The organism is Knoellia flava TL1 (assembly GCF_000768675.1).
GTDB lineage: Bacteria > Actinomycetota > Actinomycetes > Actinomycetales > Dermatophilaceae > Knoellia > Knoellia flava.
In genome coordinates this window covers 1-57,295 of record NZ_AVPI01000034.1, presented here as the reverse complement: position 1 = coordinate 57,295, position 57,295 = coordinate 1, and the positions used below count along the sequence as shown (strand labels likewise).

The 57,295-nt window shown below is 72.0% G+C and carries 48 protein-coding genes and 2 tRNA genes (1 of these 50 cut by a window edge); 39 read left to right on the top strand and 11 right to left on the bottom strand.

Going from position 1 to position 57,295, the window contains the following annotated elements; translation table 11 throughout:
* The 5 genes from N798_RS11645 to N798_RS18150 form a co-directional block, all read left to right on the top strand.
* Positions 1-410: the end of an aldo/keto reductase gene (locus N798_RS11645; protein WP_035948697.1), read on the top strand. 457 nt of this gene lie to the left of the window's left edge; 410 of the gene's 867 nt are visible here — the last part of the coding sequence; the start codon falls outside the window, past its left edge; it ends in the stop codon at positions 408-410.
* A 161-nt stretch (positions 411-571) separates the two neighbouring features.
* Positions 572-1,279, top strand: a complete 708-nt coding sequence (locus tag N798_RS11640) for a succinate dehydrogenase cytochrome b subunit (protein ID WP_035948694.1) — start codon at positions 572-574, stop codon at positions 1,277-1,279.
* A gap of 13 nt (positions 1,280-1,292) precedes the next feature.
* Positions 1,293-3,320 (top strand): fumarate reductase/succinate dehydrogenase flavoprotein subunit, encoded by a 2,028-nt coding sequence (locus N798_RS11635; protein ID WP_035948692.1) that lies wholly within the window; start codon positions 1,293-1,295, stop codon positions 3,318-3,320.
* A gap of 11 nt (positions 3,321-3,331) precedes the next feature.
* Positions 3,332-4,075 (top strand): succinate dehydrogenase/fumarate reductase iron-sulfur subunit, encoded by a 744-nt coding sequence (locus tag N798_RS11630; protein ID WP_035948689.1) that lies wholly within the window; start codon positions 3,332-3,334, stop codon positions 4,073-4,075.
* A gap of 822 nt (positions 4,076-4,897) precedes the next feature.
* Positions 4,898-5,242, top strand: a complete 345-nt coding sequence (locus tag N798_RS18150) for a hypothetical protein (protein WP_156971714.1) — start codon at positions 4,898-4,900, stop codon at positions 5,240-5,242.
* A gap of 75 nt (positions 5,243-5,317) precedes the next feature.
* Here the strand turns inward: N798_RS18150 and N798_RS11620 are convergent, their stop codons facing one another.
* Both N798_RS11620 and N798_RS11615 read right to left on the bottom strand, forming a co-directional pair.
* On the bottom strand, positions 5,318-6,091 hold the full coding sequence (locus tag N798_RS11620) for a CPBP family intramembrane glutamic endopeptidase (RefSeq protein ID WP_035948688.1): 774 nt from the start codon (positions 6,089-6,091) through the stop codon (positions 5,318-5,320).
* Between the two features lie 48 nt (positions 6,092-6,139).
* Positions 6,140-6,757, bottom strand: coding sequence for a DUF4126 domain-containing protein (locus N798_RS11615; protein ID WP_035948686.1), 618 nt, complete (start codon positions 6,755-6,757; stop codon positions 6,140-6,142).
* A gap of 216 nt (positions 6,758-6,973) precedes the next feature.
* On the opposite strand from N798_RS11615, the gene N798_RS11610 reads away from it, so the two are divergent.
* From N798_RS11610 to rsmA, 5 genes are all read left to right on the top strand, one after another.
* The gene (locus tag N798_RS11610) at positions 6,974-7,765 is read left to right on the top strand and encodes a siderophore-interacting protein (RefSeq protein WP_035948744.1); all 792 of its coding nucleotides are present in this window, start codon (positions 6,974-6,976) and stop codon (positions 7,763-7,765) included.
* Positions 7,766-7,811: 46 nt separating this feature from the next.
* Positions 7,812-9,614: a methionine--tRNA ligase gene (metG, locus tag N798_RS11605; RefSeq protein WP_035948685.1), complete on the top strand. Its 1,803-nt coding sequence runs from the start codon at positions 7,812-7,814 to the stop codon at positions 9,612-9,614.
* Positions 9,611-10,456, top strand: coding sequence for a TatD family hydrolase (locus N798_RS11600; protein ID WP_035948683.1), 846 nt, complete (start codon positions 9,611-9,613; stop codon positions 10,454-10,456). The genes metG and N798_RS11600 overlap by 4 nt, the downstream gene beginning before the upstream one ends.
* Positions 10,457-10,732: 276 nt before the next feature.
* Positions 10,733-11,884, top strand: coding sequence for a resuscitation-promoting factor (locus tag N798_RS18925; RefSeq protein ID WP_035948681.1), 1,152 nt, complete (start codon positions 10,733-10,735; stop codon positions 11,882-11,884).
* 142 nt (positions 11,885-12,026) lie between these two features.
* Positions 12,027-12,890: a 16S rRNA (adenine(1518)-N(6)/adenine(1519)-N(6))-dimethyltransferase RsmA gene (gene rsmA / locus N798_RS11590; RefSeq protein ID WP_035948680.1), complete on the top strand. Its 864-nt coding sequence runs from the start codon at positions 12,027-12,029 to the stop codon at positions 12,888-12,890.
* Positions 12,891-12,991: 101 nt separating this feature from the next.
* Here the strand turns inward: rsmA and N798_RS11585 are convergent, their stop codons facing one another.
* A complete protein-coding gene (locus N798_RS11585) occupies positions 12,992-13,996 on the bottom strand; it encodes an NAD-dependent epimerase/dehydratase family protein (protein WP_035948678.1) in 1,005 nt (334 codons plus the stop codon).
* A gap of 95 nt (positions 13,997-14,091) precedes the next feature.
* Here N798_RS11585 and N798_RS11580 point away from each other — a divergent pair, with 95 nt between their 5' ends.
* Positions 14,092-15,030, top strand: coding sequence for a 4-(cytidine 5'-diphospho)-2-C-methyl-D-erythritol kinase (locus N798_RS11580; RefSeq protein ID WP_035948677.1), 939 nt, complete (start codon positions 14,092-14,094; stop codon positions 15,028-15,030).
* Positions 15,030-16,889 (top strand): ABC-F family ATP-binding cassette domain-containing protein, encoded by a 1,860-nt coding sequence (locus tag N798_RS11575; RefSeq protein WP_035948676.1) that lies wholly within the window; start codon positions 15,030-15,032, stop codon positions 16,887-16,889. The genes N798_RS11580 and N798_RS11575 overlap by 1 nt, the downstream gene beginning before the upstream one ends.
* 142 nt (positions 16,890-17,031) lie before the next feature.
* On the opposite strand, the gene N798_RS11570 is transcribed toward N798_RS11575, so the two are convergent.
* Positions 17,032-17,535 carry a MarR family winged helix-turn-helix transcriptional regulator gene (locus N798_RS11570; protein ID WP_035948674.1) on the bottom strand — a complete coding sequence of 168 codons (504 nt, stop codon included), beginning with the start codon at positions 17,533-17,535 and terminating at the stop codon, positions 17,032-17,034.
* Positions 17,536-17,640: 105 nt separating this feature from the next.
* Here N798_RS11570 and N798_RS11565 point away from each other — a divergent pair, with 105 nt between their 5' ends.
* Both N798_RS11565 and N798_RS11560 read left to right on the top strand, forming a co-directional pair.
* Positions 17,641-18,453, top strand: coding sequence for a methyltransferase domain-containing protein (locus N798_RS11565; protein WP_035948743.1), 813 nt, complete (start codon positions 17,641-17,643; stop codon positions 18,451-18,453).
* Complete coding sequence (locus N798_RS11560) at positions 18,453-18,839, top strand: VOC family protein (protein ID WP_035948673.1); 387 nt, start codon at positions 18,453-18,455, stop codon at positions 18,837-18,839. Before N798_RS11565 ends, N798_RS11560 begins: the two co-directional genes overlap by 1 nt.
* Before the next feature lie 6 nt (positions 18,840-18,845).
* Here the strand turns inward: N798_RS11560 and N798_RS11555 are convergent, their stop codons facing one another.
* The gene (locus N798_RS11555; RefSeq protein ID WP_035948671.1) at positions 18,846-19,442 is read right to left on the bottom strand and encodes a TetR/AcrR family transcriptional regulator; all 597 of its coding nucleotides are present in this window, start codon (positions 19,440-19,442) and stop codon (positions 18,846-18,848) included.
* Positions 19,443-19,602: 160 nt separating this feature from the next.
* On the opposite strand from N798_RS11555, the gene N798_RS11550 reads away from it, so the two are divergent.
* Both N798_RS11550 and N798_RS11545 read left to right on the top strand, forming a co-directional pair.
* Positions 19,603-19,681: transfer RNA gene (locus N798_RS11550), tRNA-Gln, on the top strand.
* Positions 19,682-19,833: 152 nt separating this feature from the next.
* Positions 19,834-21,501, top strand: a complete 1,668-nt coding sequence (locus N798_RS11545; protein WP_156971713.1) for a lysyl oxidase family protein — start codon at positions 19,834-19,836, stop codon at positions 21,499-21,501.
* Between the two features lie 12 nt (positions 21,502-21,513).
* On the opposite strand, the gene N798_RS11540 is transcribed toward N798_RS11545, so the two are convergent.
* Positions 21,514-21,918: an NUDIX hydrolase gene (locus N798_RS11540; RefSeq protein WP_035948669.1), complete on the bottom strand. Its 405-nt coding sequence runs from the start codon at positions 21,916-21,918 to the stop codon at positions 21,514-21,516.
* A gap of 341 nt (positions 21,919-22,259) precedes the next feature.
* Here N798_RS11540 and N798_RS11535 point away from each other — a divergent pair, with 341 nt between their 5' ends.
* The 3 genes from N798_RS11535 (at position 22,260) to N798_RS11525 (ending at position 25,433) form a co-directional block, all read left to right on the top strand.
* On the top strand, positions 22,260-22,778 hold the full coding sequence (locus N798_RS11535; RefSeq protein ID WP_035948667.1) for a hypothetical protein: 519 nt from the start codon (positions 22,260-22,262) through the stop codon (positions 22,776-22,778).
* 163 nt (positions 22,779-22,941) lie between these two features.
* On the top strand, positions 22,942-24,426 hold the full coding sequence (glmU, locus tag N798_RS11530) for a bifunctional UDP-N-acetylglucosamine diphosphorylase/glucosamine-1-phosphate N-acetyltransferase GlmU (protein WP_035948666.1): 1,485 nt from the start codon (positions 22,942-22,944) through the stop codon (positions 24,424-24,426).
* 2 nt (positions 24,427-24,428) lie between these two features.
* Entirely contained in the window at positions 24,429-25,433 is a 1,005-nt protein-coding gene (locus tag N798_RS11525; protein WP_035948664.1) for a ribose-phosphate diphosphokinase, read from the top strand.
* A 68-nt stretch (positions 25,434-25,501) separates the two neighbouring features.
* On the opposite strand, the gene N798_RS11520 is transcribed toward N798_RS11525, so the two are convergent.
* Positions 25,502-26,053, bottom strand: coding sequence for a CGNR zinc finger domain-containing protein (locus N798_RS11520; RefSeq protein WP_035948662.1), 552 nt, complete (start codon positions 26,051-26,053; stop codon positions 25,502-25,504).
* Positions 26,054-26,133: 80 nt separating this feature from the next.
* On the opposite strand from N798_RS11520, the gene N798_RS11515 reads away from it, so the two are divergent.
* The 7 genes from N798_RS11515 to N798_RS11485 all read left to right on the top strand — a co-directional run bounded on the left by N798_RS11515 (position 26,134) and on the right by N798_RS11485 (position 34,349).
* Positions 26,134-27,153 carry an EamA family transporter gene (locus tag N798_RS11515; protein ID WP_229708560.1) on the top strand — a complete coding sequence of 340 codons (1,020 nt, stop codon included), beginning with the start codon at positions 26,134-26,136 and terminating at the stop codon, positions 27,151-27,153.
* 269 nt (positions 27,154-27,422) lie between these two features.
* Positions 27,423-28,130 (top strand): 50S ribosomal protein L25/general stress protein Ctc, encoded by a 708-nt coding sequence (locus N798_RS11510; RefSeq protein WP_035948661.1) that lies wholly within the window; start codon positions 27,423-27,425, stop codon positions 28,128-28,130.
* A gap of 117 nt (positions 28,131-28,247) precedes the next feature.
* Positions 28,248-28,838, top strand: a complete 591-nt coding sequence (gene pth / locus N798_RS11505; RefSeq protein ID WP_035948660.1) for an aminoacyl-tRNA hydrolase — start codon at positions 28,248-28,250, stop codon at positions 28,836-28,838.
* A 31-nt stretch (positions 28,839-28,869) separates the two neighbouring features.
* Positions 28,870-32,511: a transcription-repair coupling factor gene (gene mfd / locus N798_RS11500; protein ID WP_035948658.1), complete on the top strand. Its 3,642-nt coding sequence runs from the start codon at positions 28,870-28,872 to the stop codon at positions 32,509-32,511.
* Positions 32,512-32,525: 14 nt separating this feature from the next.
* A complete protein-coding gene (locus N798_RS11495) occupies positions 32,526-33,056 on the top strand; it encodes a hypothetical protein (protein WP_035948657.1) in 531 nt (176 codons plus the stop codon).
* A 4-nt stretch (positions 33,057-33,060) separates the two neighbouring features.
* A complete protein-coding gene (locus N798_RS11490; protein WP_035948656.1) occupies positions 33,061-33,807 on the top strand; it encodes a nucleoside triphosphate pyrophosphohydrolase in 747 nt (248 codons plus the stop codon).
* 44 nt (positions 33,808-33,851) lie between these two features.
* Positions 33,852-34,349 (top strand): hypothetical protein, encoded by a 498-nt coding sequence (locus N798_RS11485; RefSeq protein ID WP_035948655.1) that lies wholly within the window; start codon positions 33,852-33,854, stop codon positions 34,347-34,349.
* Positions 34,350-34,370: 21 nt separating this feature from the next.
* Here the strand turns inward: N798_RS11485 and N798_RS11480 are convergent, their stop codons facing one another.
* Positions 34,371-38,585 carry an nSTAND1 domain-containing NTPase gene (locus N798_RS11480; protein ID WP_035948653.1) on the bottom strand — a complete coding sequence of 1,405 codons (4,215 nt, stop codon included), beginning with the start codon at positions 38,583-38,585 and terminating at the stop codon, positions 34,371-34,373.
* A gap of 156 nt (positions 38,586-38,741) precedes the next feature.
* Positions 38,742-42,920 (bottom strand): nSTAND1 domain-containing NTPase, encoded by a 4,179-nt coding sequence (locus N798_RS11475; protein ID WP_035948652.1) that lies wholly within the window; start codon positions 42,918-42,920, stop codon positions 38,742-38,744.
* Positions 42,921-43,068: 148 nt separating this feature from the next.
* On the opposite strand from N798_RS11475, the gene N798_RS18145 reads away from it, so the two are divergent.
* From N798_RS18145 to N798_RS11435, 8 genes are all read left to right on the top strand, one after another.
* Complete coding sequence (locus tag N798_RS18145) at positions 43,069-43,380, top strand: hypothetical protein (protein ID WP_035948651.1); 312 nt, start codon at positions 43,069-43,071, stop codon at positions 43,378-43,380.
* A 173-nt stretch (positions 43,381-43,553) separates the two neighbouring features.
* A complete protein-coding gene (locus N798_RS11465; protein ID WP_035948650.1) occupies positions 43,554-44,699 on the top strand; it encodes a PfkB family carbohydrate kinase in 1,146 nt (381 codons plus the stop codon).
* Positions 44,696-45,631 carry a pseudouridine-5'-phosphate glycosidase gene (locus N798_RS11460; RefSeq protein WP_035948649.1) on the top strand — a complete coding sequence of 312 codons (936 nt, stop codon included), beginning with the start codon at positions 44,696-44,698 and terminating at the stop codon, positions 45,629-45,631. Before N798_RS11465 ends, N798_RS11460 begins: the two co-directional genes overlap by 4 nt.
* Before the next feature lie 180 nt (positions 45,632-45,811).
* Complete coding sequence (locus tag N798_RS11455; protein ID WP_052117239.1) at positions 45,812-46,729, top strand: type IV toxin-antitoxin system AbiEi family antitoxin domain-containing protein; 918 nt, start codon at positions 45,812-45,814, stop codon at positions 46,727-46,729.
* Positions 46,730-46,942: 213 nt separating this feature from the next.
* Entirely contained in the window at positions 46,943-48,247 is a 1,305-nt protein-coding gene (gene eno, locus N798_RS11450) for a phosphopyruvate hydratase (RefSeq protein ID WP_035948648.1), read from the top strand.
* A 14-nt stretch (positions 48,248-48,261) separates the two neighbouring features.
* Positions 48,262-48,801 (top strand): FtsB family cell division protein, encoded by a 540-nt coding sequence (locus N798_RS17420; RefSeq protein ID WP_052117237.1) that lies wholly within the window; start codon positions 48,262-48,264, stop codon positions 48,799-48,801.
* A complete protein-coding gene (locus tag N798_RS11440; protein WP_035948647.1) occupies positions 48,798-49,325 on the top strand; it encodes a DUF501 domain-containing protein in 528 nt (175 codons plus the stop codon). Before N798_RS17420 ends, N798_RS11440 begins: the two co-directional genes overlap by 4 nt.
* Entirely contained in the window at positions 49,322-50,272 is a 951-nt protein-coding gene (locus tag N798_RS11435) for a Ppx/GppA phosphatase family protein (protein WP_035948646.1), read from the top strand. The genes N798_RS11440 and N798_RS11435 overlap by 4 nt, the downstream gene beginning before the upstream one ends.
* On the opposite strand, the gene N798_RS11430 is transcribed toward N798_RS11435, so the two are convergent.
* Entirely contained in the window at positions 50,256-50,957 is a 702-nt protein-coding gene (locus tag N798_RS11430; protein WP_084100573.1) for a TetR/AcrR family transcriptional regulator, read from the bottom strand. The genes N798_RS11435 and N798_RS11430 overlap by 17 nt on opposite strands.
* Positions 50,958-51,071: 114 nt before the next feature.
* Here N798_RS11430 and N798_RS11425 point away from each other — a divergent pair.
* The 3 genes from N798_RS11425 to N798_RS11415 all read left to right on the top strand — a co-directional run bounded on the left by N798_RS11425 (position 51,072) and on the right by N798_RS11415 (position 52,509).
* Positions 51,072-51,146 (top strand) — tRNA-Leu (locus N798_RS11425).
* Positions 51,147-51,369: 223 nt separating this feature from the next.
* Positions 51,370-52,227, top strand: a complete 858-nt coding sequence (locus N798_RS11420) for a Bax inhibitor-1/YccA family protein (RefSeq protein ID WP_035948738.1) — start codon at positions 51,370-51,372, stop codon at positions 52,225-52,227.
* A gap of 12 nt (positions 52,228-52,239) precedes the next feature.
* Positions 52,240-52,509: a hypothetical protein gene (locus N798_RS11415; RefSeq protein WP_035948645.1), complete on the top strand. Its 270-nt coding sequence runs from the start codon at positions 52,240-52,242 to the stop codon at positions 52,507-52,509.
* Here the strand turns inward: N798_RS11415 and N798_RS11410 are convergent.
* Complete coding sequence (locus N798_RS11410; RefSeq protein ID WP_035948644.1) at positions 52,450-53,550, bottom strand: SGNH/GDSL hydrolase family protein; 1,101 nt, start codon at positions 53,548-53,550, stop codon at positions 52,450-52,452. The two genes, N798_RS11415 and N798_RS11410, sit on opposite strands and share 60 nt — an antisense overlap.
* 133 nt (positions 53,551-53,683) lie before the next feature.
* On the opposite strand from N798_RS11410, the gene N798_RS11405 reads away from it, so the two are divergent.
* Both N798_RS11405 and N798_RS11400 read left to right on the top strand, forming a co-directional pair.
* Positions 53,684-55,060, top strand: a complete 1,377-nt coding sequence (locus N798_RS11405) for a cystathionine beta-synthase (protein WP_035948642.1) — start codon at positions 53,684-53,686, stop codon at positions 55,058-55,060.
* A 138-nt stretch (positions 55,061-55,198) separates the two neighbouring features.
* Positions 55,199-57,241: an NADPH-dependent 2,4-dienoyl-CoA reductase gene (locus N798_RS11400; RefSeq protein WP_035948640.1), complete on the top strand. Its 2,043-nt coding sequence runs from the start codon at positions 55,199-55,201 to the stop codon at positions 57,239-57,241.
* Positions 57,242-57,295: the final 54 nt, after the last annotated feature.

The following is a 57,295-nucleotide window of genomic DNA, read 5'->3' as shown; positions in this document are numbered from 1 at the left end:
GCAAGGTCGCACGGGTCGGCCTGTCCAACGCGAACCCGGAGCAGATCCGCGCCGCGCACACCGTCCTGGGCGACGCCCTCGTGAGCGTCCAGAACCAGTTCAGCCCGGCGTTCCGCAGCAGCCGACCCGAGATCGACGTCTGCGAGGAGCTCGGCCTGGCGTTCCTGCCGTGGAGCCCGCTGGGTGGCCTCGGTGACGCCAAGGACCTCGCGGAGAAGTACCCCGCCTTCGCCGAGGTCGCCCGCGACCACGGGGTGAGCGCCCAGCAGGTCGCGCTCGCGTGGGAGCTCGCGCAGTCGCCGGTCGTCATCCCCATCCCCGGGGCCAAGCGACCGCAGTCGATCACCGACTCCGCGGCCGCCGCCGACCTCGAGCTCACCGACGAGGAGCTCGCGCGGCTTGACGGGTGACCGGAGGACCCGGGTTGGCCGGAGGAGCCGGGTACGGGAGGGCGGGGCGTGGGTCCACGATCTGCGTGCGCCGGCATACCCCTCGGTAACGTGCGAATCTCACACGGGAGTTAGGTCTCCCTGAGAAGGTGCGGTGTCAAGGGGCGGGGTACCTTTCGTCCATGCCCACGACGACGCTCTCCCCGCGCGGGACCACGGCGCGGAGCACGACGATCGCGCTCAAGCTGCTCATGGCAGTGACCGGCCTGGTCTTCGTCGGATATCTCCTGCTCCACATGTACGGAAACCTCAAGGCGCTCTGGGGAGAGGAGGCGTTCAACACCTACGCGGAGCACCTGCGGACCTTCGGCGAGCCGATGCTCCCCTACGGCGGTCTGCTGTGGATCGTGCGGGTCGTGCTCATCGTCTCGCTCGTCGGGCACGCGTATGCCGCCTACACCCTCTGGAGCCGGGCGGGCGCCGCGCGTCGCACGAAGTACGCGGCCGTCAAGAGCGCGGCGACGTCGCAGTGGATGCGCTGGGGCGGGACGTTCCTCCTCCTCTTCGTCGTGTGGCACCTGCTGCACTTCACGATCGTCAAGATCTCGCCGAACGCCGACAAGCAGGGGCCCGACGTCACGGCCAACCCCTTCCAGCTCGTCGTCGCGAGCTTCGAGGTGTGGTGGATGGTCCTCATCTACGTCGCCGCGATGGTCGCGCTCTTCATGCACCTGCTCCACGGCGTCTACAGCGCGCAGCAGACGCTCGGCTGGACCGGGACCCCGAAGGCGCGGGCCCGGGCCCGCACGGCCGGCCTCGTCATCGCGCTGGTCGTCGTCGTCGGCTTCCTCATCCCGCCGCTGTCCATCGCCTTCGACCTGATCAACTGAGGTGTCGCGAACCATGACCGAGAACAACACCGGACTCGTCCAGGGCATCTACACCGAGGGCGCGGCCATCCGCGACCACAAGGCGCCGGACGGCCCCATCGAGCAGAAGTGGACGCGGCGCAAGTTCGAGGCCTCGCTCGTCAACCCGGCCAACCGACGCAAGATGTCGGTGATCATCGTCGGCACCGGGCTCGCCGGTGGCGCCGCCGCCGCGACCCTCGGCGAGGCCGGCTACCACGTGAAGTCCTTCTGCTTCCAGGACTCCCCGCGTCGTGCGCACTCGATCGCCGCGCAGGGTGGCATCAACGCCGCGAAGAACTACAAGGAGGACGGCGACTCCGTCCAGCGCCTCTTCTACGACACGGTCAAGGGCGGCGACTACCGCTCGCGCGAGACCAACGTCTACCGCCTCGCCGAGGTGAGCGCCAACATCATCGACCAGTGCGTCGCGCAGGGCGTCCCGTTCGCCCGCGAGTACGGCGGCCTCCTCGACAACCGCTCGTTCGGTGGCGTCCAGGTGTCGCGCACGTTCTACGCCCGCGGCCAGACGGGGCAGCAGCTCCTCATCGGCGCCTACCAGGCCCTCGAGCGCCAGGTCGCCGCCGGCACGGTCGAGCAGTTCACCCGCCACGAGATGCTTGAGGTCATCGTCGACGGCGAGGGCGCCGACCGCCGCGCCCGCGGCATCATCGTCCGCGACCTCGTCTCCGGTGAGATCGAGACCCACCTCGCCGACGCGGTCGTGCTCGCCTCCGGTGGCTACGGCAACGTCTTCTTCCTCTCGACCAACGCGATGGGCTCCAACGTCACGGCGACGTGGCGCGCGCACCGCAAGGGCGCCTACTTCGGCAACCCCTGCTACACGCAGATCCACCCGACGTGCATCCCGGTCTCCGGTGAGCACCAGTCGAAGCTCACGCTCATGTCCGAGTCGCTGCGCAACGACGGCCGCATCTGGGTACCGAAGAACCGCGAGGACTGCGACAAGGACCCGCGCGAGATCAAGGAGGAGGACCGCGACTACTACCTGGAGCGGATCTACCCCGCCTTCGGCAACCTCGTGCCCCGCGACATCGCCTCGCGCCAGGCCAAGAACGTCTGCGACGAGGGACGCGGCGTCGGCCCGGTCGTCGGCGACTTCCGTCGTGGCGTCTACCTCGACTTCGCCGACGCCATCTCGCGCCTCGGCGAGGACGCGGTGCGCACGAAGTACGGCAACCTCTTCGACATGTACGCCCGGATCACGGGCGAGGACCCCTACAAGACGCCCATGCGGATCTACCCGGCCGTGCACTACACGATGGGTGGCCTCTGGGTGGACTACGACCTGCAGTCCTCGATCCAGGGTCTCTTCGTCACGGGTGAGGCGAACTTCTCCGACCACGGGGCCAACCGCCTCGGCGCGTCCGCCCTCATGCAGGGCCTCGCCGACGGCTACTTCGTCCTCCCCAACACGATCCGCGACTACCTCGCCAAGGCCCCGAAGCTCGACCTCACCGAGGAGAGCCCGTCGGTGCTCGAGGCCCGCCGGGCCGTCGAGGAGCGCACCCAGCGCCTCCTCGGCATCAACGGCGAGCGCAGCGTCGACAGCTTCCACCGCGAGCTCGGCAACATCATGTGGGAGTACTGCGGCATGGAGCGGACCGAGGAGGGCCTGCTCAAGGCCATCGACCTCATCCGCGGCCTGCGCGCCGAGTTCTGGCGCAACGTGCGGGTCCTCGGTGCGGCCGACACCCTCAACCAGTCGCTCGAGAAGGCCGGCCGCGTCGCCGACTTCCTCGAGCTCGGCGAGCTCATGTGCATCGACGCCCTGCACCGTCGCGAGTCCTGCGGCGGCCACTTCCGGGCCGAGAGCCAGACCGAGGACGGCGAGGCCCTGCGCCACGACGACGAGTTCGCCTACGTCGCCGCGTGGGAGTTCACGCCGGCCACCGACGAGGGCGAGGAGTCGTCCTTCGGCGCCGGCATGGGCGCCCCGGTCCTCCACAAGGAAGACCTCGTGTACGAGTTCATCGAACTGAAGCAGCGGAGCTACAAGTAATGAGTGGCCTCATGAACCTCACCCTCAAGATCTGGCGCCAGTCCGGCCCCGACGACAAGGGCCGGCTCGTCACCTACCGGGTGTCGGACATCAGCCCGGACATGTCCTTCCTCGAGATGCTCGACGTCCTCAACGAGGAGCTCAACGCCAAGGGCGAGGAGCCGATCGCGTTCGACAGCGACTGCCGCGAGGGCATCTGCGGCATGTGTGGCCTCATGATCTCCGGCCACGCGCACGGCCCCGAGCGGACGACGACGTGCCAGCTGCACATGCGCTCGTTCAAGGACGGCGAGACGATCACCGTCGAGCCGTGGCGCGCCGAGGCGTTCCCGATCGTGCGCGACCTCGTCGTCGACCGCGGCTCGTTCGACCGGATCATCCAGTCGGGCGGCTTCATCTCGGCCAACACCGGCTCGGCCCCGGACGCGCACGCGACCCCGGTCCCCAAGGACAACGCCGACCGCGCCTTCATGGCCGCCGAGTGCATCGGCTGCGGCGCGTGCGTCGCGGCCTGCCCCAACGCGAGCGCGATGCTCTTCATGGGCGCCAAGGTCACGCACCTCGGCGAGCTGCCCCAGGGTCAGCCCGAGCGCGACGCTCGCGTCGTCTCGATGGTCAACCAGCACGACCACGAGGGCTTCGGCGGCTGCACCAACGTGGGCGCCTGCTCGCAGGCCTGCCCCAAGGGCATCCCGCAGGACGTCATCAGCCAGCTCAACATGGACCTGCGCACCGCGCTCCAGCACGGTCGCTGAGCCGACTAAACCTCGAGCACCCGGCACACCGAGAAACCCCCGGTATGCCGGGTGCTCTCGTTCCCGGCCCGGTCGCCGTTCCGCTGGCGACCAGTCGGGACCTGTATGACGAGTCGGGGCCCCCGCGAGCCCCGACTCGTCATACATCCCCCGACTGGTGAGGGCTGGGGACAACTCCGCGGCAGGACCGGCGACGCCTGCCATCCTCGGGACATGCTCGGCCCGCCTCGTCACCCTCCGTTCGACCCAAGCCGCTTGTCCAGGACCGGGGACCTACGGCGGGTGGGGACCGAACCGAACCGCGGTGGATGGCGGCAGGTGCGCACCGGCGTGTGGTTGCCGGAAGGTGCCTTTGACTCCCTCGCGCCCGTCGACCGACATGCCGCCCTCGTGCACGCCACGATGCGAACCCACCCGTCGGGGGAGTCGGTGACGTTCGCGGGGGAGTCCGCCGCCGCGGCTTGGGGGCTTCCACGGATCAGCGCGTGGCCGGGCACGGTGCGACACCTTGTGACGCGCCGAGGGGTCAGCGGGTCGTCGGTTCTCCGTCCGCTGCTGGGTGCCGAGGCCGACGCGGTGAGGGTGAACGGGCTGCTGGTCACTCCGCCGGCGCGGACGGTGGTCGACCTCGCGCGGTACGGCACGCTGGAGGATGCGGTCACTGCGGCGGACTACTGCCTCCGGCACGGGATGTGCACCCGCGACGACCTCGCAGCAGAGCTCGACCTGGTGCCGCGACGGGCTCGCGGTCGTGCCTGTGCCGCAACGGTGGTGGCGCTCGCCGACGGACTGAGCATGTCTCCGGGGGAGAGCCTCTCACGCGTGCTGATGTTCCGCCTGCTCATCCCCAAGCCGCGGTTGCAGGTCTCGTTCTCTGATGCCGACGGTCACATCGGTGATGTGGACTTCGGATGGGAGGGGGCGGTCGGCGAGTTCGACGGACGGGTCAAGTACCGCATACCGGTCGGAGCCAGTCACGAGGAGGCGGGGCGGGTGCTCTGGGCCGAGAAGCAGCGCGAGGACCGTCTTCGGCGCCGGACCCAGGTGGCGCGGTGGGTGTGGACGGACCTGCGTCATCCGCCGCGTTTGCTCGCCATCCTCGCCGACAAGGGCGTCCTGCCGGAGCGTCGCTCGACGTGGTTCGACGACGAGTCGGGAGCTGTGTGACGAGTCGGGAGCGCAGCGAGCCCCGACTCGTCACTCGCCCCCCGACTGGTGGCGGGATGGCGCGAATGTGAAGGGTCAGAGCCAGCCGACGCGGTCCTTGAGGAGGGCGTAGCCGACGAAGGCGACGACGTCGAGCACCGTGTGCGCGACGACGAGCGGACCCACACGCTTCGTCCGGGTGTAGAGCAACCCGAAGACGAGCCCCATGACGACGTTGCCGACGAACCCGCCGAATCCCTGGTAGAGGTGGTAGGCGCCGCGGATCATCGCTGACAGCACGATGATCCGCCACGTCGACCACCCCGCCTGCGCCCAGCGGGTGAAGAGGTAGCCGACCATGACGACCTCCTCGAGCACGGCGTTCTGGGCGGCGGCGAGGACGAGCACGGGCACGGCCCACCACGTCTCGGCGAGGTTCGCGGCCGCGATGGTGGTGTTGAGGTCGAGGGCGCGCGCGACGGCATACAGGGCGAGTCCGGGGAGGCCGATGAGCGCCGCGAGACCGAGTCCTCGCACGAGGTCGCGCGCCGGCTGCGTCGCGTCCCAGCCGATCGCGAAGCGGGCTCGCACGTCGTCGCGCGAGAGCAGGTGCAGAGCGAGCACGACGGGCACGAGCGCGAGGCCGATGCCGGCGAGCTGGTGGAGGAGGTCCAGCCACGGGCGGTCCGGGGTCACCGAGGAGTTCATCGCCGTCGTCTGCGCGCCGAGCGGCTTGCCGGCGGTGAGCTTGCGCGCGAGCGACAGTGCGCTCCAGATCGCCGAGGCGCCGAGCGAGACGCCGAGGACGAGCCAGGTCTCGGCGAGGAGGTCGCGCCGGCTCAGCGCGCGCTGCTCGACAGGGGCCTCCATGCCGCGCAGCCTATGCAGCCGACGTGGACGTCCGCTGGGAGGACGGTCTCAGACCCGTGGGTATGCCGTGTCGGGCCCGAGCCGTGTCTCGCGCCGCTTGCGCCAGCGCCGGACCTTGAGCCAGAGCCAGACGAGCAGCCAGGCCAGGGCGATGAGCGCGACGATGACGAGGAGCGGGATGAAGATCGCGACGAGCGAGAGCCCGAGGGAGGCGCCGTCCTCGGCCGTCGACACGACGGGGGCCCCGGCGCCGAGGGTTCCGGCGTTGATGGCCGGTCGGGCCGCCATCTTGCCCGAGTGCACCAGACCCGAGACGACGATGCCTAGGACGACGCCGACCCACGGGTTGTCGGCCATCCACGTCGACCTGTCGAGGTCCTCGGCAGCCGTCGTCGCGGCGAAGATGAGCCCACCCATGCTCGGGCGGATGAAGGTCTGGATCGCGTCGTTGACGGTGTCGATCGCGGGGATCTTGTCGAGAACGAGCTCGGTGAGGAGGAGGACGGCGCCGACGCCGATGGCCCACGGCGACTCGATCCACTCGAAGCCCGACGGCAGGGTGATGACGTCGGTGAACCGCGCGACGAGGGCGACGATCATGAACGGGATGTAGGCGTTGAGGCCTGCCGCGGCGGACAGCCCCATGCCGGTGAGTGCGGCGATCACGTGTCGACCTCCTGGTTCGGCGGCGCACAGTGCACGCCGTCTCAGGACATGTCTACTGGAAACGGGGCGGCGACATTCCCCTGCGCTCCCACCCACGACGACGTATGCCGTGTGGTCCCGCGTGCGGAACGTCCGGATCCGGCGGGGTCGGCGGGAAGCCCGGCGGCTCGTTGGGCGTTGGAGCCCTCGGAGATCGCCCGCACCCAGGAGTCCACGTTGCCCACCCACCTCACCGTCACGAGCACCGAACAGCTGACCCCGCGCCTGCGGAGGGTGTGGTTCCACAGCGACGACCTCTCGGCGTTCGAGGGCAGCGACGCGACCGACCGCTACGTCAAGCTCGTGTTCCCCAGGCCCGGGGTGGTCTACCCAGAGCCGCTCGACCTGCGCGCCCTGCGCGGAACCATCCCGCCCGAGGACCTGCCGGTCGTGCGCACCTACACGGCTCTCTTCCCTGACGTGGCGGCCGGCACCGTGGCGATCGACTTCGTCGTCCACGGCGACGAGGGCGTCGCGGGCCCGTGGGCAGCCGCGGCGCAGCCCGGCGACACGCTCCTGGCCAACGGTCCCGGTGGGGGCTACCGACCGGACCCGGATGCCGACTGGCACCTGCTCGCCGGCGACGAGTCCGCCATCCCCGCGATCACGGCGGCCCTCCACGCCCTGCGCCCCGACGCGGTGGCGGAGGTCGTCCTGCTGGTCGACGACTCGGCGCACCACCCGGAGCTCGTGCTGCCCGCCGGCGCCTCGGTGACCTGGGTGCATCGTGCGGACGGTGGAGACCTCGTCGAGTCGGTGCGGGCACTCGAGTGGCGCGCCGGTCGCGTGCAGGTCTTCGTCCACGGCGAGGGGGGCGCGGTCATGCACGGGCTGCGCCCGTACCTCCTGCGCGAGCGAGGCCTCGACCGCCACCAGGTGTCGGTCTCGGGCTACTGGCGTCTGGGCCGCACCGAGGAGGGCTTCCGCGACTGGAAGTCCGAGCTCGCCGCCAGCGAGGCCGCGAGGTGAGCGGACGGCATACGGGCAGGGAAGCGGCGCCGCCTAGGATTCACCGGTGACCAAGATCCTCAGCGCTGTCGCCTGGCCGTATGCCAACGGTCCGCGCCACCTCGGCCACGTGGCCGGGTTCGGTGTGCCCTCCGACGTGTTCAGCCGCTACATGCGGATGGCCGGGCACGACGTCCTCATGGTGAGCGGCAGCGACGAGCACGGCACCCCGATCCTCGTCCTCGCCGACAAGGAGGGCGTGACGCCGCAGGAGTTCGTCGACCGCAACCACGCGGTCATCGCGAACGAGCTCGCCGACCTCGGCTGCTCCTACGACCTCTACACCCGCACGACGACCGCCAACCACGAGCACGTCGTCCAGGAGATGTTCAGCCGCTGCCTCGACAACGGCTACTTCGTCGTCCAGCAGCAGCTCGTCGCGCTCGAGCCGAGCACCGGCCGCACCCTGCCCGACCGCTACATCGAGGGCACCTGCCCGATCTGCGGCTACGAGGAGGCGCGCGGCGACCAGTGCGACAACTGCGGCAACCAGCTCGAGCCGAGCGACCTCGAGAACCCGCGGAGCAAGGTCACCGGCGCGACGCCGGAGTTCACCGAGACCGACCACTACTTCCTCGACCTGCCCGCGCTCGCCGACGCCCTGCGCTCGTGGCTCGAGGGACGCGAGGCGAGCGGCACGTGGCGGCCCAACGTCATCAAGTTCAGCCTCAACATCCTCGACGACATCCGCCCGCGCGCGATGACCCGCGACATCGACTGGGGCATCCCGCTGCCCGGCGAGCTCGCCGAGCGCTATCCCGGCAAGCGGCTCTACGTCTGGTTCGACGCGGTCATCGGCTACCTCTCCGCGTCGATCGAGTGGGCGCGACGCATCGGCGACGACGACCGCTGGCGAGACTGGTGGAACTCCGAGGACGCCCGGTCCTACTACTTCATGGGCAAGGACAACATCACCTTCCACTCGCAGATCTGGCCGGCCGAGCTGCTTGCGTATGCCGGCCGCGGCGCCAAGGGTGGCGAGCCGGGGACCTTCGGGGAGCTCCAGCTGCCGACCGAGGTCGTGAGCAGCGAGTACCTCACGATGGAGGGCAAGCAGTTCTCGACCTCGCGCAACTACGTCATCGGCATCCGTGAGGTGCTCGAGCGCTACGGCCCCGACCCCATCCGCTACTTCATCTGCGCTGCGGGTCCCGAGAACGCGGACAGCAACTTCACCTGGGCCGAGTTCGTGCAGCGCAACAACTCCGAGCTCGTCGCCGGCTGGGGCAACCTCGTCAACCGCACCGGGGCGATGATCGCCAAGAACTTCGGCGAGATCCCGCAGCCCGGCACCCTCGAGCCGGTCGACGAGGCGGTGCGGGCGGCGACGCTCGCGGCCTTCGACATGGTCGGCGACCTTCTCGCGCGCCAGCGGGTCAAGGCCGCCGTCGCCGAGGCGATGCGGGCGGTCGGTGACGTCAACAAGTACGTCTCCGACACCGAGCCGTTCAAGCTCAAGGGCGACGACCAGCGCGAGCGGCTCGCCACCGTGCTGCACACGCTCATCCAGTGCGTGAGCGACCTCAACACCATCCTCGCGCCGTTCCTGCCGCACGCGTCGAACCGGGTGCACGCCTTCCTCGGCGGGGAGGGCGAGTTCTCGCCGATGCCGGTCGTCGAGGAGGTCTCCGGGCTCGACGAGGACAGCGACCGGACCTACCCCGTCATCACGGGGGAGTACTCGTCGACGCCGCGGTGGGAGTCGCGCCCGGTCACCGTCGGCGCGCCCATCGCCAAGCCGACGGGCGTCTTCGCCAAGCTCGACGAGTCCGTCGTCGAGGAGGAGCTCGAGCGGCTCCAGCAGTCGTGAGCACCCCGACGCGGTCGGTGGTCCCCGACCTCCCGGACCCGCTGCCCATCGCGGTCGTCGACAACCACACCCACCTCGACATCGAGCGCGAGGGCGTGGCGGTCGACGTCGCCGACCTCGTGGCCCGGGCCAAGGCGGTCGGCGTCGACCGGCTCGTCCAGATCGGCTGCGACCTGCCGGCCGCGCGCCAGACGGTCGTCATGGTCGACACCTACCCCGAGATGCTCGGTGGCGTCGCCCTCCACCCCAACGAGGTGCCCGGTCTCGCCGAGAGCGGGAGTCTCGAGACGGCATACGCAGAGATCGAGGAGCTGGCCCGGCACCCGAGGATCCGGGTCGTGGGGGAGACCGGTCTCGACTACTTCCGCACCGGCCCCGAGGGGCAGGGTGTGCAGCAGGACAGCTTCCGCTGGCACATCGACCTCGCGAAGCGTCTCGGCAAGGCGCTGCAGATCCACGACCGCGACGCCCATGCCGACGTCCTGCGGGTGCTCGAGGAGGAGGGTGCGCCGGGTTCGACTGTGCTGCACTGTTTTTCGGGCGACCTCACGATGGCTCAGGAGTGCGCCGAGCGCGGCTACTACCTCTCCTTCGCCGGCACGGTGACGTTCAAGAACGCCCACGGGCTGCGTGACGCGCTGTCGGTGACACCGCTCGACCGGCTGCTCGTCGAAACCGACGCGCCCTACCTCACGCCGCACCCGCACCGCGGCGCGGTCAATGCGCCGCACCTCGTGCCGCTCACCGTGCGCGCGATGGCCGCGACGCTCGGTGTCGCGGTGCCGACGCTGTGCGAGGCACTGTCGGCGAACTCCGAGCGCGTCTACGGACCCTGGGCGTGAGGGCTGCGACCACACCAGTCACAGGAGTCACGCTCGTGACACCCGTGGTGCACGTCACCGTTACCAAAATTTGACCTTTGGCCCGATTCTCGGGAAGGTGTTCGGGTTGGCCGGAGCCGGGCTCCGGGCGAAGACAGGGGCGAGGACGCCGGAGTGAACCCCGTGCGCACCTCGCTTCCCTGTTGTCGGGACCCTTCCCCTGTGGGGCCCCGCGCGTCTCCCCTGAGGACGTGTCGCCCCTCCCGGTGTCCGGAGAGTTCGACCCCTGGAGCCCTCTTGATCTCTCGTCCCCTGCGTCTCGCCGCCCAAGGTGCTGCCGCCCTGACCGTCGCCGCCGGATCGTTCGGCGTCGCCCACCTCGACAAGGCAGTGGCCCTCTCGGTCGACGGCACGTCCTCGTCCCTCCACGTCTTCGGCTCGACCGTCGGGGACGCCCTCGACAAGAAGGGCATCGAGCTCGGGGAGCACGACGAGGTCACCCCCTCGCTCGGCACGCCTATCGAGGACGGGGACAAGATCTCGGTCCGCTACGGCCGCAAGCTCACCGTCACGGTCGACGGCGTCGCCAAGGAGTACTGGACGACCGCGACGACCGTCGACGCCGCCCTGCGTGACCTCGGCATCCGCGCGGGTGCCAACGCCACGCTCTCCGCGTCGCGCTCCCAGCCCATCGGCCGGCAGGGCCTGTCGCTCACGGTGACGACCCCCAAGGCCTTCACGGTGACGCTGGCCAAGAAGACGACGACCTACGCGACGTCCGCGACCACCGTGGGCGAGGCGCTCAACGAGGCCCGCGTCGCCGTGGACCGCGACGACATCGTGGCCCCTGGCCGCGACGCGCTCCTCACGCGTGGTCTCGCCATCGCCGTGACCAAGGTCGACGTCAAGGCCGCTGCGCGCAGCGAGGCGGTGGCCTTCGGCACCGTGACCAAGCGTGACGCCAGCCTCTACGAGGGCCAGAAGAAGGTCCTCACCGCGGGCAAGCCCGGCGCGCGGACGCTCAACCTGCGCCTCACCTACCTCGACGGCGTCCTCAAGGGCACCAAGGTGCTCTCGAGCAAGGTCACCCGTCAGCCGGTCAGCCAGGTCGTCGCCGTCGGCACCAAGGAGAAGCCGGCCCCGGCTCCCTCCAGCACCACGACCACCACGCGTGACGCCGGCAACACCTCCGGGGCCGGCATCAACCTCGCCAACGCCGCGATGTGGGACCGCATCGCCCAGTGCGAGTCGGGTGGCAACTGGTCGATCAACACCGGCAACGGCTACTACGGCGGCCTCCAGTTCGACATCCGGACCTGGCTCGGTGCCGGCGGTGGCGACTTCGCCTCACGCGCCGACCTGGCCTCGCGCGCGGAGCAGATCACGGTGGCGAACCGTGTCTACGCCGACCGCGGCCTGCAGCCGTGGGGCTGCGCCCACGCCGCCTGACCCACATCAGGCACGCCGCCCGAACGCTGTCGGGCGCACCGACTGAGGCCGGACCCCGTGTGAGGGGGTCCGGCCTCAGCCGTGTCCCGGGGCCCGCGAGCGCGTGCACGCCGCGCCGCCGGTCGGCCGTAGGGTGGCGACCATGTCGACGTCAGGGCTCCTCGGGGCCGCCCAGATCCGCGAGCTCGCCGCTCGCCTCGGCATCCGGCCCACGAAGACCTGGGGGCAGAACTTCGTCATCGACGCCAACACCGTCCAGCGGATCGTGCGGGTCGCCGGGATCGGCGCCGAGGACGTCGTCGTCGAGGTCGGTCCGGGGCTCGGCTCGCTGACCCTCGCACTGTTGCCTGTGGCCCGCCACGTCACCGTCGTCGAGGTCGACCCGGTGCTCGCCGAGGCACTGCCCGAGACCGTCGACACCGTCGCGCCGGACCTCGCCGACCGTCTCGACGTCGTGCACGCAGACGCCCTGCGCGTCGAGGAGCTGCCCGGCGAGGCGCCGACCGCGCTCGTCGCCAACCTGCCCTACAACGTCTCGGTGCCCGTCGTCCTCAGCTTCCTCGAGCGCTTCCCGACGATCGAGCGGATCCTCGTCATGGTCCAGCTCGAGGTGGCCGAGCGCCTCGCCGCCGCACCCGGGTCGAAGACCTACGGCGTGCCGAGCGTCAAGGCCGCCTGGTATGCCGACGTCGCGCTCGCGGGCAACGTGAGCCGCTCGGTCTTCTGGCCCGTCCCCAACGTCGACTCCGGGCTCGTCTCGCTCACGCGCCGTGAGCCGCCGCAGACCTCGGCCACCCGCGAGCAGGTCTTCGCGTGCGTCGACGCCGCGTTCGCCCAGCGTCGCAAGACCCTGCGCGCTGCCCTTGCGCCCTGGGCCGGCTCGGCGCAGGCCGCGGAGGACGCGCTCGTCGCCGCCGGGATCGACCCCCGCACACGGGGCGAGCAGCTCGACGTGCACCAGTTCGCCGCGATCGCCAGCGCCCACCACGCTGCCGCGCGAGCCTGACGAGCGGCGCAAGGCGGTTCGCGAACCGCCGCGTCCCTCGCCAACCGGATCGTTCCGGCCCACGAGCAGCGAGTCCGTTCGCGAACCGGAGTGGGTGGTGGTCAGTGGCCCAGGAGCGCGAGCAGCCGTCGCTCGGTCTCGTCGGAGAGGCCGCACCGTCGCGGGTCGTCCGGCTCGCGACCTTCCTCGTATGCCGCGGCGTCCCGGAGCGTCTCCGTCACCGGCCGGCAGGCCAGCCCTACAGCCCGGGCCGCAGCCCCGGTGTGGGCGCCGAAGCCACGCCACTCCGGGTCGCTCACCCACAAGGGCAGGCTGTCCTCGCCCATCCACTCCTGCACGCCGTGCTCGGCGAGCCACGACGCCGACGCCGTGACGAGGGGGCCCGAGTGGCCGGCGACGTCGCGGGCGGCTCCGAGGAGCCCGCCGAGGGTGTTCGGCTCGCCGACGGCGTCGAAGATCCCGGACGTGCCCTCGGCGGCGCAGCGCACCAGCCAGGTCGCGAGGTCGCGCACGTCGACGAGCGACATCGGCAGGTCGGGGTCGTCAGGCGCGAGCACCGCACCCCCGCCGCCGACGGGGTGGGCGAAGCGCCACGGCCACCAGCCGGACCGCCCGGACCAGTCGCCGGGCCCGCCGATGAGCCCGGCCCGCGCGACGAGCGTCCGCCCCGGGCCGAAGCCGTCGAGCACGGCGGCCTCGCAGGTCACCTTGGCCTGGCCGTAGGTGCTCATGTCCTCCATGACGTCGCCGTCGAGCGGCGGCAGGAGCGGCACCGACTCGTCGGTCTCGAGACCGGAGTGGACGGCATACGCGTTGCCGGTCGAGACGAAGACGAAGCGGTCGGCGACCGGTTCGAGCGCGGTGACTGCGCGTCGCACCTGCCCGGGCTGGCGCGAGACGTCGACAACGGCGTCCCAGCGCGGGCCGGCGAGCACCCCGTCGAGACCGTCGGCGTCGTCGCGGTCGCCGCGCACCCACGTCACCCCGTCGGGGGCCGATCCGGCCACCCCGCGGGCGAGGCAGGTGACCTCGTGGCCGTCGGTCAGCGCCCGCTCCGCCACCGCGCGTCCGAGCATCGCCGTCCCACCGAGCACGAGGAGTCGCATGCGGCCAGTGGACCCCGGCCGAAGCCTGCGACGCCAGCGTGTTCGCGCAGAGCGTGGATGACGGAGCACCCCGAGCCGGTGGTTAGGGTGGCGGCATGACCTCGGCCCACACGGACCCTGCGCCCGTGACGGTGCGCGTCCCGGCCAAGGTCAACCTCGAGCTCCTCGTCGGCCCGTTGCGTGACGACGGCTTCCACGCGCTCTCGACCGTCTACCAGGCGGTGAACCTCCACGACGACGTCACCGTCGCGATCAACGACGAGTGGCGATGCAGCGTCGTCGGGCCCTATGCCGACGTCGTCCCGACCGACTCAAGCAACCTCGCGATGCGCGCGGCGCGGCTGCTCGCCGACGAGACCGCGATCGACGCGGCGGTGCACATCTCGATCAACAAGAGCATCCCGGTCGCCGGTGGCATGGCCGGGGGCTCCGCCGACGCCGCCGCGACCCTCGTCGCGTGCGACCGGCTGTGGGGGCTCGGCCTGTCGACCGAGGAGCTCGAGGAGTATGCCGCCGAGCTGGGTTCCGACGTGCCCTTCCTCATCCGTGGTGGCACCGCAATGGGCAGCGGCCGGGGCGAGCGGCTGGCGCCGGTGCTCGCCCGCGGCAGCTACCACTGGGTCTTCGCGATCAGCGACATCGGGCTCTCGACCCCCGAGGTCTATGCCGAGTGCGACCGGCTGCGCGACGGCTCCTCGCCCCGCGCCGACGTGCCCGAGCCCAACTCCCAGCTCATGGCTGCGCTGCGCACCGGCGACCCGCACGCCCTCGCACCGCAGCTCACCAACGACCTCCAGGAGGCGGCGGTCTCGCTGCGCCCCGAGCTCGGCGAGCTGCTCGAGAGCGGCATGGAGTTCGGTGCCCTCGGCGGCATCGTCTCCGGGTCCGGGCCCACCGTCGCCTTCCTCGTCGAGGACGTCGAGGCGGCCATCGACCTCACCGTCGCCCTCACCGCCACCGGAGCCGCCCGCGAGGTCCGCAAGGCCGTCGGGCCGGTGCACGGCGCGCACGTCATCCCCGCTCGGGTCGACTAGTGGCCGTCCTCATCTCGGTCGAGCGCGCTGCCCTCGCGCTCGGCACCGCCCAGGTGCTCGACGGCGTCTCACTCGGTGTCTCCGGCGGCGACCGCATCGGCATCGTCGGCCGCAACGGGGGAGGCAAGACGACGCTCCTGCGCGTCCTCGCGGGGGAGCGCGACGTCGACAGCGGGCGGGTCGCCCGGCTCGGTGGCGCGACCGTCGGCGTGCTCACCCAGGACGACTCGCTCGACCCCGACGCGACGATCCGCGAGGCGGTCCTCGGCGACCGCCCCGAGCACGTCTGGGCCGGCGATGCCCGGGTGCGCGACGTCCTCACCGGCCTCCTCGGTGGCATCGACGCCCCGGCCGTCGGAGGGCTGGACTCGACCGTCGCCGGCAAGTCCGGTGGCGAGCGCCGGCGGCTCGGCCTCGCCAGGCTGCTCGTCGACGACCCGGACGTCCTGCTCCTCGACGAGCCGACGAACCACCTCGACGTCGAGGGCGTTGCCTGGCTCGCCGAGCACCTCGTGCGGCACCGCTCGCGCCCCGACAACGCGCTCGTCGCCATCACCCACGACCGCTGGTTCCTCGACGCCGTCGCCACCCGCACGTGGGAGGTCGTCGACGGTGAGGTCAACGGCTTCGACGGCGGCTACGCGGCATACGTCCTCGCCAAGGCGGAGCGCGAGCGGATGGCGCGCGTCACGGCGGAGCGTCGCAACAACCTGCTCCGCAAGGAGCTGGCCTGGCTGCGTCGCGGCGCCCCGGCCCGCACGTCCAAGCCGAAGTTCCGCATCGAGGCCGCGAACGCCCTCATCGAGGACGTGCCGCCGCTGCGCGACGACGTCGAGCTCATGGCGTTCGCGACGAGCCGGCTCGGCAAGGACGTCATCGACCTGCTCGACGCGTCGGTGGCCGTCGGCGACCGCGTGCTGCTCGACCGGATCACGTGGCACCTCGCCCCCGGCGCCCGCATCGGCATCGTCGGCGTCAACGGCTCGGGCAAGTCGACGCTCCTGCGCGCGCTCGCGGGCGAGGTCCCGCTCGCCTCGGGCAAGCGCAAGCAGGGCGTCACCGTGCGCATCGGCCACCTCACCCAGGAGGTGCGCGAGCTCGACCGGCTCGCCGACGCCCGCGTCATCGAGGCCGTCGAGGAGGTCCGCAAGGTCACGGTGCTCGCCGGCAAGGAGGTCACCGCCTCGACGCTCGCCAAGCGACTCGGCTTCCCCGGCCCGCGCCAGCAGACCCGCGTGCGCGACCTCTCCGGCGGCGAGCGGCGCCGCCTCCAGGTGCTGCGGATCCTCATGGACGAGCCCAACGTGCTCCTCCTCGACGAGCCGACCAACGACCTCGACATCGAGACCCTCACCGCGCTCGAGGACGTCCTCGACGGCTGGGCGGGCACGTTGCTCGTCGTCTCGCACGACCGCTACCTCCTCGAGCGCATCGCCGACGAGCAGGTCGCTCTCCTCGGCGACGGCCGCGTGCGCCAGCTGCCCGGCGGCGTCGAGGAGTACCTCCGCCTCCGTGCCACCGTCACCCCCTCGTATGCCGTCCCGTCCCCTTCCGCTTCCGCCGCCCCCTCGGGTGCCGAGGCGCCGGGTGCCGGGTCGTCGGGTGGGCCGCCGGCACAGGCGCCGGGACCTGTGGCGAGCCCGGCGGAGCAGCGCGAGGCGCGCAAGGTCATGGCCCGCGTCGAGAAGCAGCTCGCCCGCCTCGCCCAGCGCGAGGAGCGGATCCACACTGCGATGGCCGAGCAGGCCGCCGACCACGCGGCCGTGCTCGAGCTCAACGCCGAGCTGCGCGAGGTCGTCGACGAGCGCGAGGCCCTCGAGCTCGAGTGGCTCGAGGCCGCGGACGTCCTCGAGCCCTGAGAGGCGACCACCCGGCATACCCACCGCTTGCGTCCGCAACTGTGGTGGCCAGGCCGTCACCTTGCCGGACGCAACGGGGTCCCCACCGCTTGCGTCCGCAACTGTGGTGGCCAGGCCGTCACCTTGCCGGACGCAAGGGGGGTCAGGGGTGCGTCGCGCCCTCGAAGGGGGTGAGGAGGACGCGGAGCTGGGCGGCGAGGGCGTCGCGCTCGTCCGTCGGCAGGTCGGCGAGGAGCTCGCGCTCGTGGGTAAGGAGGTCGTCGAGCGCGGAGTCGACGGTCTGCATGCCGGCGGGGGTGAGCCGCACGATGACGCCGCGCCTGTCGCGCGGGTCGGGGTGGCGCTCGACGAAGCCGCGCGCGAGGAGGCGGTCGACCCGGTTCGTCATCGTCCCGCTCGTCACGAGCGTCTGGGCGACGAGCTGGCCGGGGGAGAGCTCGTAGGGCCGGCCTGCGCGGCGCAGTGCCGAGAGGACGTCGAACTCCCAGCTGTCGAGCCCGTGCTCGCTGAAGGCGGCTCCGCGCGCGAGGTCGAGGCGGCGGGCCAGGCGCGAGACGCGGCTGAGGATCTCGAGCGGGGTGACGTCGAGCTCCGGACGCTCGCGACGCCACGCCGAGACGATACGGTCGACGTCATCCTCGGACATGAGGGCGACTGTACTCCCGTCAAGTATCTTGACATCAAGATATCTACGGGACAGAGTGGGGACGAGCGGCCGATCCCGGTCGACGGGACCGCAGGAGGAGCAATGATGCGCACACAGCCGAGCTGGGACCCGGCGGCCTACTCCCGCTTCGGGGAGCAGCGCAGCCGCCCCTTCGCCGACCTCGTCGCCCAGGTCCGCGCCGACGCCCCCGACCTCGTCGTCGACCTCGGCTGCGGCAACGGTCCGGCGACCCTCACGCTCGGTGAGCTCTGGCCGGAGGCCCGCATCGTCGGTGTCGACGCGGCGGAGTCGATGCTCGAGGCGGCTCGCGCGCTGGACACGGGCGACCGGGTCGAGTGGGTCCAGGCTGACCTCAAGGACTGGGACCCGGCCTCGCTCGGCGAGGCTCCCGACGTCATCGTCACGAACTCGACCCTCCAGTGGGTGCCGGGCCACCTCGACCTGCTGCCGACGTGGGTCGAGGCCCTCACGCCCGGCGGCTGGCTCGCCCTCCAGGTGCCCAACAACTTCGACGCACCCAGCCACGCGCTCATGCGCGAGACGGCGGCGACGCACGCCAGGGCCAACGAGCTGCTCGCCGCGCTCGACCTGCCGGCCGTCGGCGAGCCCAAGACCTACCTCACCTTCCTCAGCCGGCTCGGCACGCGGGTCGACGCGTGGGAGACGGTCTACTCGCACGTCCTCGACCCCGACGGCGAGTCCGACGACCCGGTGCTCGACTGGGTGAGCAGCACCGGCCTGCGCCCGGTCCTCGACATCCTTCCCGAGGGCGAGGAGCGCGACGCCTTCCTCAAGCCGTATGCCGCGGCGCTGCGCGAGGCCTACCCCCGCACCGAGGTGGGGGTCGTCTTCCCCTTCCGCCGCGTCTTCGCGGTCGCCCGCAAGGCGACGAGCTGATGGCCGTCGTCGGCCTGCACCACGTGCAGCTCGCCTGTCCGGCCGGCACCGAGGACCTCCTGCGCCACTTCTACGGCGTCGTCTGCGGACTGCCCGAGATCCCCAAACCGCCGATCCTCGCGGCTCGCGGTGGGGTCTGGTTCGCAGCGGGCGAGCAGGAGCTGCACTGCGGCGTCGAGGAGGGGTTCGTGCCCGCGCGCAAGGCGCACCCGTGCTTCGGCGTCGACGACGTCGCGGCGCTGGCGGCGGCCGTTGCGGGCGCCGGCGGAGAGGTCCGTTGGAACCACGAGGTGCCGGGCGTCCAGCGCTTCCACACCGACGACCCGGTCGGCAACCGGGTCGAGTTCCAGCAGGTCCAGCCGCCCAAGCTCGACTTCACCGTCTGAGCGCGGTCAGGCGTGGCTGATCGTCGGCTTCGACTCGAGGCCGGTGAGGCCGTTCCACGCGAGGTTGACGAGCGCCGCGGCGACGTCGCGCTTCTTGGCCTTGGGGTTCTCGAGCCACCACTGTCCGGTGAGCGCGACCATGCCGACGAGCATCTGCGCATACATCGGCGCCTGCTTGGGGTCGAGCCCCCTGTTCGTGAACTGCGCCGCGAGCAGGTGCTCGACCTGCGAGGCGACGTCGGACATGAGCGAGGCGAAGTTGCCCGTCTGCTGCCCGGGCGGCGAGTCGCGCACGAGGATCCGGAACCCGTCGGTCGAGGACTCGATGTAGTCGAGCAGCGCCGTCGCGGCCCGCTCGAGCAGCGCGCGTGACCCGCCCTCGGAGCTCAGCGCCCCGGCGATCGCCCCGAGGAGCGACTGGATCTCACGGTCGACGACGACGGCATACAGGCCCTCCTTGCCGCCGAAGTGCTCGTAGACGACCGGCTTCGATACCCCGGCGACGCTCGCGATCTCCTCGACCGTCGTCGCCTCGTAGCCCCGGTTGGCGAAGAGCTGGCGGCCGATGCCGATGAGCTGCTCGCGTCGCTGGGCTCCGGTCATCCGCCCCCGCGGAGTGCGCACCTTGGGCGCGGCCTGGTCTCGACTCACTCGCACCATTGTGCCCTGCGGTCCCTGTGCCCGCCGGGCGCACCGCGGTGAGGTGCCCCACGGGTCAACTACCCTGTGCGTCGTATGCCGTGGGCTCGCCCGCGCGCATCGTTCCCCGGTTGGTCTGCCGGCAGGGCCCGCCTGACTTTGAATCAGGACAAGCGACGTAGGTTCGACTCCTACCCGGGGAGCCTTCACGGCGTGTTTCGCGCGTTCGCGCCCGCGCACGGTCCCCTTCGTGCGACTCTTCGCCGAGCGGCAGACATCGTGGTCGGCGCAGGGCACCCGTGCCACGACCTCTCGGCCGTCATTCCGCAGGTCATCGGTCACAGGGGAGCGTGTGATGAAGCTCGGTCGTCGGTTCGTAGCAGTGGTGGGTGCGGTCGCGGTGACGACCGCGAGCGGGATCACGGCGTGGGGTGCCTTCGCAGCACCCGGCGACCCCCAGCTCGGTCTCCGCGTCGCGTCCCCCCAGATCCGGGTGGAACGCGTCGAGGGCGACCCCTTCATCTTCGCCGAGCTCGGCACCTTCGTCGGGGTGACGAAGGCCGCCCTGCAGATCGAGGCCGTGCCCGGCGCCGACGGCAACGCCGACCTGTGGCTCGTCCGCAAGGACGCGCGGGGCACGATCGTGCGTGACCGCAAGATCCAGACGCCCGTGCGCGGACCGATGTCGCTCGGGCTGCCGGACTTCCTCGACGTCGAGCTGCGCACGGCGGCTGGCGCGCTCGTCACCCGTCAGACGCTGAGCTTCTGCCCCGGCGGCGCCTGGGGCATGGAGCAGCAGGCACGGCTCGACGCGACCGGGCCCGCGGAGCCGCAGCTCGCCAACTCGTGCGGAACCCACCTCACGCGGCACATCGTCTACGGCCTCGACAAGGGCTGGGCGGCGTCGGTCGGCAACGACCTCCTCAGCAACTTCGAGGGTGCCGACGGCGACTACAGGGTGACGCTGCGGATCACCCCGACCTATGTCAAGCAGTTCGCCATCCCCGCGGCGCAGGCCAAGGCCTCCGTGTCGATGACGGTGACGACCGTGCCCTGCCCCTACGAGCCCGATTGGTGCGCGCCGCCCGAGGAGGGCGGCGGCGGGTCCGCGGCGCTGAGCAGGACGGCGCCGACCACCTCGTCGACGAGCGCCACGTCGCACGGCGACCACACGGCGCACGGCAGCGACCACGCGAAGGGCCACGGCGCCCAGAAGCTCGACCCCGTCGTGCGCGCGGCTGCGGCCGACGTCAGCGCCTCCTCCGCGCGGACCGCGACGCTCGAGTCGTCGACCGCGCTGCGCATCGCGTCAGCCAAGGCGAACCCTCAGCGACGCGACCGCGCGGAGGCCGACGGCTCACGTCGGACGAACGGCCTGCCCGACATGGTGGCGCTCCCCGCCTTCGACATGCAGGTCGGCACCGACGAGGAGGGCCGCGACCAGCTCTCGTTCGGCGCCAACATCGCCAACCTCGGCTCGGGGCCGCTCGTCGTCGAGGGCTACCGGAGCAGCGACGACACCATGCGCGCCACCCAGTTCGAGTACCGCGACGGTGAGCCGGTGCGCTCCTCCCCGGCCGGCGAGTTCGAGTGGGACCCGCGCGAGGGGCACCTGCACTGGCACTTCGAGGACATCGCGCAGTACGACCTCGTCGCCGCCGACGGGTCCGTCACCCGCAGCGGCAAGCAGGCGTTCTGCCTGGCGCCGACCGACCCCATCGACCTCACCATCCGCGGGGCGGCCCAGCGCGTCGAGACCGACCGCCTCTGGTCGAACTGCGGTGGGCAGTCGGCGATCTGGATCCGTGAGGTGCTCCCCGCCGGATGGGGCGACACCTACTACCAAGGCCTCCCGGGCCAGGCGTTCGACGTCACCGGCCTCCCCAACGGGACCTACACGGTGCGGGTCACGACGAACTTCCGCAACCGCCTCAAGGAGTCCGACACGACGAACAACGTCTCGCACCGCAGGATCGAGCTCGGCGGATCGCCGGGCGAGCGCACCGTGACCGAGCTCGACTGAGGGTCAGTCGGCTCAGACGTGGGGCCAGAGCACGTCCCACGCGTTGACGAGGGCGCTCCTCGCTCGCGCCGAGAGGTCGAGCGAGGAGATCTCGTCCAGGCTCCACCAGAGGGCGTTCGACGACCGGCCCCCGGTGGTGGGCTTCCAGATCCGGTCGGCGGTGCAGTGCAGGGTCACGTCGAGGAAGTGCTCACCGTGCTCGACGGCGCCCTCGACGGACTGCACCCGCGGCCGCTCAGGGGCGGCACCGGTGTCCCGGACGAGGGAGCGCGCCAGCCGGGCAGGGTCCTCGCCCACGCCGAGGTAGCCCCACGGCAGGGCCCACACCTGGGTCCGCGGACGACGGTCGAGGAGCATGCGGTGGTCGTCGTCGATGGCGACGACGTGGACCCTGACGCGGGGACGTGCGGCGATCATCTGGGGGGCTCCTCGGCGTGCTCCGGCGCTCGTCGTCGAGCGCCGATCCCTCTTCTCGCGGCCTAGGCTAGGACCTCCGGCGAGGAGGCCTGCACCCGCATCGTGCGCTGCGGCCAGCGCCTGACCCGCCCAGGTCGCTGACCTGCTCGGACGTCCCGGATGCCCCGGGAGAGTCCACCGCCCACCCTGCTGGTGGGGCGCACCCTTGCGCTCGCGCCCCGAGCGATGCACCGACGCCCCCTCCCGAGCGCGACCGGATCGCGACCAGACCTCGACCTCCGTGTCCGAGCCTCGGTGCACCGGCCCCTTGACAGCGGGGGCCACGACGAGGGAGCACCGCCATGCCCACCCGACGCCTCATCCGCACCATCGCCACCGCCTCGGCCCTTCTCGTGGCCGGAGCCGGGATGGCCGCCGCGCAGGAGAACAGCCGCTACAGCCTGACCTTCGAGAAGGAGGTGGTGGCCACCTGCGCCGACGGCTCGGACGTCACGCTGTACTTCGACGTGACGGTGAACCGACACATCAGTGAGACGGACGCCGACGGCGCCGCGCTGGTCGAGAGCCGCAACGTCAACTACGACGGCTTCTTCACCCATGAGGCCAGCGGTGAGGTGGTGGAGTTCACCGGGACGCGGGTGGTCACGATCGACCTCGTGGCGGACCTGTTCACGAGCCGGGGGAAGTACCGCGTCGTGACGATGCCCGGCATCGGCCCCGTGATGCACGAGACCGGACGCTACGTCGAGACCTGGGTCTCGGAGGAGCGGCTGTTCGAGGCCGGTCCCAAGGTGTCGGAGAACCCCGAGGACCCGTCGACCTTCGCCCTCACCTGCAGCCTCTTCGGACTCTCGGGCTGAGCTCGGCGACCCACCGGCCAGGCGCCGCCACCTCGGCGCTGGGCCGACGGGGGCGGCGAGGACAGCCCGCCGGAGCCGGGGTGGGACCGGGCGTGGACGGCATACCTCCGACTCGTCGGTACAGTGTCGCGGTACGCCGCCACGAACCTCGGGAGCACCGCTCGTGACCACAGCCCGGCCCGCCGCAGTCATCATCCTCGCCGCAGGCGAGGGAACCCGGATGAAGTCAGCCACCCCCAAGGTGCTGCACCGGATCGGGGGCCGCAGCCTCGTCGGGCACGCCATCGCGGCGGCCCGCGTCACCGCTCCGCAGCACCTCGCGGTCGTCGTCCGGCACGAGCGCGACCTCGTCGCGGCGCACATCGCCGAGGTGGACGCCGCCGCGACCATCGCCGACCAGGACGACGTCAAGGGCACGGGCCGGGCGACCGAGTGCGCGCTCGACGCCCTGCCCGCCGACCTCACCGGCACGGTCCTCGTGACCTACGGCGACGTGCCGCTGCTCACCGGCGAGACGCTCGTCGACCTCGTCGCCCGGCACGACGAGTCCGGCAGCGCCGCGACCGTCATCACGGCCCACCTCGACAACCCACAGGGCTACGGCCGGATCGTGCGCGACGCCGACGGCAGCGTCGCCGGCATCGTCGAGCAGAAGGACGCCACCGAGGAGCAGCGCGCGATCACCGAGATCAACTCGGGGATCTATGCCTTCGACGTCACCGTCCTGCGCGAGGCGCTCGGTCGGGTCGGCACCGACAACGCCCAGGGCGAGAAGTACCTCACCGACGTCCTCGCGATCGCCCGCGACGCCGGTCGCCTCGTGAGCGCCCACGTCATCGACGACCTCTGGCAGACCGAGGGCGTCAACGACCGCGTCCAGCTCGCCACGCTCGGCCGCGAGCTCAACCGGCGCAACAACGAGCGCTGGATGCGTGAGGGCGTGACGATCGTCGACCCCGAGACGACGTGGATCGACAGCGACGTGAGCATCGGCCGCGACGCGACGATCCTCCCGGGCACGCAGCTGCTCGGCGCGACGTCGGTCGGTGCCGACGCCCGCATCGGGCCGGACACGACGCTCACCGACACCGAGGTCGGCGACGGGGCCGAGGTCAAGCGCACCGAGGCCAACCTCGCGCAGATCGGTGCGGGAGCCACGGTCGGCCCCTACTCCTACCTGCGCCCGGGCACCGTCCTCGGTGCCAAGGGCAAGATCGGCGGCTTCGTCGAGACCAAGAACGCCCGCATCGGCGACGGCGCCAAGGTCCCGCACCTCACCTACTGCGGCGACGCGACCATCGGTGAGGGGGCCAACATCGGCGCCGGCACGATCTTCGCCAACTACGACGGGGTCGCCAAGCACCACACGACGATCGGCGCCCACTCGTTCGTCGGGTCCGACAGCGTCCTCATCGCGCCGGTCGACGTCGCCGACGGCGCCTACGTCGCGGCGGGCAGCGCGCTCACCGGCGACGTCGAGCCCGGACAGATCGCCGTCGCGCGCGGTCGCCAGAAGAACGTCGACGGCTGGGTCGCCCGGGCCCGAGCCGGGACGAAGACCGAGGCGGCGGCGCTCGCGGCCACGGAGGCGGGCACCCGGCACACGGCCTTGCCCGGCAACCCTGCCGACGACGAGGGCGAGGCCTGAGCATGTCGAAGGACGACCGGCCGAAGTCCGCCAACATCCGCAAGAAGCCCAAGAAGCAGCTGATGATCTTCAGCGGCCGCTCCCACCCGGGGCTGGCCCAGGAGGTTGCCGCGCTCATCGGCACCGAGCTCGTCCCGACGAGCGCCTACAACTTCGCCAACGGCGAGATCTACGTCCGCTACGAGGAGTCGGTGCGCGGCTCCGACGCGTTCGTCATCCAGAGCCACAGCGCGCCGCTCAACGACGCGATCATGGAGCACCTCATCATGATCGACGCCCTCAAGCGGGCCAGCGCCAAGCGGATCACCGTCGTCATGCCGTTCTACGGCTACGCCCGTCAGGACAAGAAGCACCGCGGTCGCGAGCCGATCTCGGCCCGCCTCATGGCTGACCTCTTCCGCGCAGCGGGCGCTGACCGCCTCATCGCCGTCGACCTCCACACCGACCAGGTGCAGGGCTTCTTCGACGGGCCGGTGGACCACCTCATGGCGCAGCCGGTGCTCTCGGACTACGTGTCGGCGAAGTACGGCCACGAGGACCTCGCCGTCGTCTCGCCCGACGCCGGTCGCATCAAGGTCGCCGAGCAGTGGTCCAAGCGCCTCGGCGGCGTGCCGCTGGCCTTCATCCACAAGACGCGCGACATCAACCAGCCCAACCAGGCCGTCGCCAACCGCGTCGTCGGTGAGGTCCGCGGTCGGGTCTGCGTGCTCGTCGACGACATGATCGACACCGGCGGCACGATCACCAAGGCCGCCGACGCGCTCAAGGCCGACGGTGCCAAGGACGTCATCATCGCGGCGACGCACGCGATCCTCTCGCCGCCCGCGGCCGAGCGGCTGCGTGACTGCGCGGCGCGCGAGGTCATCGTCACCAACACGCTGCCCATCTCGCCCGAGAACGAGTTCGAGGGCCTCACCGTCCTGTCGATCGCCCCGCTCATCAGCGCGGCGATCAAGGAGGTCTTCGAGGACGGCTCCGTGACGAGCCTCTTCGGCGGACGCGCCTGAACTGTCACGGGACCTACCGCGCCGGAAGTGCTGTGATCACGACACTTCCCATGCGGTAGGTCCCGCTTTCAGTCGGCGTGCTGACGAGCCCTGTATGCCGCGACGTGGGCCTTGTTGGCGCACGTCCCGTCGCAGTAGCGCCGGCTGCGGTTCTTCGTGAGGTCGATGACGACGTCGCCGCAGTCGTCGGCGGCGCAGACCCGCAGCCGCTCGGTCTCACCCGCGCGGATGAGGTCGATGATCGCCATCGCGGCCTCGACGGCCATCCGCTTGGCGATCGGGTCGTCGTCCTCGGTGGCGTGGATGTGCCAGCCGAGGTCGTCGTGGCGGACGAGCCGGGGGAGGGCGCGGTGCTCGGCGAGCAGCTCGTTGACGCCCTCGACGAGCCCCTCCACGTCGCGGCTCCACAGCTCGCGCAGGCGGGGCCGCAGCGCGTGCACGTCGTCGAGCTCGGCGCGGGTCCGGGGGCGGCCTCCGCTCCACTCCCAGGCGTCGAGGTGGGCGTTGAGGGCGGCGAGCGTCGGGAGCTGCTCGTCGGTGTCGTCGCCGAAGCCCGGCTCCGAGTTCACCAGCGCGACGGCGTGCTGCAGCGTCAGCTCTGTGTCATATGCAAAGACCATCTTGACTCCTGACATTCGGGAGGGCTACCGTCACCAACGTAAGGACCAACCACACATATTACTCCTGACGAGGTGGCATCGTGAACGCAGGCATCCAGACCCGTACTCCGCGCGCCGTGCTCGTCGGGTTCCTCCTCGTGCTGCTCGCCTCGGCCACCTTCGGGTCGTCCGGTGCGTTCGCCAAGTCTCTGCTCCAGGCCGGCTGGACGCCGGGTGGCGTGGTGACGTGGCGCGTCGGGTTCGCGGCCGTGCTTCTCGTGCCGGTCGCGCTCTGGGTCACCCGCGGCCGCTGGCACCTGCTGCGGCGCAATGCCGGCCAGGTCCTCGCCTTCGGGGCGGTCGCAGTCGCCGGGTGCCAGTTCGCCTACTTCAACGCGGTCGAGTCGCTCTCCGTGGCGGTCGCCCTGCTGCTCGAGTACCTCGGCGTCGTCTTCGTCGTCGGCTGGATGTGGGCGGCCCACGGTCGTCGCCCGTCGCGGCTCACGCTCGTCGGCGTCGCGCTCTCCGTCGCCGGGCTCGTCCTCGTGCTCGACGTCTTCTCGGGCGTCGAGATCTCGTGGGCCGGTGTCGTCTGGGGCCTGCTCGCCGCCGTCGGCCTCGCCACCTTCTATGTCACGTCGGGCCACGAGCACGAGGAGTCGCTGCCGCCGCTCGCGCTCGCCGGGTTCGGGCTCGGCCTCGGCGCCGTGCTGCTCGTCGTCGCCAGCGCGACCGGGCTCATCGACTACGGCACGGCGCGCGAGAGCGTGCAGATCGCCGGCGCCACGGTCGCCTGGTGGGTGCCCGTCGCCGAGCTCGCCGTCGTCGCGGCGGCCATCGCCTACGGTGTCGGGGTCATCGGCACCCGGCTCGTCGGCGCGACGATCGCGAGCTTCGTCGGGCTCTCGGAGGTGCTCTTCGCCGTCCTCATCGCCTGGGCGCTGCTCGGCGAGCTTCCCGGTCTCGTCCAGGTCGCAGGCGGGCTCCTCATCCTCGGCGGCGTCGTCGCCGTGCGGCTCGGCGAGACGCCCGCCGTCCACGCCGACCTGCTCGGCGGCGACCCGGCCGACGGCTCCACCACGGATCCCGTCGTCGAGCCCGCCGCCCCCCAGCTGCGCTGACCCCGGAACGGGGCGGACGGCATACGGCCGATTGGCCTGTCCCGTGCCCGGTCGCCTAGACTCTCGGGGTTGCCTCGGCGAGGGACGCCGCACCGGCCAGAGATGTTCGGGCCCGCGCGTCCGTGATCGACGCGGTGGCCGCAGATCGCCGAATGATGATCCGCGGGCCAGCGCGCCTGTCCGTGCCGTGTCCCGCGTCGAGGCCACCGCAGACGGCGTCCCCACCGTCGTCACCTGACCGATTCGCCCCACGTCCCCAGGAGTTCTCCGTGTCCAACGACACCGTCAAGCTGACCGCCGAGGCCCGCACCCAGTTCGGCAAGGGTGCCGCCCGCAAGATCCGTCGCGACCACAAGATCCCCGCCGTCATGTACGGCCACGGCGCCGAGCCGGTGCACATCACCCTTCCGGGCCACGACGCGATGATGGCCCTCAAGAACCCCAACGCGCTCCTCACGATCGTCCTCGACGGCGACGAGCAGATGGCTCTCGCCAAGGACGTCCAGCGCGACCCGATCAAGCCGGTCATCGAGCACGTCGACCTCGTCATCGTCCGCAAGGGCGAGAAGGTCGTCGTCGACGTCCCGGTCCACGTCGAGGGCGAGGCCGGTCCGGAGACCGTCGTGACCGTCGACCACGCGACCCTCCAGGTCGAGGCCGAGGCCACCAACCTCCCGGAGTCGGTCACCGTCTCGGTCGAGGGCCTCGAGGCCGGCACCCAGATCCTGGCCGGCGCCGTCGAGATGCCCGCGGGCGCGACGCTCGTCACGGACGCCGAGGCCCTCGTCGTCAACATCACCCAGCAGATCTCGGAGGAGGCCCTCGAGGCCGAGCTCGCCGAGGCCGAGGCCGAGGCCGGCATCGAGCACGAGGAGTCCGACGCCGAGGCGGCCGAGGGCGCCGAGGGCGAGGCCGCCGAGGGTGCCGAGGGCGAGGCCGCTGCCGAGGCTGACGAGGCCAAGGCCGAGGACGCCTGAGCGATCCGCTCCCCGCGCGACTGACGCGCATCCCGCACGGGCCCGGTCCACCACGGACCGGGCCCGTTCGCGTCCCCGCACCACCCGGCATACTTGCTCGTCGTGAGCGAGACGTGGATGGTCGTCGGCCTGGGCAACCCGGGACCGACGTATGCCGGCAACCGCCACAACGTCGGAGCGATGGTCGTCGACGAGCTGGCCTCGCGGACGAAGAGCGCGCTCCGCGCGCACAAGGCGCGTGCGTCCGTGGCGCAGGTGCGCATCGGCACGGGGCCCGGGGGAGTGCCGGGCCCGAGCGCCGTCATCGCCGTGCCCCACAGCTACATGAACGAGTCCGGGGGGCCGGTCAAGGCGCTCATGGGCTTCTTCTCGGTCGAGCCCGACCGGCTCGTCGTCGTCCACGACGAGCTCGACATCCCCGCCGGTGACGTCCGGCTCAAGCTCGGCGGTGGCGAGGGTGGCCACAACGGGCTGCGCTCGATCTCGAAGTCGCTCGGCACCCGCGACTACCTCAGGGTGCGTGTGGGCATCGGCCGCCCGCCCGGCCGACAGGACCCCGCCGACTACGTCCTCAAGGACTTCTCCACGACCGAGCGCAAGGAGCTGCCCTTCCTCCTCGGCGACGCGGCCGACGCCGTGGAGATGCTCGTCACGCATGGCCTGCTCGAGACGCAGCAGCGGTTCCACGCACCCGCCGCCGGGAGCTGACCGTCATCGCGCCCCGTTAGGCTGAGGGGCGATGCCCACGCTGCAACCCCTCGTCGACCAGCTCGGCGCGGCACCCCAGATCTCCGCCCTCCTCGACACCGCCACGGCCCGCGCAACGTCGACGCTCGACGTCTCCGTGAGCGCCGGCGCGCGCCCCACCCTCATCGCCGCGGCGGTCGAGCGCCTTCGCGCCACCGCGCCCGACCGGCTGCCGCTGCTCGTCGTCACCGCGACGAGCCGCGAGGCCGAGGACCTCACCGCGGCGCTGGGCTGCTTCCTCGACCCGGATGTCGTCGCCGACTTCCCGTCGTGGGAGACGCTGCCGCACGAGCGGCTCAGCCCGCGCTCCGACACCGTCGGCCGCCGCCTCGCGGTCCTGCGCCGGCTCGCGCACCCGGCGACGGTCGCCGAGGACGACGCCGCGCACGGCCCGTTGTCGGTCGTCGTCGCGCCGGTGCGCGCCGTCCTCCAGCCGATCGCGAGGGGGCTCGGTGACCTCGAGCCGGTGGCCCTGCGCGCCGGCGAGGAGCACGACCCCGATGCCGTGGTCGAGGGTCTCGTTGCCGCTGCCTACAGCCGCACCGACCTCGTCGAGCGCCGTGGCGAGTTCGCGGTGCGCGGCGGGATCCTCGACGTGTTCCCGCCGACCGAGGAGCACCCGCTCCGCGTCGAGTTCTGGGGCGACACGGTCGAGGAGATCCGATGGTTCAAGGTGGCCGACCAGCGCTCGCTCGAGGTCGCCGAGCACGGGCTCTGGGCCCCGCCCTGCCGTGAGGTCCTCCTCACCGACGCCGTGCGCGACCGCGCCGCCGCGCTCGCCGAGCAGCTGCCCGGCGCCGCCGACCTCCTCACCAAGCTTGCCGCCGGCATCGCCGTCGAGGGCATGGAGTCGCTCGCCCCGGCCCTCGTCGACGGCATGGAGTCGATGCTCGACAGCTTCCCTGCCGGGTCGCCCGTCGTCACCTGCGACCCCGAGCGCGTCCGCACGCGCGCGCACGACCTCGTCGCGACGAGCCAGGAGTTCCTCGAGGCCGGGTGGGCCAACGCCGCCGCCGGCAACGCGGTGCCGATCGACCTCGAGCGCATCCTCGGCTCGGCGTCGTTCTGGACCGTCGGCGACCTGCGCGACCACGCCCGCGAGACCGAGCACCCGTGGTGGGACCTCACTCCCTTCGCCCTCGACACCGAGACCGCGGACACGACCGAAGGCGACGTCGCCGAGACCGGCACCGAGGACGCCACGGCATACAGGGGCGACATCGAGGCGGCGGCTGCCGACCTGCGTCGCTGGACCGACGACGGCTGGCGCGTGCTCGTCGCCACCGACGGCCAGGGCTCGGCCAAGCGCATCGTCGAGGTGCTCGGCGAGGCCGAGGTGCCCGCCCGGCTCGACGCGAGCCTCGACGACCTCCAGCCCGGCATCGTCCACGTGACCACGGCCCAGCTCGGCCGCGGCTTCGTCCACCCGGCCGGCCGGCTCGCCGTCCTCACCGAGTCCGACCTCACCGGCACGCCGTCCTCCGGTCCGTCGACCAAGGACATGCGGCGTATGCCGTCGCGTCGTCGCAACCAGGTCGACCCGCTCCAGCTCAAGACCGGCGACTTCGTCGTCCACGAGCAGCACGGTGTCGGCCGGTTCGTCGAGATGATGCAGCGCACCGTCCAGGGTGCGACGCGCGAGTACCTCGTCATCGAGTACGCCGCGTCCAAGCGCGGCCAGCCCGGCGACCGGCTCTTCGTGCCGACCGACCAGCTCGACCAGGTGACCCGCTACGTCGGCGGCGAGCAGCCCACCCTCAACCGGATGGGCGGCTCGGACTGGAAGCAGACCAAGTCCAAGGCCCGTCGCTACGTCAAGCAGATCGCGGCCGAGCTCATCCAGCTCTACTCCGCACGGATGGCGACCAGGGGCCACGCCTTCTCCCGCGACACCCCGTGGCAGCGCGAGCTCGAGGACGCCTTCGCCTACGTCGAGACGCCCGACCAGCTCAGCTCGATCGACGAGGTCAAGGCCGACATGGAGCGTGAGGTCCCGATGGACCGGCTCCTCGCCGGCGACGTCGGCTACGGCAAGACCGAGATCGCCGTGCGCGCCGCGTTCAAGGCGATCCAGGACGGCAAGCAGGTCGCCGTCCTCGTGCCGACGACGCTCCTCGTGCAGCAGCACCTCCAGACCTTCACCGAGCGCTACGCGCCCTACCCCGTGACGGTCAAGGCGCTGAGCCGCTTCATCTCCAAGAAGGAGTCCGACGCCGTCATCGAGGGGCTGGCCGACGGCACCGTCGACCTCGTCATCGGGACCCACCGCCTGCTCTCCGACTCGGTCCGGTTCAAGGACCTCGGCCTCGTCGTCGTCGACGAGGAGCAGCGCTTCGGCGTCGAGCACAAGGAGCAGCTCAAGTCGCTCCGCACGGCCGTCGACGTGCTCGCGATGTCCGCGACCCCGATCCCGCGCACACTCGAGATGGCCGTGACCGGCATACGCGAGATGTCAACTCTCGCAACGCCTCCCGAGGAGCGGCACCCCGTCCTCACCTACGTCGGCGCCTACGAGGAGAAGCAGATCACCGCGGCCATCCGGCGCGAGCTGCTCCGCGAGGGCCAGGTCTTCTACATCCACAACAAGGTGTCGACGATCGAGAGGGCCGCCGCCCGCATCCGCGAGCTCGTGCCCGAGGCGCGCATCGCGGTCGCCCACGGCAAGATGGGCGAGCACAAGCTCGAGCAGGTCGTCCTCGACTTCTGGGAGAAGCGCTTCGACGTCCTCGTCTGCACGACGATCGTCGAGACCGGCCTGGACATCTCCAACGCCAACACCCTCATCGTCGAGCGCGCCGACCGCCTCGGGCTGAGCCAGCTGCACCAGCTGCGCGGCCGCGTCGGGCGGGGACGCGAGCGGGCCTACTCCTACTTCCTCTACCCGCCCGAGGTGCCGCTCACCGAGACCGCGCACGACCGGCTGCAGACGATCGCGAGCCACACCGACCTCGGCTCGGGCATGCAGGTCGCCATGAAGGACCTCGAGATCCGCGGTGCCGGCAACCTCCTCGGCGGCGAGCAGTCCGGACACATCGCCGGCGTCGGCTTCGACCTCTACGTCCGGCTCGTCGGCGAGGCCGTCGCGAGCTTCAAGGGCGACGTCGAGGAGGAGATCGGCGAGATCAAGATCGAGCTGCCCGTCGACGCCCACCTCCCGCACGACTACGTGCCGGGTGAGCGGCTTCGCCTCGAGGCCTACAAGAAGCTCGCCACCGTCGCCGACGAGGCCGCGCTCGCCGACATCGAGGCCGAGCTCGTCGACCGCTACGGCCAGCCGCCGGAGCCGGTGCGCAACCTCATCGAGGTCGCCCGCCTGCGCACGGTCGCGCGGGCCGCCGGCATCCGCGACATCTCGGTCCAGGGCAACACCGTCCGCTTCGGCCCGGTCGAGCTGCGTGAGAGCCAGGAGCTGCGCCTCCAACGCCTCTACCCCGGCTCCATCGTCAAGCAGGCGCTCGGCACGGTCCTCGTCCCCAAGCCGATGACGGCGCGCGTCGGTGGCCAGCCGCTGCGCAACAAGGACGTGCTGGAGTGGGCGGGTGCGGTCATCCGCAGCGTCGTCATGGACAATGTCGGGACAGCAGCCGCGGTGGCGACCGCCGGGACCAGCAGCGGGTCCCGGGCCACCCGTTGACGAAGGGACACCCAGTGAAGGCCGTCAAGGCTCGCAGCACCGCCATCGCCCTCGCGGGCATCCTCGCCCTGTCCGCGTGCTCCGGCACGACCTCGGCCGAGACCGCCGCGGTCGTCGACGGGCGCGTCATCACCGAGCAGGAGGTGCGCGAGGCGACCTCCCAGATCAACAGGGCGTTCAACCCGCAGCAGCCGCTGACCGCCGCGCAGACGCTCACGCTGCTCATCCGCGCCCCCTACATCAACGAGGCCGCGGCCGCCGCCGGCCGCGCCCAGAGCGAGTCCGCCGCGCGGGCCGCGCTCAAGGACTTCCCCGAGACGCCCGCCGACTCGACGGTCGAGATCCTCCAGGCCGAGGCGAGCCTCCAGCAGGTCGACGACGCGGGGCGCCAGGAGCTGACGAAGAAGTTCGCCGAGATCGACATGAAGATCAACCCGCGCTACGGCCGCTTCGACCCCCAGCAGGCCTCGCTCGTCGCGACGTCGCCCAACTGGCTCGTCCCCGCCGCGCCTGCCGCGTCCGCGCCCGCGCAGCCGGCCCAGTGACGTCGTGGGGCGGCTGAGCCTCCTCGTCACGAGCCCGCGCGTCGCGCCGGGCCTCATGTCCCGCAGTGCCTGGTATGCCGTGGAGTCGGCGTCCGCGCGCCTGTGCCGCGACCTGTCGGAGCCGGTCGTCGAGGCTGTCGCCGAGTCGGGCCTGACCGTCGACCCCGTGGGTGAGGAGCTCTCGCCACCGGAGCTCGCCCGGCTCCTCGTCGACCGGGCCGTCGAGGCGGATGTCGTGTGGCTCGGCTCGGCCGACGCCGACCCCGGCCTCACCGATGCCATCGCCTCCGAGGTGTCCCGGCTCGAGATCCCGCCCGAGGTCGAGATGGTCGTCGCGTCCTGGGACGTGCCCGGCTCCCGGCTGCTCGACGCCGTCGCGGTCATGGACCGGCTGCGCTCGCCCGGTGGCTGCCCGTGGGACGCGAAGCAGACCCACGAGTCGCTCGCGAAGTACCTCACCGAAGAAGCCGCCGAGACCGTCGAGGCGATCGAGTCCGGTGACCGGCGGCACCTCGCGGAGGAGCTCGGCGACGTGCTCCTCCAGGTGCTCTTCCACGCCCGGGTGGCCGAGGACGCGACCGACGAGGCGGACGTCTTCGACATCGACGACGTCGCCGGCGGTCTCGTCGCCAAGCTCGTCCGTCGCCACCCGCACGTCTTCGCCGACGGCGACGCCTCGACCCCCGAGGAGGTCGAGGAGGCCTGGGCCCGCATCAAGGCCGAGGAGAAGGCCGCGAAGTCCGGCGGCTGAGCCGTCCGCGTGCGATCCTTGGCCGTCGCGCCCGAGGAGGACCCGTGAGCCAGTCGCCCCACCACCCGGGACAGCCGGTGCCACCGCACCAGCCGTACGCCCCGTATGCCGTCCCGCCGCCCTACGGCTATGCCCAACCGCCGGCGGGCTCGCCGCGGTCGACGGGCCTCAACCCGTGGGCCGCCGGAGCCATCGGGGTCGTCGTGGGCATGGGCCTCACCTTCATCGGCATGACCGTCGTGCCGATGCTGTTCTTCGGGCTGGCGTTCGGGGGGTTCGGGTCCTTCGACGAGGGGTTCCCGGGTCCGCCGTCGGGCCGGGTGGAGGTGGCGGCCGACGGCAGCGTGGGCGGCGAGGCCCTCGCCGAGGCCCTCGAGGACGAGGGCGACTACTACTACGAGGACGTGTCCTGCCCGGCGACCGCCCGGGTCGCCACCGACGTCACGACGATCTGCCGGGGCAACGACGGCGTCGACGACCTGCGCATCGTCGTCGTCTTCGAGGGCGACGACGGCCGGTTCCGGACCGCCGACCTCTGGTGACCGGACGGCATACGGCGGGTCTCAGGTGGAGCAGGTCCGCGAGTACGGCCGGTCCGGCAGGTAGGTGCGCCACTCCGCCTTGGTGAGGACGCGCCCGGAGGCCCGGCAGGCGGCGGCCACCCACGAGCCCGGGTCGAGGTCCCAGCGGAGCACCGAGCCGTCACTGCTCGCGTAGAGGAGGGATGAGCCGTCCCTCGAGAAGGCCGGGTCGCCTTCTCCGGGCACCGCGACGGTGCCGCGGTGGGCGCCCGTCCGACCGTCCCAGTGGCTGAGGCGTCCTTCGTTCGCGCTCGCGACGAGGGACCCGTCGTCGCTCCAGGCGGTGAAGTAGTAGCCGACCAGCCCGGCCTGGGCCGGGTCGGGCGGTGAGATCCAGGTCATCGTGCTTGCGTCGAGGAGCCCCACCCCGGCGGGCCCGCAGTCGACGATGGCGCGGCTCCCGTCGGGGGAGGGGTACACGTTGACGATGGTGTCGCCGAGGTCCGGAATCGACCGGACGGTCCCCTTCGCGTAGTCGACGACGGTGTCCGGGAGCCACACGGTCTGGTCCCCGGCGGCCACGAAGTTCCACACGTCGTCGGTCTTCGCCGTGCCGGCGTCCTTGGCGTACACGACGATCGGCTCCCGGGTCGGCAGGAGGGTCCTCGAGTCCAGCACGTGCAGACGACCCTCCGTCGTGCCGACGAGCAGGTGCTTCCCGTCGAGGCTGAAGTAGGTCGCTGCGGCACCCTCCACGGACGGGGCCGGGACGAAGCGTCTCTCGGCAAGACTGCGGCTCGTGGTGGCATCCCACAGCCGCACCCAGGGGTCGCCGTAGCTCGTGCTGAGCATCGTGCCGTCCGGGTGCCAGCTCAGGTCGTCGTAGCCTCCCTGCGACCGTTCCGGCGAGACGACCGGGCCCAACCTGCCCGTGGCGAGGTCACGCACCCGGAAGGACTCGCCCGCATCCGTCGAGTAGGCGACCCTGCTGAGGTCGGGGGAGAGCGCGAGCCACGGGTCGCGCCATCCGAGGGGCTCGCCGGTCCGCGCGGCCAGGAAGCGCCGAGTGCCTGCGAGGTCCCATTCCTGGATGAGCCCGGCGGTGGTCTTCGTGAACAGCGTGGTCCCGTCCCGGCTGAACGCGGGGTCCTGGACTTCACCGTCCTGGACGAGGAGCTCGACGGGCTCCCCTCCGCTGAGGTCCCAGACCACGAGCTGCTCACCCGTCGACGCGAGCCGGGTTCCGTCCGTTGAGAAGGCGAGCGCCTGGGTCGGCCCCTGCCTGGTCAGTCGCGATCGTGCCGTCAGGGTGGCGGTGTCCACGAGGACCACCTCCGCACCGGCTCCCACGGCGAGCGTCCTGCCATCCGGGCTCAGGGCCAGGACGTCGTCCAGCTGGGTCGCGCCCAGGTCGGCCGGCGTCAGGGTGCGGCGCGTGCTGCCGGTGGGGAGGTTCGTGACGAGGAGCTGTCCCTTGGCCCCGGGCACGAGATCCAGCCCGTAGGCGCCCGAGTAGAGGGTGCGTCCGTCGGGGCTGAGGGTGGGTGCGCTGCCGACCCATCCCAGCTCCAGCTGGGCGACCGGCCTCTGCGGGGAGAGGAGGTCCCAGACGAAGGTCTGGGTGCGCCCGTCCTCGGGCATGTGGACCATCGACGCCGCGAACCACCGACTCGACGGTGAGAACCCGAGGTACCAGCGACCGGGGAAGCCGAGGTCGAGGATCTGGTAGTCCGGCGGGATCCCACCGAGCTGGACGGCAGACCGCTCGCCGCTCGGGTCGAGGAGGGTGACGGGTGGCTGCCCGCCGTCCACGAGGTCGCCGGCGATCGACGCCGCGTACCCGGCGCCGTCGGGTCGGGCGAGCACCGACCCGCCGACCGGGACCCGTCCCGTGGGGGTCCTGCGTTGCAGGGTCCCGGCGTCATAGAGCTCGAGACCGACACCGTCCGCGGCCATCACGGCCACCTGCTGGGTGGCGGTGTTGACGGTGAGGTGGAGGACACGAGCGGCGCTGCGGGCGTTCCGCACGAGGGCCGGGGCCCTGTCGAGTGTCGCGAGCAGGTTGGTGCGCGTCTCCATGGAGTCGTGGAGCCCCACCCCGGCGGCGGCGAGCAGCAGCGAACGGTCGAGCTGGTCGGACCGCAGGGCCTCGGCGCCAAGGCGTCGTGCGTCGGCGACGAGGGCCTGCCGGTCGGCTCGCCGGGCGGCCGTCAGCGCCAAGGTGCCGGCGACGATGGCCACGGCCAGCAGAGCCGCGACGACGCCCAACCCGATCCGCAGCCTCTGGTTGAGGCGGCGCTCGCGACGCACCTGCTCCTGCGTCGCGCGCTCCTCCTTCTCGGCGAGGGCAGCGGAGGCGTCGAGGAAGTCGCGCTCCTCCGGGGTGAGGGAGGGCCGGGCGCGCGCCCGCCACTCGGCCGCCCGCGCCTGCCGTGTGCCTCGGTAGAGCTCGCTGTCAGGGCGGCCGAGCTCGTCCCAGCTCTGGGCGGCGACCGCCACGTGACGCATGGTTCGCAGGCCCTCGACGTCCTCGTCGAGCCACGACCGCAGGCGTGGCCACGCGACGGCGAGGGACTCGTGGGCGACCTCGACGGTGTCGCCGTCGCTCGCCACGAGGCGGGCGTCGAGCAGCAGCTCGACGAGCCGCGCGTGGTCCTCGTCGCCGGTGACCGCCCTGCGGGGGATCCGTGTCGCCACGGGTGCGCCTTCCTGGTCCGGGCCCACGAGGCGAAGCATGAGGTCGCGCAGCATCGACCGCTGGGCGGGGTCCAGCCGGCGGAAGACGTCCTCCGCTGACTGGGCCACGGCCTCGCGCACCCCACCCGTGGCCGTGTAGCCGGCAACGGTGAGCGTGGACCCCTCACGGTGCTCCCACGTCCTGCGCAGGACGTGGGAGAGGAGTGGCAGGGCTGCGGGCTCGCCCGCGACCTCACGCAGCAGCAGGTCGACGAGGCCCGGTTCGAGCCGCAGACCCGCCTGGGCGGCGGGTCCCTCGATCGCCCGTCGCAGGTCGTCCTCGGACATGGGACCGAGCAGCAGGAGGCCGGTCTCGACGAGGCGGGCGAACTCCGGGTGCGCGGACAGCTCCCCGAGGCGGTCCGCCCGCATCGAGACGACGAGCAGCCCCTTGCCCGACTCCGCGAAGCCGACGAGCCGGTGGAAGAAGGTCGACCGTTCCGATGACGTCGACTCGAGCGCCAGGGCCTCCTCGCACTGGTCGACGACGAGCACGTCGGACGCGCGCAGGTCGAGACGGGTGAGGGTGTGGGCCGGGCTCGACCCCGGCGTGACGACGTGCACCCGACGTCCGTCCCGCCGCAGCGCGGCACCGACTCCGGCACGCGCGAGCGACGACTTGCCGCTGCCCGAGGGGCCGAGCACCGCGAGGACCCCGTGGGCGTCCAGGCGGGCCAGGCAGGAGGCGATCTCGGCCTCCCTCCCGAAGAAGCCCTCCGCGTCGTCGATGTCGTAGGGCACGAGACCCGGATAGGGGCAGGCGCCCGGTGGCGTGGCTGCGTGTGCCGTCGGCTCGAGGTCGGGGTCCTGCCGCAGGATGGCCGCTTCGAGGTCGGTCAGCTCTCCGCCCGGGTCGAGGCCCAGCTCGTTGACGAGCAGGAGCCGGGCGCGGTGGAGGGTGGCGAGGGCGTCGGCCTGTCGGCCGGCGCGGTACTGGGCGAGGGCGAGCAGCCCCCACCGGTGCTCGCGCATCGGCTGCTCGGCGACGAGGCGTGGGACGCCCGCGAGGACGTCCTCGTGCCGACCGGCCCTCAGGAGCGACTCGGCGTGCAGGTCCTCGGCGTCGCGCCACAGCTCGATGAGCCGCTCGGACTCGACCCGTCCCGGGTCCCAGTCGCGCAGCTCGTCGAAGGGCTCACCGCGCCACAGCTCGCGGGCCCGCCCGGTGACGAAGAGGGCTCGGTCCGGTTCGCCGTCGGCGAGGAGCCGTCGGGCGCGGCCGACCAGGTCCTCGAAGTGGACGTGGTCCATGTCGTCGCGGTGCAGCTGGAGCCGGTACCCCTGACCCGCCGTCTGGATGGTCTCGGCCCCCAGTGCCTTGCGCAGGCGGACGATGCACCCCTGGACGACCTTGTGCCACGTGTCGGGAAGGTCCTCGCCCCACACCGCCTCGGCGAGGGTGTCGACGCTCACCTCCGAGCCCGGGCGCGACGCGAGGGCGAGGAGCACCAACCGGTCGCGTGGGCTGAGCGTCGTCCTGCCCTCGTCGACCTGCAGTGATCCGAGCACTGCGATGCGCATGACTCGACTGTGGGACTGGGTCCAAGGGCCGTCAATAGCACCGATACCAGCCTGAAACCACCCCTCGGAGCCCTGCCCCCGCCGAGTCCGTATGCCGTCCGCGCACCATCCGGGTCCGCCGCTCGCCACGGTGCGGTGGACGGCATACGGCGGGGCTCAGGTCGAGCAGGTGCGGGTGAAGGGCCGGTCCGGCAGGTAGGTCCGCCACTCGGCCTCGGTGAGCTCGCGGCCCGCGAGCCGGCAGGCAGCGGACACCCACGTCGAGGGGGCGAGGTCCCAGGTGAGGATCGCGCCGTTCTGGTCGGCGACGAGGAGCTGCCGTCCGTCCGGACTGAAGGCGACGGCGCCGCTGACATCCATGGGAAGGGACGCCTTGAGCGCCCCCGTGCGGCCGTCCCAGTAACTGACCTGGCCCTCGTCGCCGACGCTGGCGAAGAGCGACCCGTCCTCGGTCCACGCTCCTTGGTAGCCGACCATGCGCGCCTGCGCGGGAGAGGGAGGAGAGATCCACGTCATGGTGTCGGCCGCGAGGAGACCTGTGCCGGCGTCCAGCGCGTCGACGAACAGGCGCGTCCCGTCGGGTGAGGAGATGACGTCGGCGATCGTGACCCCGAGGTCGGGGTAGGGCCGCACCGACCCGGTCAGGTAGTCGACGATCCGCGTGGTGGTGTAGACGGTGCGTCCGTCCCCGCTCGGAGTGAACGCGTCGAGGGGAGGCTGCTCGCCGTCGACCTCCTCGACGACGCGGATCGGCTCGCGCGTGGGCACGAGCGTGCGCGCGTCGAGCACGTGGAGACGCCCGGCGGTGGTCCCGACGAGCAGGTGCCTGCCGTCCACGCTGAAGAACGCGAGTGCGGCGCCCTCGTCCGGGTCGGTCGGGTCGAGGCGGTGGCGAGCCACCTCCCTGCCGGTGGTGGCGTCCCAGGTCCGGACGACAGGGTCCCCGCTCGTGATGTTGAGGGTGGACCCGTCCGGGTGCCAGGCGAAGTCGATGAAGTTGCGCTGCTCCATCGCCACGTTGACGGGTGCACCCAGCTCGCCGGTCACGGCATCCCGCACGCGGAAGCTCGGACCGCCGATGCCGTAGCCGACCCGGGCGAGGTCGTTGGTCCACCTGGGGATCGAGTCCCCTTCGAGGTCCGCCGGGGACCGCTGGCCGACGAACCGGTTCTCGCCGCTGAGGTCCCAGGCCTGCAGCAGGCCGCCATCGGCGGCGTAGAGGTCCGCGCCGGTGGGACCGAAGGCGAGCTGGGCCCCGGGAGTCTCCTGGAAGAAGACCTCCTCCGGCTCGTCGGAGGTGAGGTCCCATACGAGGAGCCGTTCGCCGGCTGCCGCGAGCCTGGAGCCGTCGGGGGAGAAGGTGAGCCAGTCCGTCCAGACCTGACCCGACAGGTAGTCCCGGGGTCGCAGGGTCGCGCGGTCGACGACGACGGCCTCGGGTCCGCCGCCGACCGCGAGCCGACGTCCGTCCGGGCTCAGGGCGAGGCCGCCGATCTGGCGGACGGCGAGGTCGTCGGGTCCCACGACCCGGGTGACCCGGCCCGAGGGCAGCTCGGTCACCTGGAGGGCGTCCTCGCTCGTCGTGTAGAGCAAGCGGCCGTCGGGACTGGGGGTGGGGCTGGCCGACACGTCGAGGGCGAGGTCGGCCACCGGACGTGCCGGGCTCCGCAGGTCCCAGACGAGCGTGCGCTGCGGCTCGGAGTTGACGTCGACGTGGCGCAGGGTGGTGGCGAGCCACCGTCCGTCCGGGCTGAAGCCGAGTTCCTGGAAGGTGTGGAAGTCCTTGGGTATGCCGCCCAGCTGGACCGCCGACCGCGAGCCGTCCGCGTCGAGCAGCACGACGGCAGGGTCGACCCCGGCCTTGACGCGCTCGGGGACGGCGGCTGCGGCGAAGCGAGTCCCGTCGGGGCTGGCGCGCAGGGCGACCGCCCGGGGGAGGTCGGGTCTCGGGTCCCCCAGCGGGCGCAGGGTCGTCGGGTCGTGGCGACGCAGCCCCGACCCGCTGAAGCTCGTGAGGACGAGGCCCGAGCGCGGGTTGACCGCGACACCGAGGGCGAGCCCGTTGGCGCGGGTGCTCGCCGTGAGCGCCGACCCGCGGCCCAGCGTCTCGAGAAGGTAGTTGCGGGTCTCCACCGAGTCGTCGAGTGCGACGGCGGCCGAGGCGAGCAGCAGCGACTGGTCGAGGGCCTCCGATCGCAGGGCCTCGGCCCCGAGCCGCCGCGCATCCGCGGCCAGCGCCTGCCGGGAGGCGGACGTGGCCTCACGGTCGGCCCGGTCGCCGTTGGCCTTGGCGACGGTGCCGAGCAGGATCGCGACCGCCAGGGCGGCGGCCGTCCCGGCGAGGCCCAGGCGGAGCCGGTTGTTGAGGCGGCGCTCGCGACGAACCTGCTCCTCGGTGGCCCGCTGCTCCCTCTCGGCCAGGTCGGCCGACGCCGCGAGGAAGTCACGCTCCTCACGGGTGAGCGTCGGGGCGGAGCGTGCCTGCCACTCGGCCGCCCTCGCCTGGCGCACGCCGCGGTAGAGCTCGCTGTCCGGACGGCCCAGCCCGTCCCAGCTCTCGGCGGTCACCGACAGGTGGCGCATGATGCGCAGCCCGTCGACGTCCTCGTCGAGCCAGGACCGCAGCCGGGGCCACGCGAGGACGAGCGACTCGTGTGCGATCTCGATGGTGTCGCCGTCGCTCGCGAGCAGCCGCGCCGTGACGAGTTGCTCGACGAGCTGGGAGTGGGCGGCATCGCCCGTGACCGTCCGCCGGGCCACGCGGGTGCGCACCGGGTCCCCGCCCTCGTCGGGCGAGACGAGGCGCAGCATGAGCTCCCTGACGATGGCCTGCCGGGCAGGGTCGAGGTCGCGGAAGAGCCCTTCGGCCGACTGCGAGACGGCTTCGCGCACGCCCCCGGTCGCGGCGTAGCCCTCGACCGTGAGGGTGGAGCCCTCGCGGTGGAACCACGTCTGCCGCAGCACGTGCGACAGCAACGGCAGCGCGGCGGGCTCGCCCGCGACCTCGCGCAGCAGGAGGTTGACCAGGCCCGGTTCGAGGCGGAGCCCCGCCTGCCCCGCAGGCCCCTCGATGGCTTGGCGCAGGTCCGGTTCGGCCATCGGCCCGAGGAGGTAGAGCCCGGCCTCGACGAGCCGGGCGAGCTCGGGGTGTGACGAGAGCTCGCCCAACCGGTCGGCGCGCATCGACACGACGAGCAGCCCTCGACCGGTCGCGGTGAAGGCGACGAGCGCCGTGACGAACTCCGTGCGCTGCGGTGAGTCCGGTGGCAGGGCCAGCGCCTCCTCGCACTGGTCGACGACGAGCGCGTCGTGGGGTCGCAGGTGCAGCGCCGTGAGGGTGTCCGCGGGGTGCGGCCCGGGAGTCATGACGTGGACCCGGCGCCCGTCGCGTTCGAGCGCGGCCGCCACCCCGGCCCGGGCGAGGGAGGACTTGCCGCTGCCCGAGGGTCCGAGGATCGCCACGATCCCGGTCTCGTCGAGGCGCCTCAGGCAGGCCGAGACGTCGCCCTTACGCCCGAAGAAGGCGGCTGCGTCCCGGACGTCGTAGGCGAGGAGCCCGAGGTAGGGGCACTCCGACTCGGACCCCCCGACCGACTCGGGCGCCGCGGCGAGCGACGGGTCCTGCCGCAGGATCGACTGCTCGAGCTCGCTCAGCTCCGGGCCCGGGTCGAGACCCAGCTCGCCGATGAGCGTCTGCCGGGCCCGGTTCAGCGTCTGGAGCGCGTCACCCTGCCGCCCGTCGAGGTACTGCGCGAGTGCGAGCAGACCCCATCGGCGCTCACGCATCGGCTGCTCCGCCACGAGCCGGCTCGCCTCCCCGAGGACGTCGCGGTGGTGCCCGGCCCGCAGGGCGGCCTCGACGTGCAGGTCCTCGGCGTCGCGGGACAGCTCGACGAGCCGCTCCGACTCGACCCGCCCCGGACCCCACTCGGCGAGCTCGGCGAACGGCTCCCCGCGCCAGAGCTCGCGCGCCTGTCGCGTGAGGAAGAGCGCCCGCTCGGGTTCACCGTCCGCGAGCAGCCGGCGGGCCCGGGTGAGCAGGTGCTCGAACTGGACGTGGTCGAGGTCGTCGCGGTGGAGCACGAGGCGGTAGCCGTGACCGGTCGTCTCGACCGCCTCGGGTCCGAGCGCCTTGCGCAGTCGCGAGATGCAGCCCTGGACGACCTTCTGCCAGCTGTCCGGCAGGTCCTCGCCCCACAGGGTCTCGGCGAGGGTCTCGGTGCTCAGCTCGGCACCGGGCCGCGACGCGAGCGCGAGCAGGACGACCCGGTCGCGGGGGCTGAGAGCGGTGCGTCCCTCGTCGACCTGGAGCGGGCCCAGCAGCGCGATGCGCATGAGTCGAGGGTCGTGCGCCCTCACAGGGCCGTCAATAGCCCTGATACCCGGCTGATACCGCCTCGATGACCACCCGGAACCACCCCGTGCGACAACGGATCCAGGACATCCCGTCCAGCCCCACCACCGGTCACGAAAGGACCACGTCATGTCGCACACGACCAGCATCCGCCGGGCACTCACCGTCGCCGGTGCCACCGGGATCCTCGCCTTCTCGGTCGCAGGCCCCGCAAGCGCCCGCCCCGACCCCGGCAACGGCTCGCAGTCCGAGTGGAGCTGCCAGAACGGCTGCTACGAGGGCGGCACCACGCCCGGCACCGTCAACACCGTGACCATCGACGACAACGCCCTCGAGCTGCTCCAGCTCGGCGGAGGCGTCCTCGCCGGCATCGCGCTGGCCGGCGCCGGCGTGGCGCTCGCCTCGCGTCGCAGTCACGCGCACGCCGCCCACCCGGCGTGACGCAGCATCCACCTCCCGACGAAGGGGTCCGGTCTCGCAGGGGGACCGGGCCCCTTCCCTATGCCGTGCCGCGGCTGGGGCGCCCGCCTCACCCGGGCGCCGGCACGGTTCGTGGGCGGACGGCACACGCTCATGCTTGCTTGGAAACACAAGGCGTGCTTAAATATGGAAGTATGAGGCTGACACCGCAGGAGCAGGCGATCCTCGCCGAGCTGCGCGCCGACCCGCTGCTCGACGCGGCGGCCCTCGCCGACCGGTTGGGCACGACCCGCGCGTCGGTCTCGGTCGCTCTGTCCAACCTCACGCGCAAGGGCGCGATCCTCGGCCGGGGCTACGTCGTGCGCGGCGAGGCGGGAGTGGTCGTCGTCGGCGGTGCGGTCATGGACGTCAAGGCGCGCTCGACCGCCGCGTTGGACCTCGCGACGAGCAACCCCGGGCAGGTGACGACCAATCCGGGCGGCGTGGGCCGCAACATCGCCGAGAACCTCGCCCGCCTCGGCACCCCGACGCACCTCGTCGCCGCCGTCGGGGCCGACACGTTCGGCGACGAGCTGCTCGCCCACGCCCGCACCGCCGGCGTGCGCCTCGAGCACGTCGTGGTGGGCCCACAGCCGACCGGCACCTACCTCGCCGTCCTCGACTCCGACGGCGACCTGTCCGTCGCGGTCTCCGACATGAGCGCCACCGACAGCCTCACCGTCGCCGACGTCGAGCCTGCCCGGGCGCTCGTCCAGCACTCTGACCTGCTCGTCGTCGACGGCAACATCCCGTTCGACGTCGCGACCTGGCTCTGCTCCGTCGCCGCCGCGAGCGACGTGCCCGTCGTCGTCGAGCCGGTCTCGGTGGTCAAGGCGGCTCGGCTCCGCGGGCTGTTCAGCCCCGACCGCCCCGTCCTCGCGGTGACCCCCAACATCGCCGAGCTCGCCGCGCTCGTCGACCACGAGGTCGCCGACACGGTCCCGGCGATCACCCGAGCGGCCGCCGAGCTCCACGACCGCGGCGTGCGTCACGTCTGGGTCCGCCGGGGAGCCCGCGGCAGCCTCCTCTCGTCGGCACCCGCCCCGGCCGACGGGTCCACCGGCCGCCCGGCCGTGAGCACCGACCCGAAGGTGAGCAGCGCCGTCGTCGACGTCACCGGCGCCGGCGACTCGATGACCGCCGGGTTCGTCCACGCCCTTCTGCGCGACGACGACCCCGTCGCCGCCGCGGCCTTCGGCCAGGCCACCGCCGCCCTCACGACCGAGTCCGTCCACACCGTCCGACCCGACCTCACCAGCGCGCTCGTCACCGGGCGCCTCACGTCACAAGGAACCCGATGAGCACCAGCACCACCACGCCCCACCCCGCCCTCGCCCTCGCCCCCGAGGTCGCCGAGGCGCTCGCCGCCGGACGCCCCGTCGTCGCGCTCGAGTCGACGATCATCAGCCACGGCATGCCCTACCCGCGCAACGTCGAAATGGCGCGCGAGGTCGAGCAGATCGTCCGTGACGGCGGTGCCACGCCGGCCACCATCGCGGTCCTCGACGGCGTCGCGCGCATCGGCCTGTCCGCGGACGAGCTCGAGCTCCTCGCGACCGACGAGCACGTCGCCAAGGTGAGCATCCGCGACCTGCCCCACGTCATGGCGACCAAGGGCCACGGGGCCACGACGGTCGCGAGCACGATGCGGCTGGCCGCGCTAGCCGGCATACGCGTCTTCGTCACGGGAGGTCTCGGCGGGGTGCACCGCGGCGCGGAGGACTCGATGGACGTCTCCGCCGACCTCACCGAGCTCAGCCTCACCGACGTCGCCGTCGTCTCGGCCGGCGTGAAGTCGATCCTCGACATCGGCCGCACCCTCGAGGTGCTCGAGACCCTCGGTGTCCCGGTCGTCACCGTGGGGTCCGACGAGTTCCCGTCGTTCTACTCGCGCTCGTCGGGCTTCTCCTCGCCGATGCGCAGCGACAGCGTCGACGAGCTCGCCGAGATGATGCGGGTCAAGTGGGATCTCGGGCTGCGCGGCGGCATCGCGGTCACGAACCCCGTGCCCGCCGAGGACGAGATGACGCCGGACGAGATCTCCGCGCTTATCGACCGCGCGGTCGCCGAGTGCGACGAGCGCGGCATCACCGGCAAGGACATCACGCCCTTCCTCCTCGGCCGCATCGTCGAGCTCTCCGACGGCCGCAGCCTCGACACCAACATCGCGCTCGTGCGCCACAACGCCCGCCTCGGCGCCGCCCTCGCCGTCGCCTTCGCCGCCACGGCCTGACGCCCCAACCGCCCGAAAGGGTTCGCGAACCCGGTCGTCGCTCCCGGACCGGTTCGAACCGGCTCGCGAGTCACCCAGCGGTTCGCGAACCTGTCTGCGGCGTATGCCGTCCACCACCCGGGTGGCGCCGCCTGTGGAGAACTCTCGAGCCGGCCCATCGACCTCGGGCACGCTCGTGCGATGAAGGCACTGCACCCACAGCTGGCCCGCATCGCGCGGGAGCACGACGGCGTCGTCACGCGGTTGCACGCATCCGCCTGCCACGTTGCCCCCCAGGTGCTCCGGGCCGCGGTCCGGAGCGGCACGCTGCACCGGGTGCGTCCGGGAGTGTTCGCCACCCGCGAGTGCTGGGGCGGCGCCAACCGCCACGAGCGCTTCTCAATCACGGTCAAGGGGCTGCTCCTGGCCCATCCCAACTGGGTCGCCTCGCACCATGCCGCGCTCGCCCTCCACGCTCTGCCCCTCCACGGCGTGGACCTCGGTGTCGTCGACGTCGTTGCTCCGGTCAGGGCGAGCAAGGTCCGTTCCGGGCTGCACGTCCACGTCGCCCCGCCGGGCCAGCTCGAGGGTGCCCACGCGCGCCCACCACGAGCCGTGTCTCCCGCCCAGGCCTGCGTGCAGACCGCGGCGTCGAGCGGGGTGGACGCCGGGGTGGTCGCGATGGATGCTGCCCTCCACCGACGGCTCGTCACCGTCGACGCGCTCCGTGCCGCGCTCGACCAACCCAGCCTGCGCTATGGCATCGGCTCCGCCCGCGCGGCCATCGCGGCGACCGACTCGAGGTGCGAGTCGCCCGGTGAGACCCTCACCCGCCTGATCCTCGTCGCCGCCGGGCTCGACGTGCGATCGCAGGTGGACATCGCCGATGGCGAAGGCTTCATCGGTCGGGTCGACTTCCTCGTGGGCGACCGCGTCGTCGTCGAGTTCGACGGGGCGGTCAAATACGACGGGCTCGACGGACGCCGGGAGCTCATGCGAGAGAAGGCTCGCGAGGAGCGGCTGCGCGACGCCGGCTACCGCGTCGTCCGGCTCACCTGGGCCGACCTCGCCCACCCGGAGCGCCTCGTGCGCAGGGTGATGGGCCAGCTCGCGGCGTGAGGTGATGGGCCGGCATACGCAAGCCGGTTCGCGAACCGCGACGTCGCTCGCGAACCTGTCTGAACCGGCTCGCGAGCGACGACAGGGTTCGCGAACCGCGCCGGCCCACCAGCGTTGGCCACGGAGTGAGTCGGTCGGTCGGCCCGCCGACGCCACGGGCTAGGCTCGGGGCCGAGACCTGACCCCCGTCCCCGCACCACCCCAGGAGCAGCAGTGGCCAGCATCGACGCCGTCGGAGCACGCGAGATCCTCGACTCGCGAGGCAACCCCACCGTCGAGGTCGAGGTCGCCCTCGACGACGGCACCATCACCCGCGCGGCCGTGCCCAGCGGCGCCTCCACGGGCGCGTTCGAGGCCGTCGAGCGCCGTGACGGCGACAAGAACCGCTACCTCGGCAAGGGTGTCGAGAAGGCCGTCGACGCCGTCATCGACGAGCTCGGCCCCAAGCTCCTCGGATTCGAGGCCCATGACCAGCGCCTCATCGACGCCGAGATGCTCGCCATCGACGGGTCCAAGAACAAGGAGAAGCTCGGCGCCAACGCCATCCTCGGCGTCAGCCTCGCCGTCGCGAAGGCCGCCGCCGAGTCGGCCGGCCTCCCGCTCTTCCGCTACCTCGGCGGCCCGAACGCGCGGGTCCTGCCCGTGCCGATGCTCAACATCCTCAACGGCGGCTCCCACGCCGACTCCAACGTCGACATCCAGGAGTTCATGATCGCGCCGATCGGCGCCGAGACCTTCCGCGAGGCCCTGCGCTGGGGCGCCGAGGTCTACCACGCGCTCAAGGCAGTGCTCAAGGAGAAGGGCCTGTCGACCGGGCTCGGCGACGAGGGTGGCTTCGCGCCCAACCTCGAGAGCAACCGCGCCGCGCTCGACCTCATCCTCGAGGCCATCGAGAAGGCCGGCTACACCCCGGGCGAGCAGATCGCCCTCGCGCTCGACGTCGCGGCCAGCGAGTTCTACGACGACGCCGACGGTGGCAGCTACTCCTTCGAGGGCGGCAGCAAGTCCGCGGCCGAGATGGTCGACTACTACGCCGAGCTCGTCGACGCCTACCCGCTCGTCTCCATCGAGGACCCGCTCAACGAGGACGACTGGGACGGCTGGAAGGCCATGACCGACCGCCTCGGCGCCAAGGTCCAGCTCGTCGGCGACGACCTCTTCGTCACCAACCCCGAGCGCCTCGCCCGCGGCATCGAGACCGGCACCGCCAACGCGCTTCTCGTCAAGGTCAACCAGATCGGCTCGCTCACCGAGACCCTCGACGCCGTCGAGATGGCACAGCGCGCGGGCTTCCGCTGCATGATGAGCCACCGCTCGGGTGAGACCGAGGACACGACGATCGCCGACCTCGCCGTCGCCACCAACTGCGGCCAGATCAAGACCGGCGCGCCGGCCCGCTCCGAGCGCGTCGCCAAGTACAACCAGCTGCTCCGCATCGAGGAGGAGCTCGACGACGCCGCGGAGTATGCCGGCGCCGCCGCGTTCCCGCGCTTCACGGCCGCCGCCGCCAAGGCCTGAGGCAGGAGCGGCGCATGGCACGCGGGAGCGGTCGCGGACCCGGCTCGTCACCTCGACGGCCGGCGTCCTCGCGACCCGCCGCGCGTGCCCGCGCCGCCCGCTCGGGTGAGAGCGGGCGCAAGGTCGCCGAGGCCGCGGCGGCGAGCTGGCGTGGTCGGCTCACCGCCGCGCGGGGCAACCGGCGCACGCTGCGCAGGATTGCGCTCGGTGCCGTCCTGCTCTTCCTCGTCGTCCTCGTCGCACCCACCCTGCGCGCCTATCTCCAGCAGAGGTCCGACATCGACGCGATGCGCGACAAGGTCTCCCAGCAGCAGGAGACCGTCGAGGAGCTCCAGGCGGAGCAGGCTCGCTGGGAGGATCCGGCCTACGTCGAGCAGCAGGCACGCACCCGCCTCAAGTTCGTCAAGGTCGGCGAGAAGTCCTACACGGTCATCGACCCCGAGGTCCGTGACACGACGGGGTCGATCGCGCACAGCTCCGACTCCTCGGAGCCGTGGTACGACACGGTCTGGGCGTCGATGCAGGCCGCCGACGTCCCGTCCAACCGCCGATGAGCGCCGCCCCCGACCCGTCCTCGGTCGCCCAGGAGGACCTCGACGCCGTCGAGCGCCAGCTCGGCCGCGTCCCGCGCGGCGTCGTCGAGGTCTCGCACCGCTGCCCGTGCGGTGAACCCGACGTGCTGCGCACGCTGCCGCGACTGCCGGACGGCACGCCCTTCCCGACGTCCTTCTATGCCACCTGCCCCCGCCTCACCGGCGCGATCAGCACCCTCGAGTCGCAGGGCGTCATGCGCGAGATGACCGAGCGGCTGGCCGAGGACGACGACCTCGCCCGGCGCTACGCCGCGGCCCACGACGACTACCTCGCCCGCCGCGGCGAGCTGGGTCAGGTCGACGAGATCGACGGCATCAGCGCCGGCGGCATGCCCGACCGCGTCAAGTGCCTCCACGTCCTCGTCGCCCACTCGCTCTCCGTCGGCGAGGGCGTCAACCCGCTCGGCGACGAGGCCCTCGCGATGCTCCCCGACTGGTGGGCGGCCCACCCGTGCACCGAGCTCGCCGGGGACCCCGAGCAGTGACCCGGGTCGGCGCCGTCGACTGCGGCACGAACTCGATCCGTCTCCTGGTCGCCGACATCGACGACTTGGGTGCCCTCACCGACGTCGTGCGACGCACCGAGGTCGTCCGGCTCGGCTACGGCGTGGACCGCACCGGTGTCATCGACCTCGTCGCCATGGATCGCACGCTGCGGCAGACGAGCGAGTATGCCGTCCAGTGCCGCGAGCACTCCGTCGAACGTGTGCGCTTCGTCGCCACCTCGGCCTCACGGGATGCGCGCAACGCCGCGGAGTTCGTCGCCGGGGTCGAGCAGGCTTTCGCCGCAGCGGGATTCGACGTATCGCCCGAGGTCGTCAGCGGTGACGAGGAGGCCGACCTGTCGTTCACGGGAGCGACCGGAGACCTCGTCGCCGCCGGTGTCGCCGGGCCCTACCTCGTCGTCGACCTCGGCGGCGGCTCGACCGAGCTCGTCCGCGGCACCGACCACGTCGAGGCGGCCCGCTCGGTCGACGTCGGCTGTGTCCGCATCTTCGAACGCCACCTCCGCAGCGACCCGCCCACCGACGCCGAGGTCGCCGCCGCGACCCGCGACGTCGCCGCCGCCCTCGACCGGGCCGAGGAGGTCGTCGACCTCGCGGGCATCGCGACCGTCGTCGGCCTGGCCGGCAGCATCACGACGATCACGGCCCACGCACTGGGGCTCACGGCATACGAGCCGGAGCGGATCCACCTCGCCGCCCTGACGCCGGCAGCGCACCGCGAGGCGTCGCAGAGCCTGCTCCGGATGCCGACGGCGGAGCGCGCCGCGCTCGGCTTCATGCACCCCGGTCGTGTCGACGTCATCGGAGCCGGCGCCCTCGTCTGGCACGAGGTGCTCGGTCGCGTCCTCGAGAGGTCGCCGCACGTGCAGGTCGTCACCTCCGAGCACGACATCCTCGACGGGATCGCGCTCAGCTGCTCCCGCTGAGGTCGACCTCGGGTGCGGTGTCGGCGGTGTAGGACGCGAACCCGTTCCACAGCACCGCCATGACGACCTCGACGGCCATCTCGAGGGTGATCTCCGGGTGGCGCAGCCGCCACGCAGCGACCCGCTCGTTGGTCGCGATCATGATCTCGGCCATCGCCTCGCGGTAGGGCAACGGGTAGGCCGCGATCTGCGGGATGTCGCCGAACCGCTCGGCGATGTCGCGAGCCTGCGCCTGGCGGATCTGCTCGATGTCCTGGCCGGCGACGACGGCGACCGCCGACTCCTGCATGTAGACCTTGAAGCTGCCGCGACGGCGCTCGAAGAACTCCATGAAGGACCTCACGCCCGCGCGGAAGTAGTCCTCGACGGGGGAGTGCGGCGGGATCGCGTCGAGCGCCTCCTTGGTCGACGACAGCAGGTCCTCGCGGGCCCGGGCGACGACCTTCACGAGGAGGTTCTCCTTCGACCCGAAGTGGTCGTAGATGACCGGCTTGGTGATGCCCGCCTTCGCGGCGACGAGCTCCATCGTCGTGTCCTGGTAGCCGTGGTCGGCGAAGACCGCCTCGGCGACGTCGAGGAGCTGGCGCTCGCGCTCCTCGCGCTTCATGCGCGGAGCGCGAGGGGTCCCCTTGGCCGGGCCGCGGCGGCGAGCCGGGGGAGTCGTCGGGCTGTCCGTGGAGGTCATGCGGCAAGGCGTCCGTTTCTGGGTGCTACGGGGGGTCCTTCGAGCCTACCGGGCGTCACTCCGGAGGCTGCCATGGTCGCCGGAAGGCGGGCTGTCACCGCATACAGTGATCCCGCCCCCGTGGCCCAACTGGCAGAGGCAGGCGACTTAAAATCGCTTCCGGTGCGGGTTCGATTCCCGTCGGGGGCACCCAGCCCGAACGTCCCTTTGGCGGCGGCCCAGTGTCGGAGATCCGGGGTGTGGGTCGTGGGTGAGGCCCCGGATCCCCGACACTCGGCCCGGCGTGCCTCTCCCGCTGATCGCGATCGTTGTCCACAGGTGACCGTGCCGCGGGAACCTCCTGGGCCCGTTCACGGTTGAATGGTCAGACGACGCCGCGGAACGCCGTGGCGCCAGACCCATGGAGGACACGATGGCCAGCAACCCGGCCTTCAACCGACTCGAGAAGGACGCCCGGTCCGGCTACGCCGGGTTCGGGGGCCGCGGGGCCAACCCCGGCAACGTCTCCTACGCGCAGCAGGGCGCCACCGACACCTGGGGCTCGCAGCAGCAGCTCCAGGACCTGTACAACCAGCCGTCCGCCGGCCCGGTCGACACCGGCCGCGTGACGATGGACGACGTCATCATGAAGACGATGGGGCTCTTCGCCCTCGTCCTCGGCTTCGGCGCCGCTGCCTGGTACGTCGCGGCCCAGAACCAGGATCTCGGGCTGCTCCTGACGATGGCCTGGGCGCCGATGTTCGCCCTCGGTCTCGTCATCGCCTTCAAGAAGACGCTGAGCGTGCCGCTCATCGTCGCGTATGCCGTGGTCGAGGGTGTCTTCGTCGGGGCGATCTCGCAGTTCTTCGAGGCGCGTTGGCAGGGTGTCGTCCCCACGGCCGCGCTGGCCACGGTCGCCACCTTCACGGGCATGTTCCTGGCGTACAAGAGCGGGCTCATCAAGGTCACCGACAAGTTCCGCCGGATCGTCACGATGATGGTCATCGGCTACGCGATCTTCGCTCTCATCAACTACCTGGTCCTGCCTCTCCTCGTCTCCAGCTCCAGCTCCGAGATCGGGTTCGTCGGCGGCACGCCGGGCATCCTCATCTCGCTCTTCGCCGTCGGCCTCGCCTCGGTGACTCTCGCGCTCGACTTCGACATGATCGACCGCGCCATCGCGACCGGCGCCCCGCAGAAGTACAGCTGGCTCCTCGCGCACGGCCTCATCGTCACCGTCGTGTGGCTCTACATCGAGTTCCTGCGCCTCTTCGCCCGCATGCGTGAGTGACCTCTGACGACGATGCACCGTCTTCCCGATGACGTGAGCCGGGAGCTCGAGCGCGTGGTCCGCAGGTGGCGTGAGCTGCCCGCGGACCACGCGCTCGCCGCATCCCCGGCCGTCCGCGAGGTCGTCCAGGACCTCGCCGACGCGACCGCCGGCCGGCCGGTGCCCGAGCTCGGGCCCGCCGTGCTCATCGACCAGCTGAGGGTCCTCGTGTGGGACGCCGCCTCAGCGGGGGTCCCCGAGCTCGCCGACCGGCTTGCCGACCTCCGCCGCACCCTCCCCTGAGGCTGCAGCCGCGGCACCGTCCGACGGGTCCGGCTGCGGGTTCCGCGCCGACGGCACGGCGTCGTGGCGCCGTCGCAGGAGCACGGCCCAGCGACCCCGCGGGCCCCGGGCCTGGCCACCGACCTCGGTCGGGGAGACCTCGGTGCCGGCGTCCTTGACGGCCTGGCCGGCAGCCACCGCCACGGGCCCGACGCCCTCGCCGCGACGCGCCTCGGGTGCACGGTCCGCGGTGTCGTGACCCCACACCCCGAGCGCCGCGCAGACCGACGGCAACAGAGCCGCAGCCGCCCTGGCGTAGCCGGCGGCCGACGGGTGGAACCGATCCTCGCTGAACATCTCGCGCGGTGAGGCGGCGAACTCCTTGCCGAGCAGGTCACCGAGCGACACGGTGCGACCGCCGGCCTCCACGACCGCGATCGTCTGTGCGGCGGCGAGGTCGCGGCTCCACCGTCGGGCGAGCAGGCGCAGCGGCTGCGCGAGCGGCTCGATGGTCCCCAGGTCGGGGCAGGTGCCGACGACGACCTCGCTTCCGAGGGCCCGGATCCGGCGCACGGTGAGCTCGAGGTGGCGCACCGCCGTCGCCCGGTCGATCCGGTGGGTGACGTCGTTGGCGCCGATCATGATGACGACGACGTCGGGGGTCACCGACTCGAGGCCCTGCGCCAGCTGGCGCTCGAGGTCGCTCGACTCGGCGCCGACGACCGCGCAGTTCGTGAGGTGCACGCGCCGGCCCATGAGGGCGCTCACGCCGTTGGCGACGATCCCGCCGACGGTCTCGTGCGGGTGCTTGGCCCCCATGCCCGCCGCGCTCGAGTCGCCGAGCACGAGGATCTCGATCGGCTCCCCCGGGCCGGCGCCGTAGGTGCCGTCGTCGTCGGGGGAGGAGTCGAACGGCGTGCCGACGATGCGGCGGGCGAGCAGCGCCTCGCCCTTGATGACGGCGTAGCCCACCGCCCCGAGGGCGGCGCTGGCCGCAGCGAGGCCACCACCCCCGTATGCCGCGGTGGATGCGATCTTGCGTGCTCGCCGTGCGCGTCCCATGACCGTCCGCTCGCCCTCCTTCGACTGTCCGTCAACGCTAACCGACGGGTGCGACGCACGCGGAAGGTCCCGGCATACCGAGGCCTGTTCGTCACCGTCGGGCATCGCGGCGCAAGGATGGGAGGATGGGGGCATGAAGTATGCCGAGCACATCGTCGACCTCGTGGGCAACACCCCGCTCGTGAAGCTGAACTCCGTCACCGACGGCATCGCCGCGACGGTCCTGGCGAAGGTCGAGTACATGAACCCCGGCGGCTCCGTGAAGGACCGCATCGCCCTCAAGATGGTCGAGGCCGCGGAGGCCTCCGGCGAGCTCAAGCCCGGCGGCACGATCGTCGAGCCGACGAGCGGCAACACCGGCGTCGGCCTCGCGCTCGTGGCTCAGCGCAAGGGCTACAAGTGCATCTTCGTGTGCCCCGACAAGGTGAGCGAGGACAAGCGCAACGTCCTCAAGGCCTACGGCGCCGAGGTCGTCGTGTGCCCGACCGCCGTCGCTCCCGACCACCCGGACTCCTACTACGAGACCTCCGACCGACTTGTCCGCGAGACGCCCGGCGCGTGGAAGCCCAACCAGTACGCCAACCAGAACGGCCCGGCGTCGCACTACGAGACCACCGGTCCCGAGATCTGGCGCGACACCGAGGGCCTGCTCACCCACTTCGTCGCGGGCGTCGGCACCGGCGGCACGATCACCGGCACCGGCCGCTACCTGCGCGAGCAGAGCGAGGGACGTGAGGGCGGACGCGTCGAGATCATCGGCGCCGACCCCGAGGGCTCGGTCTACTCCGGCGGCACCGGTCGCCCCTACCTCGTCGAGGGCGTCGGCGAGGACTTCTGGCCGACCGCCTACGACCCGAAGGTCGTCGACCGCATCGTCGCCGTCTCCGACGCCGACTCCTTCGCCATGACCCGTCGCCTTGCCCGCGAGGAGGGGCTGCTCGTCGGCGGCTCGTGCGGCATGGCGGTCGTCGCCGCGCTCGAGGTCGCCAAGGACCTGCCAGCCGAGGCGACCGTGGTCGTCCTGCTGCCGGACTCCGGCCGTGGCTACATGTCGAAGATCTTCAGCGACGACTGGATGAGCTCCTACGGCTTCATGGACTCCGACGCCGACGCCACTGTCGGCAAGGTCCTGCGCGCGAAGACCGGCGACCTGCCGGATCTCGTGCACACCCACCCCAACGAGACGATCCGCGACGCCATCGAGATCCTTCGCGAGTACGGCGTCTCGCAGATGCCGGTCGTCAAGGCGGAGCCGCCCGTCATGACCGGCGAGGTCGCGGGCTCGGTGAGCGAGCGCGAGCTGCTCGAGCTGCTCTTCGTCGGCAAGGCGACCCTGCACGACTCGGTCGAGAAGCACATGGGCAAGGGTCTCCCGCTCGTCGGTGCCGGTGAGCCCGTCGCCACCGCCCGGCACGAGCTCGAGACGGCTGATGCCCTCCTCGTCATCGACGACGGCAAGCCGGTCGGCGTCCTGACCCGGGCCGACCTCCTGGGTCACCTCGTCGACTGACTTTCACCACCGAGCCACGTCGCAAGGCGGGGTTGCCGGGAGCTCGAGCACCCGGCATACCCCGCCTTTCGCACATCGAGAGCAACGCCACAGACGGGAGCGGTAGGCGCCCGGCGAGCCGTTCCCTACCCTCGAGTAGTGAACGCCTTCCCGCACCTCCTCGAGCCCCTCGACCTCGGTCACCTCACCCTCCCGAACCGGGTCGTCATGGGGTCGATGCACACCGGGCTCGAGGACAGGGCGCGCGACTTCCCCAAGCTCGCGGCCTTCTTCGCCGAGCGGGCGCGAGGGGGAGCGGCGCTCATCGTCACCGGCGGGTTCGCGCCCAACATCGAGGGCACCCTGATGCCGCTCGCGTCCAAGCTCACGACGCGCCGCGAGGCCCGACGCCACCGTGTCATCACCGACGCCGTCCATGCCGAGGGCGGCCGGGTCGCGCTCCAGCTGCTCCACGCCGGCCGGTACGCCTACACCCCGTGGTGCGTCGCGCCGTCGGCGATCAAGAGCCCCATCTCGAAGTTCCGCCCGCGTGCGCTGTCGGCGCGCGGGGTCGAGCGGACCATCGCCGCGTTCGTGCGCTCGGCCCGGCTCGCCCGCAAGGCCGGCTACGACGGCGTCGAGGTCATGGGGTCCGAGGGCTACCTCATCAACCAGTTCCTCGCGCCCCGCACCAACCACCGCACCGACGCGTGGGGCGGCACGCCCGAGAAGCGCCGCCGGTTCGCGGTCGAGGTCGTGCGGCGCATCCGCGAGGAGGTCGGCCCCGACTTCCTCGTCATCTACCGCATCTCCGCGGTCGACCTCGTGCCCGACGGCCAGACGTGGGACGAGGTGGCGGCGCTCGCCCGCGAGGTCGAGGCGGCGGGTGCCTCGGTGCTCAACCTCGGCATCGGCTGGCACGAGGCCCGCGTCCCGACGATCGTCACCTCCGTGCCCCGCGCCGCCTTCGCCTCGTATGCCGGTCGCCTCAAGGCCGAGACCTCGCTGCCGGTCATCGCGACGAACCGGATCAACATGCCCGAGGTGGCCGAGGGCATCCTCGGGGCGGGCGACGCCGACCTCGTGTCGCTGGCCCGGCCGTTCCTCGCCGACCCGGAGTGGGTGCGCAAGACCGCCGAGTCGCGGGTCGACGAGATCAACACGTGCATCGCGTGCAACCAGGCCTGTCTCGACCACACGTTCAGGAAGCAGCGCGCGACCTGCCTGCTCAACCCGCGCGCGGTCTACGAGACCGAGCTGGTCCTCGGGCCGACCCGCTCGGCGAGGAAGGTCGCCGTCGTCGGCGCCGGCCCGGCTGGGCTGGCGTGTGCCACGGCGCTGGCCGAGCGCGGGCACTCGGTCGACCTCTTCGAAGCGCGGGACGACATCGGCGGCCAGTTCGCCATCGCCCAGCGCATCCCGGGCAAGGAGGAGTTCTCGGAGTCGATCCGCTACTTCCGGCGCCGGCTCGAGCTGACCGGCGTCCGGCTCCACCTGGGCCAGGCCGTGACGGCCGGCGAGCTGCGCGAGGGTGGGTTCGACGACGTCGTCGTCGCGACCGGAGTGGAGCCGCGGGTGCCCGCGATCCCGGGCGTCGACCACCCGTCGGTGATGACGTACGCCGAGCTGGTGAGGGGCGAGCGCGAGCCCGGAGCCCGGGTCGCCGTCATCGGCGCCGGTGGCATCGGCGTGGACGTCTCCGAGTTCCTCACGGCGCAGCCGTCGGCGACGCTCGACCTCGACCTGTGGCGCGCCGAATGGGGCGTCGGCGACCCGGCCGAGTCGCGAGGCGGGCTGACGAAGCCGCGCGTCGAGACGGCGAAGCACGAGGTCGTCCTGCTCCAGCGCAAGGCGTCCGGCATCGGCAAGGGGCTGGGCAAGACGACCGGGTGGGTGCACCGTGCATCGCTCAAGGCCAAGGGCGTCGAGCAGGTCACCGGTGTGTCCTACGACCTCATCGACGACGACGGACTGCACGTGTCGTTCGCGCCCGAGGGTGGGGGCGACGGGCCGCGCACGACGCGGGTCATCCCCGTCGACAGCGTCGTGCTCTGCGCCGGGCAGGAGTCCGTCCGCACGCTTGCCGACGAGCTCGCCGGGTCCGGGCTGCCGGTCCACGTCATCGGCGGGGCCGACGTCGCCGCCGAGCTCGACGCCAAGCGCGCGATCCGCCAGGGCACCGAGCTGGCCGCCCGCCTCTGACGCTGGGACCGGCTCGGCGTCCGAGTGCTGGCGGTCTCGGAACGTCTTGGGTTG

Bases quoted from the DNA above. Each gene is read 5' to 3' on its own strand.
- N798_RS11640 (WP_035948694.1), top strand. From the start codon at position 572: ATGCCCACGACGACGCTCTCCCCGCGCGGGACCACGGCGCGGAGCACG.
- N798_RS11635 (WP_035948692.1), top strand. From the start codon at position 1,293: ATGACCGAGAACAACACCGGACTCGTCCAGGGCATCTACACCGAGGGC.
- N798_RS11630 (WP_035948689.1), top strand. From the start codon at position 3,332: ATGAACCTCACCCTCAAGATCTGGCGCCAGTCCGGCCCCGACGACAAG.
- N798_RS11620 (WP_035948688.1), bottom strand. From the start codon at position 6,091: ATGGAGGCCCCTGTCGAGCAGCGCGCGCTGAGCCGGCGCGACCTCCTC.
- rsmA (WP_035948680.1), top strand. From the start codon at position 12,027: ATGTCGACGTCAGGGCTCCTCGGGGCCGCCCAGATCCGCGAGCTCGCC.
- N798_RS11585 (WP_035948678.1), bottom strand. From the start codon at position 13,996: ATGCGACTCCTCGTGCTCGGTGGGACGGCGATGCTCGGACGCGCGGTG.
- N798_RS11580 (WP_035948677.1), top strand. From the start codon at position 14,092: ATGACCTCGGCCCACACGGACCCTGCGCCCGTGACGGTGCGCGTCCCG.
- N798_RS11570 (WP_035948674.1), bottom strand. From the start codon at position 17,535: ATGTCCGAGGATGACGTCGACCGTATCGTCTCGGCGTGGCGTCGCGAG.
- N798_RS11565 (WP_035948743.1), top strand. From the start codon at position 17,641: ATGCGCACACAGCCGAGCTGGGACCCGGCGGCCTACTCCCGCTTCGGG.
- N798_RS11560 (WP_035948673.1), top strand. From the start codon at position 18,453: ATGGCCGTCGTCGGCCTGCACCACGTGCAGCTCGCCTGTCCGGCCGGC.
- N798_RS11555 (WP_035948671.1), bottom strand. From the start codon at position 19,442: ATGACCGGAGCCCAGCGACGCGAGCAGCTCATCGGCATCGGCCGCCAG.
- N798_RS11545 (WP_156971713.1), top strand. From the start codon at position 19,834: ATGAAGCTCGGTCGTCGGTTCGTAGCAGTGGTGGGTGCGGTCGCGGTG.
- N798_RS11540 (WP_035948669.1), bottom strand. From the start codon at position 21,918: ATGATCGCCGCACGTCCCCGCGTCAGGGTCCACGTCGTCGCCATCGAC.
- N798_RS11535 (WP_035948667.1), top strand. From the start codon at position 22,260: ATGCCCACCCGACGCCTCATCCGCACCATCGCCACCGCCTCGGCCCTT.
- N798_RS11525 (WP_035948664.1), top strand. From the start codon at position 24,429: ATGTCGAAGGACGACCGGCCGAAGTCCGCCAACATCCGCAAGAAGCCC.
- N798_RS11520 (WP_035948662.1), bottom strand. From the start codon at position 26,053: ATGGTCTTTGCATATGACACAGAGCTGACGCTGCAGCACGCCGTCGCG.
- pth (WP_035948660.1), top strand. From the start codon at position 28,248: ATGGTCGTCGGCCTGGGCAACCCGGGACCGACGTATGCCGGCAACCGC.
- mfd (WP_035948658.1), top strand. From the start codon at position 28,870: ATGCCCACGCTGCAACCCCTCGTCGACCAGCTCGGCGCGGCACCCCAG.
- N798_RS11480 (WP_035948653.1), bottom strand. From the start codon at position 38,585: ATGCGCATCGCAGTGCTCGGATCACTGCAGGTCGACGAGGGCAGGACG.
- N798_RS11475 (WP_035948652.1), bottom strand. From the start codon at position 42,920: ATGCGCATCGCGCTGCTGGGCCCGCTCCAGGTCGACGAGGGACGCACC.
- N798_RS18145 (WP_035948651.1), top strand. From the start codon at position 43,069: ATGTCGCACACGACCAGCATCCGCCGGGCACTCACCGTCGCCGGTGCC.
- N798_RS11465 (WP_035948650.1), top strand. From the start codon at position 43,554: ATGAGGCTGACACCGCAGGAGCAGGCGATCCTCGCCGAGCTGCGCGCC.
- N798_RS11460 (WP_035948649.1), top strand. From the start codon at position 44,696: ATGAGCACCAGCACCACCACGCCCCACCCCGCCCTCGCCCTCGCCCCC.
- N798_RS11455 (WP_052117239.1), top strand. From the start codon at position 45,812: ATGAAGGCACTGCACCCACAGCTGGCCCGCATCGCGCGGGAGCACGAC.
- N798_RS17420 (WP_052117237.1), top strand. From the start codon at position 48,262: ATGGCACGCGGGAGCGGTCGCGGACCCGGCTCGTCACCTCGACGGCCG.
- N798_RS11440 (WP_035948647.1), top strand. From the start codon at position 48,798: ATGAGCGCCGCCCCCGACCCGTCCTCGGTCGCCCAGGAGGACCTCGAC.
- N798_RS11430 (WP_084100573.1), bottom strand. From the start codon at position 50,957: ATGACCTCCACGGACAGCCCGACGACTCCCCCGGCTCGCCGCCGCGGC.
- N798_RS11420 (WP_035948738.1), top strand. From the start codon at position 51,370: ATGGCCAGCAACCCGGCCTTCAACCGACTCGAGAAGGACGCCCGGTCC.
- N798_RS11415 (WP_035948645.1), top strand. From the start codon at position 52,240: ATGCACCGTCTTCCCGATGACGTGAGCCGGGAGCTCGAGCGCGTGGTC.
- N798_RS11410 (WP_035948644.1), bottom strand. From the start codon at position 53,550: ATGGGACGCGCACGGCGAGCACGCAAGATCGCATCCACCGCGGCATAC.
- N798_RS11405 (WP_035948642.1), top strand. From the start codon at position 53,684: ATGAAGTATGCCGAGCACATCGTCGACCTCGTGGGCAACACCCCGCTC.